The sequence below is a fragment of the Achromobacter aegrifaciens genome (assembly GCF_902859965.1).
Lineage (GTDB): Bacteria > Pseudomonadota > Gammaproteobacteria > Burkholderiales > Burkholderiaceae_B > Achromobacter > Achromobacter aegrifaciens.
Map to the genome: position 1 here is coordinate 2,093,704 of NZ_CADIKO010000001.1, position 56,138 is coordinate 2,149,841.

Sequence of the window (56,138 nt, forward strand, 5' to 3'; positions counted from 1 at the left end):
CCGCACTTTGAACACGTGGTCGGGGAGCAAGGCGTCACCATCGGACTGGGGCTGTCCATATGCAACGAACTGACGCGCTTGATGGGGGGCTCCATGGAAATTTTCAGTACGGCCGGGCAGGGCGCCAGAATATCGGTGCGCTTGCCTTTGGCGCTGCCGCCTTCGGAAAATGCCGCCGTGGCAGCGGCTCCTGCGCCAACGGTGGCCGACGCCGGCGGCCTGCGCATACTCGTCATCGACGACCATGAGGCCAACCGGCTGCTGCTCAAGCATCAGTTGCGGATGTTGAAGCATTCCGCGCAATTCGCGCAGAACGGCGCGGCGGGTCTGGCCTTGGCCGAACGGATGGAGTTTGATCTGATCATCTGCGATTGCGTCATGCCCGTCATGGACGGCAATGCATTTACTGCTGCCTTGAGAGCCGGCGGCGGCGTGAATGCGGCCACGCCCGTGCTGGGCTATACCGCAAGCGAACTTGAACTCGATCTGGCGTCCGGCGCGCGAGCCAGCATGAACGCCGTGCTGATCAAGCCGGTAGACCTGCAGACGCTGCAGTCGTTCATCCTCGCGCATGCCAGGCGGCCGCTGGCCAGCGTGCCCAAGATCCACTGAAGGGAGGCAGCATGTCGACTGTCTTGATTGTTGATGACCATCCCGCGTTTCGGTTGGTTCTGAGAACGCAGATTGCGCTTTTGCCCAGCGCCAGCCGGATACTGGAGGCGGACAACGGGGTCGATACGCTGGCGCTGGCCCGCAGCGAGCGCCCTGATCTCATCGTGCTGGACCTGGACATGCCGAAAATGGGCGGCCTGGAAGCCATATCCAGAATCCTTGCCATCAATCCGGACTTGCGGATACTGGTGGTGTCGGCGCATGATCCGTCGGTCTTCGCGTCGCGCGTGGCCGAACTCGGCGCCTGCGGCTACGCCAGCAAGCGGCTGGAGATCAAGGAACTGATCCGTTGCATCGAGTCCGTGCTGGCTGGCTACCGCGTGTTTCCGAATTCGGCCAAGACGGCAGGCCAGGTGGATGTGGCGGACGCCTACCAGAAGAAACTTGAACTGCTGTCCAACAAGGAAATGGTCGTCACGCAGATGCTGGCCCAAGGATTGAGCAACAAGGAAATCGGTGACGCGCTATTCATCAGCAATAAGACGGTCAGCACGCACAAGACCAGGATAATGACCAAATTGCAGATCGGTTCCCTGGTTGAATTAGTCGATTTCGCCAGAAAATCGAAAATATCGATGTGAATTTCTCATAGGGCATATTTCCGCGTGCAGAACCCAGCGGCTTCGGCCATGCATCCCGAGCAGGAAAACTCGCAGATCCAGGCGGTGGCGGTGCTGCGGGATGAACTGCTTTCCAAGGTAGGCAACGACCTGGACATTGCCGCCGAGCTGGCGCATAGCCTGCACGTCAACCACAGGAAGGACGTCGATGCCTTGCTGCTGGCGATCGAACAGGAGCAGTGGGCGGAGGTCAAGCGGTATGCGCACCGGATTCTGAACACCGCGCAATTGCTGGGCTGCAGCGCCTTGGTTGAACTTTGCCTGCGCGTTGAGGCGATGCTTGGCAGGAAGGATGGCCAGGCGCGCGAGGAACTGTTGGCCGACTATGTCCCGGTCGTCAAAAATTTGAGTGCAGTCCTGGAGCGAGTGAACCGCACATTCTGAATCCTCCTACATTTTTCGCTCTCGAAGCGCCGTAGAGTGGCTGTATGTGAATTTCCTTCCCCAGTCCACCAGGAATGATGTATGAAACGCGCTGCAGCGCAATGCCAGCAACTTGGCGACCACGAAGTCATGTCGATGGCATGGCGAGGCGATGGCTTGAGCGTCGCCCTACAGCCGCAATTCAACCTGATGAACGGCGAAATGGTCGCCGCGGAATGTCTGGCTCGTTGGAAGCATCCGACCATGGGCGATATCGGACCCGCCGATTTCGTTCCCGCCGTCCATCGACTGGGCCTGGACCTGCTTTTTTTTGAGCAGATCTGCCGCCTGGCGGTCGCCGCAGCGCAGGCGCTGCAGGAAGAGGGAATCGACGTGCCGTTGGCGATCAACGCCTCGGCCTCAACCTTGTCGAGCCATGATGCGGTCGACGTCCTGGCGCGTCACGCCGCCGCGGCGAACATTCCGTTGACGCGCTTCCGGATCGAGCTGACAGAAGACCAGCCCATCACTCGCCTCGAGATGCTGCGGAAGTCCTTGAAGAAATTTGCGAAGGCCGGTTGCCAGGTCAGCATGGACGATTTTGGAACGGGCTATGCCTCGCTGCAGCTCTTGAACGCGCTGCCCATCGCCGAATTGAAGATAGACGGACGCTTCGTGCGCCGCATCCGCCGCGACCGGAAAGCGCGGGAAATCACGCGCCTGTCGGTGTTGCTGGGGGAGCGGCTCGGCCTGCGCGTGATCGCCGAAGGCATCGAAAGCGCGCCGGACATCGCTCTGCTCCAGTCCATGGGATGCAGCCACGGGCAGGGCTATGTGCTGTCGCCGCCCGTCGTGTTGTCCGAGTTCATCGAGAGCCGGAAGCGGTAGCCTCACCTGATGCGAAATTCCTGTGAAAATACCAACTTCCAGGGATATGCGGTTTCGCGCGGCTGAGACATAGTTCAGGCTGGGCAATTCCGCCCGCTCTCATCCGATGACCGCCCACATGCTTGCTTCCGAGTCGACCCTGCCTGCCCCGGTGCTGCTGGTGGAGGACGAACCCCTGATCTGCCGCCGGCTGGAAGGCCTGCTGCTGCAGCTTGGCTATGCGCCGGAGGCGCTGGTGTTTGCCGCCACGCTGGCGCAGGCGCGCGAGCAACTCGCCAGCCAGCCGTTTGCGCTGGCTCTGGTCGATCTGGGCCTGCCCGACGGCAACGGCACCGATTTGATCGCCGAGATGCACGCGGAGGATTCCAGCCTGGCGATCCTGGTGATTTCGGCATGGAGCACGGAAGACGCGATTCTTGCCGCGCTGCGCGCGGGCGCCACGGGCTATGTGCTCAAGGAACGAGACGACCTGGAGGTGTCCCTGTCCATCCGCAGCGTGCTGCGGGGCGGGGCGCCTATCGATCCCTTCGTGGCCCGACGCATCATCGAAGAGCTGCGCCCCAGGCGGGCCGAACGCGCCGACGAGGCTGCGGGCGATTCCGTCGAAACCCTGAGTCCGCGCGAAAGCCAGATCCTGCGGTTGGTGTCCGAGGGACTGGGCAACCGCGAGATCGCCGAGGAACTGCATCTGTCGCGCTACACCGTCGAATGCCACGTCAAGCACATCTACCGCAAGCTCGCGGTCTCCTCGCGCACGCGTGCCATACACGCGGCGCGCACGCGCGGCTTGCTCGATTGAAGTGGCTGGCCGTCCTGTGGTTGGCGCTATGGCTGGCGCCGGCGTGGGCCCAGGAGCCCGCTGACGCCTGTACGGCGCAGGTGCTGTCGGTACAGGTTGCCAAGGGCGGCGACGATGGCAGGCGTCCGGAGCCGGCGCAATGGCAGGCGGTCGAACTGCCCGACGACTGGAGCGCGCGTTGGCCGGGCTACAGCGGTACCGCCTGGTACCGGATCGGCTGGACGCGCAATTGCGCCGGCACGGCGTCCGGGCAGGTGGCCTTGGCGCTGGAATCCATCGTCATGGCGGGTGAGGTCTATATCAATGACGAACGGATCTGGAGCGATCCGCACCTGACAGAGCCGCTGTCGCGCAGCTGGAATGTGCCGCGTTACTGGGTGATTCCCGACGCCCTGCTGCATCCGGGCGAGAACACCTTGTGGATCCGCGTGGTCGGCGTGGCGGGGCAGACGCCCGGCCTGGGGCCGGTGCGTCTGGGCGGACAGTGGACGGTGTTGCAGCAGTACGAAGACCTGTGGTGGCGCAACCGCACGTTGTTCACGCTCAACCTGATCGTCTCGGGCGTCCTGGGCGGCCTGTGCTTCTTCATCTGGCTCATGCGGCGCGAACAGCGCGCCTTTGGCTGGTACGCGCTGATGGCCCTGTTCTGGGTGCTGTTCATTGCCAACGTGCTGGTGACCAGTCCCTGGCCGTTCCCCGACAGCCTGACGGCGGCTCGGGCCAACATCATGGTGCTGGTGCTGTACGTGGCCTGCTTCTGCGTCTTTACATGGCGCTTTGGCGACCAGTCCTTGCCGCGCATCGAGAAGGCGCTATGGCTGCTGGCGGCCGTGCTGCTGGCGGCGATGGCCTTCGTGCCGCAGGGGTATCTACCGCAAGTGCAGCTGAGCGTGGTGCTGATCGTGTCGGCGATCTTCTTCGCCAATTGCCTGCAATTTCCGTTTCACGCGCTGCGCACCCGCCGGCCAGAGCACGCCATGCTGGCGGCATGCCTGCTGGCCTTCTTCGCTGCCTGCGCGCACGATCTGCTGCTGATGCTGAGGCTTATCGACGGCGAGGCCACCTACACGCCTTTCACCAGCGTGGTGGTCACGCTATGCATGTCCGCAGTGCTGGGGCTGCGCCATGCGCGCAGCGTGCGCCGCATCGAGCGCTTCAACCAGGAGCTGGCCAGCGGCATCGCGCAGGCGCGCACCGAACTCGCCACCACGCTGGAGCGCGAGCATGCGCTGGCGCTGACGAATGCCCGGCTGCAGGACCGGCTGCAGATCGCGCACGATCTGCACGACGGGCTGGGAGGCTCCCTGGTCCGCATGATGGCCGTGGTGGAGCAGGCCGGCGCGCCGCTGCACAGCCAGCAGTTTCTTTCCATGCTCAAGCTGTTGCGCGATGACCTGCGGCAGACCATAGACAGCGGTTCCAGCGCGGGCGTCACGGTGCCGGCCACGCCGCGGGAATGGATAGCGCCGTTGCGCCACCGTTTCATGCAGCTGTTCGACGAACTGGACATCAGCGCCACCTGGCGGGTGCCCGAGCTATGGCGCACGCCGCCCAGCGCCCTGCAGTGCATGGCGCTGACGCGGCTGGTTGAGGAATCGCTGGTGAACGTGCTCAAGCACAGCCGCGCCCGGCGCGTGGAACTGGAGCTGCGGCAGTCCGAATCCGACCGTCTGGAGCTGCGCATCGAGGATGACGGCGTCGGTTTCGACGTGGCCGCGGTGCTGCGCGCGGGCATCAGCGTGGGCATGCGCAGCATGCACGCCCGCATCGCCAGGGTAGGGGGCGAGCTGGACGTTGCGTCGCAGCCGGGGCGCACTGCGCTGACCGCCACGCTGGGGCTGCGCACGCCTCAGGCTTGAAGGCCTGCTATTTGGCGGTGTTCTCGTCGTCCACCGTCAGTCCGCCGCTTTTCATGATGCTCTGGGCGATCTCCTCGGCGGACTTTCCTGCAAAACCGTGTTCCCCCGCGGTAATGCGGAAGCTGTCGCCTTCCAGCGGGCTTTGCAGCGTGGCGGAAGACAACAGCACGCCGCCCGACCGCAGCTGGATGCGTTTGCCCACGCGGTCGCGGGTGAAGTCGGCAAGGGCCTGGCGGCTTTCGGGCTTGAGTTCGACGTCTACCGTCCTGGCGGAGGTTTGCGGGTCGGCGCCGGCGGTGGCGCGCGCCACCTGCAGCACGACGGTTTCCGCGTAGGCCGCGCCGGGCAGCAACAGCGCAAGCGCGGCCGCGCGGGCGAGTTGTCTCATTGATGGCATGGCAAGCTCCTTCTGATGGACATCCTGGCCTGGTCCCTTCGCAGGGCCTGGGCGGGTTCCTACATCCTAGCGCATGTCTCGCTGGCGATCGTCTGCGCAAATCGGACAAGCACGAGCGCGCAATGGGCGCTATGCTTCGCGGCGCGAAGTTCAGCGCGGCAACCGCCGTGCGATCCATACGAAGAGAGTCGAAACATGTCCAACGTTACCGCCGGCGCCACGCCGCTCGCCGAGCTCTACCAACATGTGATCCAGGAAGAGCTGGGTCTGGTCGCCCGGATCGACGAAGAGGGCGATGTCCTGTTCCGCCATCCCGAACTGGGCACCCTGTATTTCAGCCTGAGCGCCGACGATCCCGAATTCCTGCGCCTGGTCTATCCGTCCTTCGCCGATGCGACCGATCTGGGCATGGGGCGCGCCGAGCTGCTGGAGATCATCAATACGGTCAACAACCGTTGCAAGGCGGTGAAGCTGTACATCACGCAGAGCAGCGGCGATGTGGTCACGAACCGCGTTTCGGCCGCGATCGAGAGCTTTGTGGCTGCACCCGACGCGCTGCCCTCGGAGGCCTTGCTGCGCGGCATAGTCGCGCGTTGCCTGTCGGCGATCCGCCACAGCGCCGCCGAGACGCTGCGGGAAGCCGGCGTGCTGAAGCCGGCAGACGAAAGCGCGCATTGATACGGCGGCCCGATCCCGGCCTGGGCCGGGTCTAACGAAGGAGAGTCTCATGGCAGTGCGTGGAGTCTGGCTTGCGGCCGGCTTGTTGTTGAGCGGTATCGCTCACGCGGGATCGGCGCCGGCAGAATTGAGCTGCGTATCCGAAAGCGGCAAGGTCGCGCTGGAAGGCACGATCCCCTCATCCTCATCGGACGAAATGGAGCTGAAGCTGAGCTATGCGGACGGCAGCCTGGCGTTCGACTCGGACGCGAACCAGAACTATGTCGTGGCGGACTTTCCGCAGGCCGTGTTCACGCTGGTGGTGGCGGCCCAAGGGCAGCCGCTCACGCTGTACGCGATACCGTCCAGCATGGCGGTCAAGCGGGAAAGCAATGGCGACGCCGCTGGCAAATTCCAGGCCAAGCTGACGGCTCCACGGCCCCGCAGCGTGTCGGGGGTGCAGGCCGATACTCCGCTGAAAGCTACCCTCAACTGCGACTACCGGTACTCGCTGTAAGGTTGGACGGTAGCTGACCGGCGGCTTGCCCAGCCCCTTTCTCCAGATGACTGGACATCTGGAGAAAGGGGCTTTTTCATGTCTGAAGCCTGAGGATAGGCGCCGATATGCACCTGCTGTGAGCAGATCGATACGCATGGATTGTTGTTATTGCGCTGCATTCTGGCCTTGTGAACCGGTCAAATTTCACAAAATTGACATTTGTCTGAATAAATCCTGACTATTTGTTGAACGTAAAAATAAGAATGAATATCATTGGCGCTCTTAAAAAACCAAGATCGCGCTGATAGCGCAGCCGCCGCGGGGCGGCTTCTGACAGAGTCCAATGAACAAAGCAGATACATCGACGGCCCATGCCAAGGCCGGTGGGAATACTTCGGCCTCCATTTATGCGGCGATGTGCGGGGCGCTGATGTCGCCGGGCCTGGCCCTGGCGCAGGGCAGCGTGGCGCCAGGCGCCGTACACGAACTGTCGCCGGTGCACGTGCAGGGGCAGGCGGTCAGCGATGGCTACGAAGCCAACATCGCGTCCTCTCCGAAGATGACGGCGCCTCTGCTGGACACGCCGCGTTCGGTCACCGTGATCACTGAACAGCTGATGCGCGACCGCGCGGCGACCTCGCTCATGGATGTGTTGCGCACCGCCCCGGGCATCACCTTTGGCGCGGGCGAGGGCGGCACGCCCACCGGCGACCGCCCATTCGTGCGCGGCTACGAGGCCAGCACCGACATGATGGTTGACGGCATGCGCGACCTGGGCCGTTTCTCGCACGAGACCTTCAACCTGGAGTCGGTCGAGATCCTGAAGGGCCCCAGCTCCGCCTATTCCGGCCGCGGTTCGACCGGCGGCAGCATCAACCTGGTCAGCAAGAGCCCCAAGCTGGAGAATTTCGCCGAAGGCACGGTCGGCGTGGGCACCGACGACAACTGGCGCCTGACCGGCGACGGCAACTGGGCGCTGGGCGAGAGCTCGGCATTCCGCCTGAATTTCATGAAGCAGGGTGGGGACATCCCGGGCCGCGACCATGTCGAAACCGATCGCTGGGGCGTGGCGCCCTCATTCTCCTGGGGCCTGGGCACGCCGACGCAGGTCACGCTCAGCTACTACCATCTGCAGAACGACGACACGCCCGACCTGGGCATTCCGTTCAAGAACGAGTCGCGCCCGGATCGCGTCACGCCGCCCAAGGTGGACCGCAACAACTACTACGGCCTGATCGGCCGCGACTATCGCAAGAACCAGGCCGACATGACCACCCTGATGGTCGAGCACAAGTTCAGCGACAAGCTGAAGCTGCGCAACGGTACCCGCTATAGCGAGTCCACCAACGAATACGTGATGACCCGCCCGTCTTTCGACAATTGCGCGGCGCGTGTGGGTGGCAGGCCCAACCCCGCCTATGGCGTGGCGCCCTGCTCGAACGAAGCGGACGGCGTGAAGATGAGCAAGGCCCTGCGCAGCCTGAACCAGACCAACCGCTCCTTCATCAACCAGACCGACATGTTCGGTGAATTCACCGCCGGCGGCCTGCGTCACAGCTATGTGGCCGGCCTGGAGTTCAGCACCGAGACGATCAGCAAGCGCGACGGCGTGCCCTCGGGCGGCTTCGACAAGACCCTGCAGGACGACCTGTACAACCCCAATCCCCGCCAGCCGTATACCGGCAGCCTGAGCTGGGGGCCGCGCTACGACGCTGCCAAGACCATCACGCGCGCGGCCTACGTGTTCGACACGGTCAAGTTCAGCGAGCAATGGGAAGCCAACGCCGGCCTGCGCTACGACAATTACCGCGTGACCAGCGGCAACGTCGAGCGTACCGACAATATGTGGAACTACCAGCTGGGCCTGGTCTACAAGCCCGCGCCCAATGGCAGCATCTACGTGTCCTACGGCACCTCGTCCAACCCGTCCGGCGAAACGGCAGGCCAGTCAGGCGGCGCCGACGGCGCGGCAGGCGGCCGCCTGACCGCGGGCACCGCGGCGCTGGCGCCTGAAAAGAGCCGCAGCATCGAACTGGGCACCAAGTGGGACGTGTTCGACGAGCGCCTGTCGCTGACGGCAGCGGTGTTCGAAACCCGCAAGACCGATGCCCGCAGCTCCGATCCCATCACCGGCGACGTGACGCTGTCCGGCAGCAACCGCGTGCGCGGCATCGAGCTGGGCGTGGCGGGATCCATCACGCCCAAGTGGCAGGTCTGGGGCGGCTACAGCTACATGGACCCCAAGGTCACCAGCTACCAGAGCGGCGGCACCGACTACAGCGGCAATCAGATGAAATTCATCGCCCGCCAGAGCGCCAGCCTGTGGACGACCTACAAGTTCCTGCCGGAGCTGACGGTGGGCGCCGGCGCCACCTACACCGGCAAGCGTTACGTGGACGACGCCAACGTCTATCAGTTGCCGTCCTACTGGCGCTACGACGCGATGGCGGCTTATCAGTTCAACAAGAACTTCGGCCTGCAGCTGAACCTGAACAACCTGACCGACGAGACCATCTACGAGGCTTCGCACGTGGGGCTGTTCAGCTATGTGGCGCCGGGCCGCTCGGCGATGCTGACCGCCACGTTCCGCTATAACTGACGCGCAATACGCCAGCGCCGCAGCCGCGGCGCTGGCGTCGCGTATTCCGGCTTAGTCGATGCGCGCGCCGGAGATCTTGACGGCCTCGGCCCACTTGGCGATTTCCTGCTGCACGAAAGCCTGGAACTGCTCGGGCGTGGAGGGCGTGAATTCGCTGCCGGAGGCGGCGAGCTTTTCCTTGGTCTTGGGATCGGCCATGACTTCGCGCATGTCCGCCGATATCTTCTCCACCAGCGGCTTGGGCGTGCCCTTGGGGGCGAAAAAGCCCGACCAGGGCGGAGCGGCGTAGCCGGGGAAGCCCTGTTCGGCCACCGTGGGGTAGTCGGGCGCGCTGGCGAAGCGCCCCGCCGTGGTCAGCGCCACGATCTTCAGCTTGCCGCTCTTGGCATAGGCTTGCACGGCGGGCAGGCCGGTGACGCCCACCTGGATCTGGCCGCCCAGCAGGTCGGTCACCATCGGCGCGCTGCCGCGGTAGGGAATGTGGGCAATCTCGAACTTGCCCTGGTTCTTGATCAGTTCCATGCCCAGGTGCGATGCCGTGCCGTTGCCGTCCGATCCGTACGAGTAGTGCGCGTCGGGCTTCTTCAGCAGGGCGATGAGTTCCTGCAGGTTGTTGGCCGGCACATCGTTGTTGACGATGATGGCATTGGGATACAGCGTGGCCTGCGTGATGGCCTCGAAGTCCTTGACCGGGTCATAGCGCATGTTCTTGTAGAGCGAGGTATTGATGCCGTGCGAACCCGTCACGCCCAGCACCAGGGTGTAGCCGTCGGGCGCCGCGCGCGCTACATATTCCGAGCCGACGTTGCCGCCTGCGCCGGGCTTGTTTTCCACGACCACCGGTTGTCCCCATTTCTTGGACAGGCCTTCGGCCACCAGGCGCGCGGTGATGTCAGTGGCGCCGCCGGCCGGGAAGGGTACGACGATGGTGACCGCGCGGTTGGGGAAGTTGTCCGTACCCTGCGCGAAGACTGGGGCGGCAGCCAGGCCAATGGCGCCGGCAAGCAGCGCCAGCATGCTGCGGCGGAGGGCAGGGCGCGCCGGGCGTCCGTGCGTTGCGGAGGTGTTGGTGTGCTTCATGGTTCTAGCCCCTTGCTGTGTGATGTAAGTCTTGTGTGAAGTCGATGGTGGCGGCTGGAGCTATAGCGCGGTGTAGCCGCCGTCCGCGCGTATGTCCGTACCCGTGATGAATGAGGCGGCGTCGCTGATCAGGAAAACTGCTGTCTGTGCGATCTCCTCGGCTGTGCCGAGGCGTCCGGCTGGATATTTGGCCGCCAACGCGGCGCCGGCGGCCTGCGCGCTGCCATAGCGCGCGACCAGCCTGCTGGTCAGGACCGCGCCCGGCGACAGGCTCAAGGCGCGGATGCCGTCGGCCGCGTGGTCCACGGCAATGGCGCGCGCCAGCGCGATCAGACCGGCCTTGCTGGCGCCATACGCACCACGGCCCGGCGCGGCCACGCTGCCCAGCTGCGAGGCGATGTTCAACACCACGCCGCTGCCGGCCCGCGCCATGTGGGGGATGGCGCATCTGCTCATCAGCCACGCGCCCGTCAGGTTCACGTCCAGCGCCTGGCGCCATTGCTCCAGCGTAAGGTCCGCGATCTTGTTGCCCGGCGTGACGGTGGCCGCGTTGTTCACCAGGACGTGGATCGCACCCCAGTGCGCAGCCGTTCTTTCCACGGCTTCGCGCGTACTTTGCGCGTCGCTCACGTCGCAGGCGATCGCCAGCATCTGGGTATCAGGTCCAGCGAGGGCCTGGCGGGTTTGCGCGAGCAGTTCCGCATCGCGGTCCAGCAAGGCCACGCGGGCGCCGGCAAGCAGGCATTGCGCCGCGATCGCCTGGCCCAATCCACCGGCTGCGCCGGTCAGGATCACGACCTTGCCATGCAGCGCGGGTGCGTTCGTCTGTGTCATAGCGGCATCGCTCCCAGCGAGGCGCCGCCGCAGACGTAGAGCGTCTGTCCGGTGATGGCGCCTGCCTGCGCGCCCAGGAAGAAGGCAATGGCCGCGGCGACTTCGCCCGCGTCGATCAGGCGGCCCAGCGGCAGTTCAACCTGCGGCGGAGCGCCGCGCTTGGGATCGCGCAGCATGGGCGTGTCGACCGCGCCGGGCGCGACGACGTTGACGGTGATGCCGCGCGCGATGAGTTCGGCGGCCAGACTGCGCGCCAGGCCAATCTGGGCGGATTTGGTCGCCGCATAGGCCAGGCGTTGCGCGCGGCCCAGCACGGCGCGGCTGGACACCAGCACGATGCGGCCGCGGCCGTCAGGCAGTTGCGGCGCCAGCGCGCGGACCAGCGCCATCGGCGCGGCGCCGTGCAATTGCCAAAGCCAGTCCGCGTCTTCCGGGCGCGTGTCCAGCGCGCCGCCGGTGCGCACTGCGCCCGCGCAATGCGCCAGCGCTGTCGGGGCGCAGCCGTCCAGCAGCGCGCATAGACCGCGCAAGGCGGCGGCGTCGGTCAGGTCGCACACCAGATGGCGATACTGTCCATGGCCTTTGATGGCCGCCGGCGCGATGTCCACGCCGGTCACCTGCCAGCCGGACGCCAGCAGCAGCTCGGCCAGCGCCAGACCGATGCCCGACGACGCGCCCGTCAGGACGCAATGCGCCTGCGCATTCCGCTCAGTCATGGCGAAGCGCTCAGTCGGCCAGCGTCGTCAGGCGCTTTTCCATGGCGCGCATCTGCTCGTAGCCCATCAATTGCATGATGTCTTCGATGCCCACCAGCAGGTCGGGACGGTCGGCGGGCTCGCCGCTGGCGATCACGCCCTGCATGACTTGCAACGCCTGGCGCATGCCGTAAATCGCAGCGGCAGGCAGCATGCGCGGCAGGCTGATGCGCTTGACGCCGATTTCCTTCAGGCGCGGCAGCGGAATCAGCGGCGTGGTGGGACGGTTGCGGATGCCGAATCCCATGTTGATGCTGACCGGAATGCCGGCGGCGTCCACCAGGCGCTTGATGTCGTCCTCGGTGCGCACGGCGTCGGGGAACAGCATGTCGGCGCCCGCCTTGGCGTAGGCGCGGGCGCGCTTGACCGCGCCTTCGATGCCTTCGATCGCGAGGGAGTCGGTGCGGGCGATGATGACGAAGTCATCGTCGCGTCGCGCCAGGCAGGCGGCTTCGATCTTCTTGACCATTTCCGCTTCGCTCACCACGTCCTTGCCGGGCATGTGGCCGCAGCGCTTGGGGCTGACCTGGTCTTCGAGGTTGATGCCGGCGACGCCGGCTTCCTCGAACATCTGTACCGTGTGGTAGACGTTCACCGGGTTGCCGTAGCCGGTGTCGGCGTCAGCCGTGAGGGGAATGGAGACGGACCGCGCCAGATGACGGCAGTGGGTGACGTTTTCCGACAGGCCCATCACGCCGATGTCCGCGATGCCCAGCAGGGCGTTCGACACTGCCGCACCGCTGGTGCAGGCGGTCTTGAAGCCCGCGGCCTCGACCAGGCGGATGCTGTATCCATCGTACACGCCAGGGGAGACGATGAAAGGTTCGTTCTTCAGCAATTGCCGGAACTGGTGGCGCGGGTTGTTCATGTCGTACTGCTCCAGAGAGTGTCAGGCAGCGGAGACGGGGTGCCCGGCGATGCCGGACGCCCCTTCCGCCAGATGTTCAAAAAGGTGTTGCGCCGCGCGTTCGATGTGCGAGCGCATGAGCGATTCCGCCAGCTCGGCGTCGCGCGCGCGGATCGCGCGCAGGATCTGCCAGTGTTCGGCGTAGGCGTCGTCCTTGCGCTCCAGCACGGTGCCGGAGTGCCGGCGGTAGACGCGCAGCAGGTGATAGAGGTCGCCGCAAAGGGCGTTGATGATGCGGTTGTTGCCGCTGGCCCGCACGATGCGCTCATGGAAGTCGAAGACCCGCGGCGCGGGGGCGCCGCCATTGGCCGCTTCCAGGCGCCGCTGGCGGTCCTGTTCAAGCTCGGTCAGCAGTTGCGTGATTTCCTCGTCGCTCATGCGGCGAGTGGCCAGATTGCAGGCCACGCCTTCCAGTGCCATGCGCATCTGGAACAGTTCCAGCGCGGATTCCGCCGACAACGTCACCACGCGCGCCTTGATGTAGGGCTCGCGCGTGATCAGCTGGATCCCTTGCAGGCGGCGCACGGCCTCACGCACCGGACCGCGGCTAACGCCGAATTCCTGCGCCAGCGCGACTTCATTGATGACGCTGCCCGGGGCCAACCGGCCTTGGTAGATCGCGTCCAGCACCTGGTCGAACACCACGTCGGCCAGCGGGCCGGAGGCGTCTTCCTTGATGGCGATGGAGGTCGTGGCGGTGTTCATAGTGTTGACAGCCTATCAAAGGAATTTAAAAAGTGTCAACTCTTTTGGAGTTGACAGGATCGTGGTGGCGATACCGGATTGCAGGCGTCGCCATTGATGTTTCGCCTATTTTACAGAGACTTTTCGGGGTTATCCCTAGCTCTATGGGGGTGGTTCTTGTATCTACACTTTCGATGAGGCTATGCCAAACTGTATTTGACGCACCCATTGTCGATTCAGTGATGGCCTATAGTGTTGACACTATTATTTCGTAAGCCGTAAGATGGACTCAGTTGAGATTTTCCCGATTACCGCTGCCATGATCCAGTCTTTCCCCTGTTGCGGCAGGACGCTGCGCTACGCGCACCTGTCCGCCGCCGCCCGAGCCGCGGGGCGCGACATCCACGCATATCCCTATGTCATCCGCGTGCTGCTTGAGAACCTGCTGCGCCATCGCGCATGGGGCGCCGCCGTGTCCGAGGACGAGATCGGCAGGCTCTGGGATTGGCGCGCGCATGCCGGCGCCGACTTGCCGCTGCATGTCGCGCGGGTGATCCTTCCGGACTCCAGCGGCCTGCCGGTATTGCAGGACCTGGCGGCGCTGCGCGACGCGGTGGCCCAGGCGGGCGGGGACGCGGCGCGGGTGGACACCCGGATTCCGGTGGACCTGATCGTGGACCATTCCCTGCAGGTCGACCATTGGGGCGACGAAGGCGCGGTGCAGCGCAACCTGCGCCGCGAGTTCGAGCGCAACGACGAACGCTACCGGTTCCTGAAATGGGCGCAGCAGGCTTATAAGGGTCTGCGGGTCATCACGCCGGGCATCGGCATCATCCATCAGGTCAACCTGGAGTACCTGGCGCCGGTGGTCATACGCCAGTCACGGCCGGACGGCGACTGGGCCTATCCCGATTTCGTCATCGGCGGCGACTCGCACACGCCGATGGTCAACGCCCTGGGCGTGCTGGGGTGGGGCGTGGGCGGCATCGACGCCGAGGCGGCCCTGCTGGGCCACGCCTACACGTTCCCGATCCCGGAGGTCGTGGGGGTGCGGCTGCGCGGCGCCATCGAGGCGCCCGCGCTCACCACCGACGCCGCCCTGCTGATCACGCAGCAATTGCGCGCGGCGGGCGTGGTGGGCTGCATGGTCGAATTCTTCGGCCCTGCGGCGCAGGCGCTAGGCGTGCCGGAACGCGCCACCATCGCCAACATGGCGCCCGAGTACGGCGCCACTTGCGGCTTTTTCCCGATAGACACCCGCACGCTGGACTATGCCCGCATGACGGGGCGCAGCGACGAGCAACTGGCGCTGATCGAAGCCTATGCCCGCGCCAACAGCCTGTGGCGCGATGCCGGCGACGCGGAGCCCGCTTATAGCCGGGTGATAGAGATCGACCTGTCGGCGGCGCGTCCCAGCGTGGCGGGTCCGCGACGGCCGCAAGACCGCATGGACGTGGGCGAGGTCGGGGCGGATTTCCGCCGCCGCCTGGGTCAGTCCCTGACGGAAGGCGGGTTCGGCGTGGACGCCGCCGCGCTGGCCGCGCATCCGCCCAGCCGCGCTTCCCTGGGCCATGGCTCCGTGGCGCTGGCGGCCATCACCTCTTGCACCAATACGTCCAATCCTGGCGTGATGCTGGCCGCGGGCCTGGTCGCGAAAAAGGCGCTGGCGTTGGGGCTGACGCCGCCCGCCTGGGTCAAGCGTTCGCTGGCGCCGGGATCGCGCGCCGTCACGCGCTATTTGGAATCCGCCGGCCTCCTGCAGGCCTTGCAGGCGCAGGGATTTCACGTGATCGGCTATGGCTGCACGACTTGCGGCGGCAAGTCCGGCCCCCTGGACGCCGCGGCGGCAGACGCCATCGCCGAGGGCGGCCTGGTGGCCGCGGCGGTGCTGTCCGGCAACCGCAATTTCGAAGGCCGCATTCACAAGCTGCTGCGCGCCAACTACATCGGCTCTCCGGCCATGGTGGTGCTGTATGCGCTGGCCGGCAGGATAGACCTGGACTTCGAACGCGAACCGCTGGGGCCGGGCTCCGATGGCGCGCCGATCTATCTGCGCGACGTCTGGCCCAGCCAGGAAGAGATAGCGGCCCTGTTGCCGCTGGCCGCGGATCCTGCCTTGTTCGCCGAGGTCTATGACCCGGCGAGCCTGGACAGCGCGATCTGGCGCGACCTGCCGGCGCCCTCGGGGCTGCGCTTTCCCTGGGACCCGGAATCGCAATACCTGGTCGAGCCGCCATTCTTCAAGACCGAGCCCGGCCGCGATGCCCTGGCAGACCTGGAAGCCAGCCTGAAGCACGGCCGCGTGCTGGCGGCGTTCGGCGATTCGCTGACGACCGACCACATCTCGCCCAGCGGCGAGATCCCGGCGGATACGCCGGCTGGCGCGTACCTGATCGGCAAGGGCGTGGCGTCGCGCGACTTCAATACCTATGTGGCGCGCCGCTGCAATCACCATGTGATGACCCGCGCCACCTTTGCCAACATCCGCATCAAGAATGCGCTGGTGCCGGATGTGGAGGGCGGGGTGACCCGCCATTTTCCCAGCGGGCAGCGCATGGCGGTGGTCGACGCGGCCGAAGCCTACCGCGCCGAGGGTGTGGCCAGCGTGGTCCTGGGCGGCAAGGACTACGGCATGGGCAGCAGCCGCGACTGGGCCGCCAAGGGTTCGGCGCTGCTGGGCGTGCGCGCCGTGATCGCGGAATCGTTTGAACGCATCCACCGGGCGAATCTGGTGGGCATGGGCGTGTTGCCGCTGGCTTTCGCCCCGGGCGAGGGCTGGCGCCAGTTGGGCCTGACCGGGGCGGAAACCCTGCGTTTCGACAACGTGGCTGACGGTGTGCGCAAGGGCGAGCCCATCACCGTCGTCGCCGAAGACGGCGAGCGCCGCATCGTCTTCCAGGCCTACGCCCAGGTGCTCACTCGCGCCGAACGCAAACTCATGGCAGAGGGCGGCATTCCTGCCAGCGTCCTCAACGGCTTTTTGAACGACACGCAGGCCGCTGACGCGGCCCATCGCTGAAAACACGCATCTACCGGGAAAACCACATCATGCTGGATCTGCTGCTTACCAATGCCAGACTGTACTTGCCCCAGCAGGGGCTGACCGAAGGCGTACTCGGCGTCATCGACGGTCGCATTGCCATCATCGCCGAGCCAGGCGCGCAGTTCGAGGCCCGCGAGACCATAGATTGCCAAGGGCTTTGGGTATTGCCGGGTCTGATCGATCCGCACGTGCATTTCGGATTCGGCTCGCCCGAGACCGACTTCGAAACCGAGTCGCGCTTCGCTGCCCTGGGAGGCACCACCTCCGTGCTGTCGTTTCATCGCTCGGCGGATATCCGCGAATCCTTCGACAAGGTGCGCGACCGCGCGCTGTCGCAGAGCTGCGTCGATTTCGGCTTCCATTTCGGCATCACCAGCAATCTGCACGTGGAGACGCTGGAGGAAATTTCGCGCCGCTTCAACGTGAATTCCTACAAGCTCTACATGATGTACAAGGGCGCAGCAGGGCTGTCCAAGGGCTTTACCGATATCGACGACGGCCTGCTGTATTCGGCGTTGCGCGCTACCGCCGCGATCCCGGGCGCGATCATGGGCGTGCATTGTGAAAACGTGGAAGTGATTCCCGTCCTGCGGGATCCGCTGCGCGCCGCTGGCCGCGACGACCTGAAGGCCTGGAATGAACAGAGCCCGGACTTCCTGGAAGCGGAGAACGTGCACCGCGTCTGCTACTTCGCATCCAAGACCGGCGCCGCGGTCAACATCGTGCACCTGAGCAGCCGCGAGGCGCTGGACGAGGCGCGGCGCCACCGGCGCACGCCGGACGCGCCGCCGATCTATGTCGAGACCTGCCCGCACTACCTGTTCCTGAACGACGAATCGCCCGCCGGGACTTATGCCAAGGTCAATCCGCCGGTGCGCGGCCAGGCCGACGTGGACGCCATGTGGGAGGGCGTGCTGGATGGTTCCATTACCACCATCGGCACCGACCACGTGCCGCGCAAGCGTGCCACCAAGGACACCGACATCTGGGCAGCCAGCAACGGCTTTCCCGGCACCGGCTTGATGTTGCCGATCCTGCTGCACGAAGGCTATCACCGCCGCGGCGTGCCGCTGGAAACGTTGATGAAAGTCAGCGCGGAGAACTCTGCCCGCATCTACCGCATGCCTGCCAAGGGCAGCATCGAGATCGGCAAGGATGCCGACCTGGTGTTGGTGGATCCGGATCTGGAGCGCACCGTCGATCCCTCCACGCTCGAATCCAATTCCGACTACTCCCCTTACGAGGGCATGACCCTGAAGGGTTGGCCCGTGCGCACCCTGGTGCGCGGGCGCACTGTGGCGCTGGACGGCCGCATTACCGATGCCGCGCGCAGCAATCCCGGCGGCCGCTATCTCAAGCGTCTTTGAACTGAACCTACTCCTCTTCTGGCAGGCACTACCATGAGCGAAACCAAGCGAATCTGGGACGACTTTCTGACTGAACGCGACAAGCAGGTGCTGGCGCAGGCCGGCTACGGCAAGCGTGGCGGCTTCGGCAAGCGTCCGGCCCTGTTCATCATCGACGTGCAGTACAACTTCTGCGGCGATACGCCCCAGGACATCCTGGAAGGCCTGAAGCAGTACCGCACCCATTGCGGCCGGGAGGCCTGGGACGCGGTGGCGCATATCGTGCCGCTGCTGGAGCTGGCGCGCGACAAGAACATACCGGTCTTCTATACCGAAAGCGGCCGCCGCGCCGACCTTCTGGACAGCGGCGTGCAAGTGGGCAAGAACCATCGCGGTGGCGAGAAGACCGTGCTGGCCAACACCCATGCCACGCAGACCGTGGAGCCGTTGGCCCCGCGGCCGCAGGACATCCGCATCACCAAGCAGAAGCCGTCCTGCTTCTTCGGCACCATCTTCATGAGCCACCTGAACTTCCTGGACGTGGACACGCTGATCCTGGTGGGTTGCACGTCTTCGGGATGCCTGCGCGCCACCACGGTGGACGCCTATTCGTACAACTTCAAGGTCATCATTCCCGAAGAGGCTGCGTTCGACCGCTTCCAGGCCAGCCATGCGATGAGCCTGTTCGACCTGAACTGCAAGTACGCCGATGTGATCCCGTCGCGCGAAGTGCAGGATTACCTGCGCAACCTGCCCGCGCCGGCCGCGGCGGAACAGGCCTGAGCCGCCCATGTCCGCGACCGCCGCCGGACCGTTGCCGGTCTACCTGCTGACGGGTTTCCTGGGCAGCGGCAAGACCACGCTGCTGTCGCGGTTGGTGCGCAGCCCGCGCTTTGCCGATACGGCGGTGGTGATCAACGAGTTCGGCGAGATCGGCCTGGACCACATGCTGGTGGGCAAGGCCGATGACACCGACGTGGTGCTGCTGGATTCCGGCTGCCTGTGCTGCGCAGCCACCAGTTCGCTGCAGGACACGCTGGAGTCGCTCTATTACCGGCGCCAGCGCGGCGAGATTCCCGCGTTCACGCGCGTGGTGGTGGAGACTTCGGGGCTGGCGGATCCGTGTCCGGTCATCAATACGCTGGCGGCGGATCCGCTCATCGCCCGCCACTACCGCTTCGGCGGCGTGGTGGCGACGGCGGACGCGCTGCATGGCCTGTCGACGCTGGACGCCTACCGCGAAGCCAGTACCCAGATCGCCATCGCCGACCGCATCGCGCTGACCAAGGCCGATCTGGCCGATGAGGCTGCGATAGACACGATGCGCGCTGCGCTGCGCGGCTACAACGCCAGTGCGCCCATCCGCGCGGTGTCGCCGGACACCGTGGACGAAGACGCGCCGGCCTTGTTCGACGGCCTGCGCGCCGGGCATCTGGACGTGGCGGCGCTGACGGCGGTGCCGGCCTCGGGGCCGCTGGCGCATGTGCTGCGCTACGGCATCGTGTCCCACTCCTTTACGCAGAGCCAGCCGGTGGGCTGGGAGGACTATGCGCGCTGGACCCGGCACATGCAGCGCCAGGTCGGCGACCGCCTGTTGCGCGCGAAAGGGCTCTTGCGCTGGACGGACGGGACGCTGCGCGCCGTCCATGGCGTGCGGCATGTCTTTTCTGTGCCCGAGCCTGTCGAGGGAGTGGAAGGCTCGCAGCGGGCGGGCGCCATGGTCCTCATCGTGCAGGACATGTCGGCGGAAGACGTGGACGAGGCGATTCGGCCGCTGGGATTGTGATGCCGCGCCGCTGGCGCGCTGGCGTTCAGGGGCGCGCGCCGTTTCCCAGGTGCAACGCCACCACTTCCGTATCCGCGCCGGCCAGTCCCGGGTACCGTGTCCTGACCAAAGGATCGTGCCCCGGCACGATGTGGTCGGGCGATTCCGCGAACTTCAGCAGGATCTCGTAGCCCGCCAGCATGTCAGCGACGTTGTCGACGATGGGAAACGGTGCGTCCAGGCCCATGTTGTCGTAGTAGTGGCTGGCGTCCGACGCCAACACCATCCAGCCGCGCGCGGTGCGCACGCGCACCGCCTGCAGTCCGCGGGTATGGCCGCCGATGTGCAGCAGTTGCAGGCCCGGTGCGATTTCGTCGTGGCCATGGTAGAACGCCACGCGTTTGTCGTACACGCCCCGTACCACGTCGACCACGTCTTCCACTGCATAGGCGTGGCGCAGCATGTCGAAGCGCATGTTGCAGCCGCAGGCATAGTGCAGCTCGCTTTCCTGCAGATGCAGGCGGGCCTGCGGCAGCTTGCGGATGTTGCCTGCGTGGTCGTAATGCAGATGTGTGACGATGACATCGCGGATGTCCGCGGGCGCGATACCCAGCTTTTCCAATGCTTCAATCGGGCAGCGCAAGAACTCGCGGCCGCGGGCCCGGGCTGCGGCCTCGTTGAAGCCCGTATCCACCAGGTAGACGCGCTGGCCGTTGCGGATGACCCAGACGAAGTAATCCATCGGCATCGGGCCGTCGTGCGGATCCGGGGGCGTGATGAAGTTCTGGCTACGCTGCCGCGCTACCGTGGCGTAGCGCAGGGCGTAGACCTCGTAGTGGGGCAGTGTCATGCGATGGCTCCGGTTGCGCGCAGGCGGTCCAGTTCGGGGCGCAGATATTCCAGCAGGCGTTGCGGGTTCTCCACCATGGGGAAGTGGCCCAGTTCGGGCATGGCCTGAAACCGTGCGCCGGGAATCAGGGCCGCCACCCGCCTGGAATCCTCCGGGCTGGCCGAGTAGTCGTAGGCGCCGGTCAGCAACGATATGCCGAAGGCGTCGGCGTTCAGGCCCGTCAGATGGCGGGCCGCGTCGAAGTCCTCGCTGTAGAACCAGAGGTCATTGGCGTAGACATTGAAACCGCCTTGCGAATAGATCCAGGCTGCGTCGCGCCGGGCTTGCAGCGTGGCGGCGGGGCCCATCAATCCGCGCACGTAGGCGGGGTTGTGCGCGGCCTGGTTGACCTGAGGATGGCACAGCATCGGGGTGCGGCGTCCGGCCGCTTGGTACGGCGCCTCCAGCGCGACGACGCCTGCCACGTCGGCTGGGCTGCGCGCCGCCACCACCAGCGCCATTGCCGCGCCCATCGAGCAACCCAGCAGGGCCGCCGGTTCACCCGCGACCTGGCGAATCACCGCCAGGCAGGTCTGCAGATAGGCATCGCGCGAGAGGCCCGCGTCGATCCATGCCTGGCCGGGCAGCGGCATGCTGCGCCCGTGTCCGGGCATGTCGAAGGCGATCATGCGCCATTGCCGGCGCAGGCCGGGGTCCGCCATCAGCGCGTGGTACTGCCGGGAGTCCGCGCCCGCCGTGTGCAGCATCAGCAGCGCCGGCCCGACCGCCAGTCCGCTGGTTTCATAGTAGATGGAAGTCTGCGCCGCGCCGATATCAATGGTCGCATAGGAGCCGGCAATCGCGCTGCGGTCGAGCAGGTCCGGCGTGGCGTCAAGCTGGCCCCGGAGGATTTCGAAAAGCCGCTCCAGCGGGTGCAGGGCCTGGGCGATGGCCAGCGCATCGCCCGTGACTCGCAGGCCTTGGGCCTGGCGGCGGGCAGCGGTGAAGGAGTGGTAGCCCGGAGGCGGGGTGTCGCTGAGCAGCTTGCGCCAGGTTTCCGGCGGCGCGCTGATGGTGATGCATTGCGACGGTGCGGTGGGCTGGCCGGCCCAGGCGGTTACACGCTCTTGCGCCGCGGCGCCGGCCTGCAGCCAGAGGGCGCAGGGCAGGCCGCGCGCGGCCAGGATGAACTCGCTATCCTGCTGCGCCAGGGCCGCCGCGGCTCTTAGCTTCTGAACGATCGCGTTCACTGTCGGATGTCTCCTGTTGCTGGCGCCTGAGCACGTCGAGCGCGGTGCGTTCGGCGTTGACGATATGGCTTTGTGCGGCGTCTTGCGCGCCTTGCGGATCGCGGGCGTGGATGCGCTCGTAGATCAGGTCGATTTCGGCCATGCTTTCCGGCAGGCGTTCGGGGCGCGCGAACGAGGTGGCGCGCAGCAGATTGATGCGGGATAGCAGGCCGGGCAGCATGTCCTTGACCAGATCGTTGTCGCAGCCGCCCAGCAGCACGTCGTAGAAATCGCGCTTTGCCGCCAGCAACGCCGACTTGTTGCTGCCCTTGGCCTGGCGGTGCAGGGCATCCACGGCCTTGCGCAGGCGCTCGACATCGGCGTCGCTCGCCAGGCGCGCGAATTCGTGCGCGGCATAGCCTTCCAGCAGGGCACGCAGGGCGTAGAGATCGCGGGCGGCCTTTTCGGTGATGCGCATCACGGTAGGACCGCGGTGCGGCTCGATCGTGATCAGGCGTTCGGCTTCCAGCGTGCGCAGCGCTTCGCGCAGGGTGCTGCGGCTGATCCCGAGTTGCTCGCACAGTTCCTGCTCGCGCAGGCGTTCCCCGCCCTTGATCCGTCCGTCCGTGATGGACGCGCGCAGGAATTCCTCCACGCGGGTGCGCAGGGTGCCGGGTTTTTCGAATACCGCGCCGGTCGGGCTGGCCATGGCTGTCTCTCGCTTATGCTGGCGGCGAATCCGTTCGTTGGCGCAGGCTCATGGCCGCGCCGCGGCGAACCGCCGTGTCTACGTAAAGACGCAATATATCCCGTCGGCGCGCCATGGCTACAGTCCGAGGTAGGCCGCCCGCACGCGGCTGTCCTGCAGCAGCGTGCCACTGGGGCCCGACAGCACCAGGGAGCCGGATTGCAGTACGTAGGCGTATTCCGCCACCGACAGCGCCAGACGTGTGTTCTGCTCCACCAGCAGGATGGTCAGGCCGCTGCGGTGGATGTCGATCATGGCCTGGTGCATCTCCTCGACGATCTTGGGCGCCAGGCCGTGGCTGGGTTCGTCCAGCAACAGCAGTCGCGGTTCCAGCATCAGCGCGCGGCCGAATGCCACCATCTGTTGTTCGCCGCCGGAAAGCGTACCGGCCTGCTGGCGGCGCCGTTCCAGCAAGCGGGGAAACAGCGCGTAGATGCGGTCGCAGCCGCGCTTGACCGCGGCCATGTCCCCGCGTCGGGTGTACGCGCCCAGGTAGAGGTTTTCCTCGACCGTCATTTCCGGAAAGACATGGCGGCCTTCCGGCACGTGGGCGATGCCCAGTTCAGGGATGCGGTGCGGGGGCAGGCGCAGGATCTCTTCCCCGTCGAACCGGATGCTGCCCCCAACCTTGTCCAGAAGGCCGGATATGCAGCGCAGCAGCGTACTCTTGCCCGCTGTATTGGCGCCGACCACGGCAATGAAACCGCCTTCGGGCACATCCAGCGACACGTCGTGCAGCACCGGGCTGCGGTTGTATGCGGCGGTCAGTCCCTCGATATGCAGGAGGCTCATGCCAGTTCCTCCACCTGTTCCAGCGACTTGCCGAGATAGACCTCGATTACCGTGGGATCGGCCGCGATCTCCGCCGGGCTGCCTTCTGCGATCTTCTGGCCGAACGACAGCACCAGGATGCGATTGCACAGGCGCATGATGGCGCGCATGTGGTGTTCCACCACGATGAAGGTGATGCCCGAGTCGTCGCGCAGGGCACGGATCAGATCCAGCAGCGCGTCCATTTCGGATTCGTTCAGCGCCGCCATCACCTCATCCAGCAGCAAGACCTTGGGATCGGTGCACAGCGCGCGGGCCAGCTCCACCCGCGCCTGCTCGGGAAACGAGAGCTCGCCGGCCGGCTTGCGCGCGATGCCGGCCAGGCCGACGCGCTCGAGGTTGCCCAGCGCCAGCTGGCGCGCGCGGCTTACGTCATGGCGCAGCAGTCCGCCGACCAGCACATTGTCCAGCACCGTCATTTCAGGAAACAGCGCCACGTTCTGGAAGGTCTTGGTCATGCCGAGCGCGGCGATCTGGTGGGGCCGCAGGCCGCTGATGTCGCGGCCCTCCAGTTCGATGCGTCCGCCGTTGCCGCGGTACAACCCGACCAGCAGGTTGAATAGAGTGGTCTTGCCCGCGCCATTGGGGCCGATGAGGCCCAGGATATCGCCGCGCGCCACGTTGAACGACACGTCGTCCACGGCTTTCAGGCCGCCAAAGCGGCGCTGGATGCGGGAAACGTTCAGGATGTCAGGCATGCTGGCCTCGTGTCAGGTTGCGCAGCCGGGTCCACAACGCCGACAGGCCACGCGGCTCGATCAGGATGATGGCGATGAGGATCAGCCCGAAAGCCAGCTGCGACGCGCCCGCCGTATGGCCGGACAGCCAGTCGTTGAACAGTTCCTCCAGCGGGATGATGACTAGCGCGCCGATCAGCGGCCCGGCCACGGTGCCCACGCCGCCGATGATGCAGATCAGCGCCACGCGCACCGAAACGCCGACCAGCGAGAAGACGGTGTCCGGGTCGAAGAAGTAGATGAACTGCGCGTACAGCGTGCCGCAGGCGCCCATCAATGCGGCCGAGATGACGGCGGCGAGAATGCGGGTGCGGGCGGTGTTCACGCCGATCACCTCGGCGGCCTGGGGATTGGCCTTGACCGCGCGCAGCCGGTAGCCCAGGCGCGAACGGCTGATCAGCGCGAACACCGCCGAGGTGATCACCGCGGCCCCCAGCATCAGGTAGTAGTAGGGGATGCTGGACTTGAACTGCATCTGCGCCAAGCCTTCCGAGAACGGGATCGACACGCCCACCGGTCCGCCGGTCACAGAGGCCCAGGTGTTGGCGATGGCGCGCAGCACTTCGCCAAAGGCCAGCGTGGCCAGTGCGAAGTAGTGTCCGCGCAGGCGCATGGTAGGCAGACTGAGCAGGGCGCCCGCAGCCGCGGCCACCGCCATGGCTGCGACAATGCCCAGCCAGGGCGAAATGCCGTAGCGCATGAGCAGCAGGGTCGAGGTGTAAGCACCCAGCCCGAAGAACGCCGCGTGTCCGAGGGAGATCTGGTTCGCCAGCCCTCCCACGATGTTCCAGGACTGGCCCATGGCTGCAAACAGCAGCACCAGCGTCATGACGCGGATGCCGTAGCCCTGATCCTGCATCAGCCATGGCGCGATCAGGGCCGCCGCCAGCGGCAGCGCCCACAGCAGGAGTTGTCGGTTGCCAGTCATCAGCCCGCCCTTTTCAAAAGACCTTCCGGGCGCACGGCCAGCACCAGGATGAAGATGGCGAACAGCGCCAGGTTCTGCAACTGCATGGGCAGCACGAGCGAAGACAGCGACTGGATCACCCCGACCGCCACGCCGCCCACCACCGCGCCTATCACGCTGCCCAGTCCGCCCAGTACCACCGCGGTAAACATCAGCACGCTGAACTGCGCGCCGACCGTGGTCGAGGCCGTGAGGTAGGGCAGGATGATGCCGCCGCCCAGCGCCGTCATGCCCACGCCCAGGCCGAACGCCAGCTGGTGCACCCGGTGGGTCGAAATGCCGGACAGCCTGGCGGCCATGGGGTCCTGAGCGGTAGCGCGCACCGCCATGCCCCACCAGGTTTTCTTGAGCACCCACCACAGCGCCAGACCCGCCACCGAGGCCACCACGAATGCCAGCAGGTAGGGCGCACTGAGGAGGATGGGCCCCACGGCCAGCGCAGTCATCTGGTAGGGCGTCTGCACCGAGCGGAACTCGGAGCCGAACAGGATCAGCGCCAGGTTCTCCATGACGATGAGCAGGCCCACCGTCAGGAAGATCTGCGCCACGGCTGGCGCCTTCAGCACCCGGTCGATCAGGTACTTCTGCGTCAGCACGCCGAGCACGAATGCCACCGCGAACGACAGCAGCGACCCCAGCAACGGATCCAGTCCGAGCAGCTTCCAGGCGAAGTACGCCACGAACATGCCCACCATCAGGAATTCGGCCTGGGCGAAGTTGACGATGGAGACGACTCCGAAGACGAGCGTGAGCCCGATGGAGATCACCGCGTAGACCCCGCCCAGCAGAATGCCGTCCACCAGCGCCTGGAGGAATTGCATGACTGTTCTCCGCGCGGACTCAGGCAGCCGCGATGACGCGGCCCTTGGCCAATGCCGGCGGCCAGACCGAGACCAGTTCGCCCTTTTGCCACTGGACCATGATGGGCTGCGCCATGGTGTTCAGGCCATTGGCGTCGAAATGCACGCCGCCGCCGGACATCACGCCTGCCCAACCCTGGTCGTACTTTTTCGCGCGCAGGGCCTGGCTTACGGCTTCCGGCTTGTCGGACGCGGCGACTTCCAGCGCTTGCGCCAGCACGCCCGCGCAGACGGCATGTTCCAGCGCCTCGTGCGGCATGAAGGTGCCGAAGCGCTTGCGGTAGCGTTCGGTGTATTCGGGCGCCTGGTCGTAGTTGGCCGGAGCGATCGAGAGCACCGCTTCGGAATACTGGCCCAATGCCTTGGCGAAGTCGGGGATCACGTAGCCTGCTGCGCCTCCCACGATGGGCACGGTCAGGCGTTGCTGCCGCATGACGCGGATGATCAGGAGGCTGTCGTTCAGGTAGGAGATAGGGAAAACGATCTGGGCATCGGACCCGCGCAACTTGCTGATTAGCGGCGTGACGTCGGTGATGCCCAGCGGATAGGCTTCGTCCAGCACGATCTGAGTGCCGGCGGCCTTGGCTGCATTGCGCACGCCGACCGCCTGCGAGGTGCCATAGGCCGTATCTTCGTAAAGCAACGCGATCTTCTTGATGTCCGAGGCGCCCGCCACGACCGATGCCGCGTAGTCGTATTGCGCGCGGCCCAGCACCGAGCCCTTGGAGACCACCTGGAAGATGTGCTTGAAGCCGCGCTCCGTGAGCACATCGGAGAACGACATCGTGAGCAGGGGGATGCCGCGGCGCTCGGTCACTTCCGACACGGCCAGCGTCAGCGACGAGGCGTAGGCGCCGATGATGGCCACGCAGCGGTTCTGCGTGATCAGGCGCTGCGCCACGGTGGCTGCGGTGGTGGGCTGGGAAGTGGCGTCGGCGACGATGAGTTTGAGCTTGGCGCCGCCCATGGCCTTGATGCCGCCGGCCGCGTTGATTTCATCGGCGGCCAGTTCCAGCCCTTGCCGCGAGTTGATGCCGAACTGCGCGTTGGCGCCTGACAGCGGCAGGATCACGCCTACGTTGACTTCCGACGGCGCTGCCAGCGCACGGCCGGGCAGGCTGGCGGCCAGTGCGGCGGCGCCCAGTCCAGCGACGAATTCCCTGCGCCCGCGGCGCATGGCCTGTTGGGGTCTTGTCATGTCTGTCTCCTGGCTTTTTTGGGTGTGGCGCAAGGCTGCCGGCCCGGCGCTCTGCGGCACATTATTGTGCTCAAATTTTAAGCAGTCAAGAAGATTGTCAGACAATCAGACTATTGACGATCGCGGGAAAATTGCCGGACAATCAGACAAAACAGTGGGCGTAAATCCCCTGCAAAGCCCGTCACCCCATCACAAAGAGGAACTCATGGCAGACATCAAATCCGAAACCCAGGCCCTGTTCGACCAAGGCCTGAACCTGCGCCGCGAAGTGCTGGGCACGGAATACGTGGACGGCTCCATCGCCCGCGCCAACGAATTCATGATGGCCTTCCAGCACATCACCACCGAATGGTGCTGGGGCTATACCTGGGGCCGTCCCGGTCTGGAAAAGAAGACCCGCAGCATGCTCAACCTGGCCATGCTGACCGCGCTGAACCGCCCGGCCGAGATCAAGCTGCACGTCAAGGGCGCGCTGAACAACGGCGTGACGGTCGAGGAGATCAAGGAAATCCTGCTGCAGGCCACGGTCTACTGCGGCATCCCGGCGGGGCTGGACGCGTTCAAGGTCGCCAACCAGGTGCTGGAAGAAGAGGGCGCTTTCAAGGAGTCCAAGGCATGAACGCCCCGCAAGAGCGGGTGGGCCTGATCGGCATCGGCAGCATGGGTTGGCCCATGGCGGCCCGCCTGGTGCAGGCCGGCTTTGAGGTCACGGTGTTCGACGCCGTGCCGGGCCAGGCCGCCAAGTTCGCCCAGGAAGTGGGCGGCCAGGCCGCAGCCACCTGCGCCGAATTGGCCGCGCAGTCCGACATCATCTTCACCATGCTGCCCACCAGCGCGATCGTCGAGCAGGTGCTGAACGGCGAACAGGGCGTGCTGGCGGGTTTGCACCAGGGTAGCGTGGTCGTGGACATGAGCTCCGGCGTGCCGGCGCATACCCAGCGCCTGGCGCAGGCCGTGGCCGCCGCTGGCGGCGTCATGGTCGACGCGCCGGTTTCCGGCGGCGTGCCGCGCGCCCGCACGGGCGAACTGGCCATCATGTACGGCGGACCCGCGGCGACGCTGGAGCGGGTGCGTCCGGCCCTGTCCAGCATGGGCACCACGATCACGCCCGTGGGTGAGGTGGGCAGCGCCCATGCCATGAAGGCGCTGAACAACCTGGTGTCGGCAGGCGGCTTCCTGATCGGCGTCGAGGCCATGCTGATCGGCCAGCAGTTCGGCCTGGATCCGAACGTTATCGTCGACGTACTCAACGCGTCGACCGGCATGAACAATTCCACCCAGAAGAAGTTCAAGCAGTTCGTGCTGTCGCGCCAGTTCAATTCGGGCTTCGGCCTGGACCTGATGGTCAAGGACCTGGGCATTGCGCTAGGCATCGCGACCGACACCGGCACGCCCACGCCGTTTGCCTCGCTGTGCCGCGAACTTTGGGCCTCGGCCGGCAAGACGCTGGGCAAGGGTCAGGACCACACCGCCGTCGCCCGCCTGTCCGAGCAACTGGCCGGCGTGGAGCTGGGCGCCAGGCAGCAAGACTGAAACCGTTGCGGCCGGGTTGGCGTCCGGCCGCGTCCTATCGCTCAGTGTTTACCCTGGCACTGTGCTTTACGACAAATTTGTATGATGACATTATGACTTCACTCCTGGAAGGCAACGTCGTCATGCCCTTGGCATCCACATTACGCATGCTCGCCCCTTGTCCGGCCGGCGGGCGTCCATGACCGAAGAATCCCGCATCCGCGAAGAGATCTGCGCCGTCGGCGCCAGCCTCTACAACCGTGGCTATACCGTGGGCGCCGCCGGCAACATCAGCGCGCGCCTGGACGATGGCTGGCTGATCACGCCGACCGATGCCTGCCTGGGCAGGCTGGATCCCGTCCAACTGTCCAAGGTCGATGCGGCGGGCAGGCATGTTTCGGGCGGCAAGCCGTCCAAGACGCTGGAGCTGCATCGCGGCATCTACCAGGCCAGTCCCGGCGCTCGCGGCATCGTGCATACGCATTCCACGCATCTGGTGGCGCTGACGCTCGCGGGCGTATGGCGGCCCGATGAAGTGCTGCCGCCGATCACGCCCTATCAGGTCATGAAGGTCGGCAGGATTCCGCTGATCCCCTATCGCCGTCCCGGCGACCCGCAGGCCGCAGCCGAGGTCGCCGCCGTGGCCGGCGAGGTGCGCGGGGCGCTATTCGAGCGCCTGGGGCCGGTGGTGTGGGAGCGTTCCGTGGCGCATGCGGCTTACGCGCTGGAAGAACTGGAAGAAACCGCCCGCCTGTGGCTGATGAGCGATCCCCGGCCGGCGCCATTGAGCGCGGCGGCGATCGACGAACTGCGCGACGTGTTCGGCGCGCGCTATTGAATCAAGGAATCGCGATGCCGCGCCTGGCCGCCAATCTCAGCATGATGTACACCGAGCATCCTTTCCTGGACCGGTTTGCCGCGGCCGCGGGGGACGGATTCGCGGGAGTGGAGTTCCTGTTTCCCTACGAGTACCCGGCCGTCGAACTCAAGGCGCGGCTGCAAGCGCAAGGGTTGACCCAGGCGCTGTTCAACGCGCCGCCCGGCGATTGGGCCGCGGGCGAGCGCGGCACAGCCTCGCTGCCAGGCCGTGAAAGCGAGTTTCGGCGCGGAGTCGACCAAGCCTTGGAATATGCCGCTGCGCTGGGCAACCGCAAGCTGCATCTGATGGCTGGGCTGATACAGCCCGGACAGGACCGCGCGGCGCATCGCGCGGTCTATCTGGAGAACCTTGCGTGGGCCGCGCGCGCTGCGGCATCCGCCGACGTGACGGTGGTGATCGAGCCGATCAACACGCGCGACATTCCGGGATTCTTTCTCAACCGCCAGGACGAGGCCCAAGCCGTCTGTGCCGAAGTCGGCGCAGACAATCTGAAAGTCCAGTTCGACATCTACCACTGCCAGATCGTGGAAGGCGATATCGCGGTCAAGCTCAAGCGCGACATGGCGGGCATCGGCCACATCCAGATCGCGGGCGTGCCCGACCGCCACGAGCCGGACCTGGGAGAGCTGAACTATCCATATCTGTTCGAACAGATCGATGCGTTGGGTTATGCCGGCTGGATCGGTTGCGAATACCGGCCCCGGGCCGGCACCTCCGCCGGGCTGGGCTGGGCCCGGCCCTATCTGACACACACGGGGCATACCGCGATATGAAGATACTCATCACCGGCGGCGCCGGATTCCTGGGGCAGCGCCTGGCCCGCAAGCTGCTGGAGCGCGGCACGCTGGCATTGGATGGCGGCAAGCCCGAAGCCATCACGCGGATCGACCTGCTGGATGTGGTGCAGGCGCAGGGGCCGGATGATCCGCGCATCCATGCGCAGCTTGGCGATATCGCCGACCCCGCGATGCTGCGGCAGGCCATTGACACGCAAACCCGCGCCATCTTCCATCTGGCCGCCATCGTCAGCGGGCAGGCGGAGGCGGACTTCGACCTGGGGATGCGCATCAACCTGGACGCGTCGCGCGCGCTGCTCGAAACCTGCCGCGCGCTGGGCCACAAGCCGAGGGTAATCTTCACCAGTTCGGTCGCGGTGTACGGCGGCGCGCTGCCCGACACCGTGCGCGACGATACCGCGCTCAATCCCCAATCGTCCTACGGCACGCAGAAGGCCATTGCCGAACTGCTGCTGGCGGACTACACGCGGCGCGGCTACGTGGACGGGCGCGTGCTGCGCCTGCCCACCATCAGCGTGCGTCCGGGGCGGCCCAATGCGGCGGCGTCGTCGTTTGCCAGCGGCATCATCCGCGAACCATTGAACGGCTTGGAGGCCGCCTGCCCGGTCAGCGCCGATACGCGCCTGTGGCTGCTGTCGCCGCGCGGCGCGATACAGGCCCTGATCGCCGGCTGCGAGCTCGAGACGGCCGCCGTCGCGGACCGCGCTCCCATCAATTTGCCTGGCGTGTCGGTCACGGCTAGCGAAATGGTGCAAGCGCTGCGAGAGGTCGCGGGCGAGGAGGTCGCCGGCCGTGTCGGCTGGAAGCCTGACGAGCGCGTCGAGCGCATCGTGGGCAGCTGGCCTGGACGCTGGGACACCGCTCGGGCCGAGCGCCTGGGCCTGCGCGGCGACGCCGACTTCGCGGACATCATCCGCGCCTACATGGCCGACGACCTGCCGCGCTGAGCGCCGGCAGCTCTCCATTCCTACCGTAGCCGGGCCGCCAACGATATGAGCAATCCTCAAACCCCATCCCGCCGAGTCGGCGTCATCGGCCTGGGCGCCATGGGCGCGGGCATCGCGCAAAGCCTGCGCCGGGCGGGCCACGACGTGCACGTGTACGACATCCGCAAGGAAGCTTGCGCGGCATTCGCGGTGCAGGGCGGCGTGGCCTGCGCCACCCTGGCCGACATGGCGGCCGCCTGCGACATCGTCATCAGCGTGGTCGTCAACGCCCAGCAGACCGAGGAGGTGCTGTACGGGGAAGGCGGCCTTGCCGCCGCGCTGCGCCCGGGGGCGGTGTTCGTGATGTGTTCCACCGTGGATCCCAATTGGTCCATCGCGCTGGAGGCGCGGCTCGAAGCGCAGGGCATCCTGTACCTGGACGCGCCCATCTCGGGCGGCGCCGCGCGCGCGGCTTCGGGCGAGATGACGATGATGACCGCCGGGCGCGCGGCGGCCTATGACGCCTGCGGCGCGGTGCTGGAATCCATGGCCGGCAAGGTCTACCGCCTGGGCGACCGCGCCGGCGCGGGCAGCAAGGTCAAGATCATCAACCAGCTGCTGGCGGGTGTGCACATCGCAGCGGCGGCCGAGGCCATGGCGCTGGGACTGCGCGAAGGCGTGGACGCGGACGCCCTGTATGAAGTGATCACGCATAGCGCGGGCAATAGCTGGATGTTCGAGAACCGCATGGCCCATGTGCTGGCCGGCGACTACACGCCGCTCTCCGCGGTCGACATCTTCGTCAAGGACCTGGGGCTGGTGCTGGACACCGCCCGGCATACCCGCTTTCCCTTGCCGCTGGCCTCCACCGCGCATCAGATGTTCATGCAGGCCTCCAGCGCCGGCCACGGCCGCGAGGACGACAGCGCGGTGATCAAGATATTCCCGGGCATCGCCCTGCCGGAGGCCAAATGAGCATCAAACTGGGCTGCATCGCCGATGACTTCACCGGCGCCACCGATCTGGCCAACAACCTTGTGCGCGCCGGCATGCGCACCGTGCAGACCATAGGCATACCGGGCGAACCCCTGCGCGGCGCGGCGGATGCGGTGGTGGTCGCGCTGAAAACCCGCACGCTGCCCGCGGCCGAGGCCGTGGCGCAGTCGCTGGCGGCGCTGGAGTGGCTGCTGGCGCAGGGCGCGGAACAGATCTACTTCAAGTATTGCTCCACTTTCGACAGCACGCCCGAGGGCAACATCGGGCCGGTCGCCGATGCGCTGATGACGCGGCTGGACACGGATTTCACCATCGCCACGCCGGCCTTTCCGGACAACAAGCGCACGGTGTTCAAAGGCTATCTGTTCGCAGGGGATGTGCTGCTGAACGAATCGGGCATGCAGCACCATCCGCTGACGCCCATGACCGACCCGAATCTGGTGCGCGTTCTGTCCGCGCAGACATCCCGCCGAGTCGGGTTGATCGACTACAGCGTCGTGGCGCGCGGTAGCGAGGCCATCCGCGCCAGCATTCAAGAGTTGCAGGCGCAAGGTGTGGGGATCGCCATCGTGGACGCCGTGTCCAATGACGACCTGCTGGCCTTGGGTCCCGCGCTTGCCGGCATGTCGCTGGTGACGGCGGGGTCGGGCGTGGCGATCGGACTGCCCGGCAACTGGGGACTGGCGGCGGCGTCCGCGGACGCCCGGCAACCGCGCCAGCGCGGCTTGCAGGCGGTGGTGGCGGGCAGTTGCTCGGCGGCAACCAATGGCCAGGTGGCTGCATTCATTGAAAGCGGCCGGCCAGCGTTGGCGCTGGATCCGCGGCGGCTGGCTGCGGGTCACGACGTCGTGGGCGAGGCGCTGGCTTGGGCCGATGCGCGCATGCACGATGGCCCCGTGCTGATCTACTCCACCGCGCAGCCCGCGCAGGTGAGGCAGGCGCAGAGCGAACTTGGCGCTGCGCGCGCGGGCGCCATGATCGAGGACGCCATCGCGCGCATCGCGGCGGGTCTGGTCGAACGCGGCGTGCGGCAACTGATCGTGGCGGGCGGCGAGACCTCGGGGGCGGTGGTGCAGGCGTTGGGACTGCAGCAGATCGCCATCGGTGAGCAGATCGATCCCGGCGTTCCCTGGTGCTCCGGTCATGCGCCCGCGGCACAAGGCGACATCAGCATCGCGCTGAAATCAGGCAACTTCGGCACGCGGGATTTCTTCATCAAGGCATTCGGCTAGGCGCCGGCCGCAGCGCATGCGCCGCGGCGCTCCCGTCTAGCGGTGCGCCTGGCTCAACCGCTTGGCCGCATTCACCATATGGATGCGCGCGGCCTCGCGCGCGCCGTCCACGTCCCTGCCGCGTATGGCTTCGACGATGGCGATGTGTTCCTGCAGTACGTCGCGCATCAGGCTGGCGTGGCGCGCCTCGTTGGCGCGCGTGACGCGCGTGGCCGCTTCCAGGAACTGGCTGACGAAGGCCAGGGTTGTCAGGAAATAGGGGTTGCCGGTGGCGCGGGCGATGCTGCGATGGAAGGCGACGTCTTCCTGCACGCCGTCGCCGCCGTTTTCCACAGCCTGCGAAATGGCGGCCAGCGCGGCGTCGATCTCCGCCATGTCCTGCTTTTTCCGCACTGCCGCGGCCTGCGCGGCGATCTCGGTTTCCAGCGCGCGGCGCAGATCCACGATATGCAGCACGGCGTCCAGCGAGGACAGATCGGCGGCGTCGATGCGCAGAGCGCGGTTGCCGGCGTGGCCGGTGACGTACACGCCGCTGCCTTGCCGCGCTTCGACGATGCCGTCCTGCCGCAGCCGCGAAACCGCTTCGCGGATGACCGTGCGGCTGACGCCGAACTGCTCCGCCAGCGCGCTTTCCGTGGGCAATTTTTCCCCGGGCGGCACGCGACCTCCGTCGATCTCGGCGAGCAGGCGCTTGGCGACGGTGTCGGTCAGCGTGGGAGGAGTCGGAAGTCGGGGGAACACCATCGCCCTATGATACGCGCGCCCGTGCCGGCCCGGCCATGAGCGGCAGCGGCACATTCACTGCGTCTGCAAGCTTGCGTCATTTTCGAAATGTTATATCATTCGTCAATTATTTGGTACGTTATAACATTTGAAAGAGGGCGATGATGAATGGCAAGAAACTGGGGTGGCAGAGGGAACGCGGCGGCAGGGTTGCCCTGCGGGCGGGCCGCCGGGGTGCGCTGAAGCCTCTGGTCTGCGCGCTGATGCTGGCTGCGCCCGCCGCGCAGGCCGACGAAGCCGCGGAAGCCGCGGCGGAACGCTCGGCCGCCAGGACGCTGGCGCCGATCACGGTTTCCGCCAACCCGCTGGGGCTGGACCTGAACAGCACCACCTTGCCGGCCTCGGTGCTGGAAGGCGACGCGCTGATCGAGCAGCGCAACGGCACCCTGGGCGACACGCTGAAGAACCTGCCCGGCGTCAACAGCGACACCTTCGGCGGCGGCGCCAGCCGCCCCGTGATCCGCGGCCAGACCGCGCCGCGGGTAAAGGTGCTGTCCGACGGCTCCGAGGTGATGGACGCGTCCAGCATCTCTCCTGACCATGCGGTGACGGTGGAGCCGCTATTGGCTGAACGCATCGAAGTGCTGCGCGGTCCGGCAACGCTGCTGTATGGGGGCGGCGCGATCGGCGGCGTGGTCAATGTGGTGGACAAGAAGATCCCGACGGCGGTGCCGGAAAAAGGCATAGAAGCCGAGGCCGAGCTGCGCGGCGCCACGGGCACCAAGGAACGTGCGGGTGCGGTGGGTATCACCGCGGGCGAAGGACAGTTCGCGGTGCGCGTGGAAGGCCTGAAGCGCCGCACCAGCGACTATGACGTGCCGGATTGGCCGGGCGGCAAGCTGGAAGGTTCGTACAGCGAGTCGACGCAGGGTACGGTGGGCATGTCCTGGATCACGCCGCGCGGCTACGTCGGCCTGGCGTTCACGCATCTGGAAAGCAAGTACGGCCTGCCCGGACATAACCACGAATACGAAGGCTGCCATCCGCACGGTACTCATCTGCATTGCGGCGGCCATGATCATGACCACGACGAAGACGGCCACGATCACGACCATGAGCACGAACACGGCGGCGTGCCTTACGTGAAGCTGCGCAGCAACCGCCTCGATCTGCGCGCCGAGTACCAGGATCCATTTGCGGGCTTCGAGAAAATCCGCGTGCGCGGCGGCCTGACCGACTACCAGCACGACGAAATCGAAGGCGGCGAGGTGGGCACTCGCTTCAAGAACAAGGGTTACGACCTGCGCGTGGAAATGCAGCACAAGCCCATCGCAGGCTGGCGCGGCGTGGTGGGCGTGCAGAATGCCTACAGCGATTTCCGCGCCGATGGCGAAGAGGCGTTCCTGCCGCGCAGCAAGACGCGCTCTTATGGCCTGTTCGTGCTGGAGGAGTACCAGTTGAACGACTGGCGCTTCGAACTGGGCGCGCGGCAGGACTGGCAGCGCATCTCGCCCACGGGCGGCGCGCAGCGCAGCAGCCTGTCCGGCACGTCCTTGTCGGCCGCGGCCATCTGGGACTTCGCGCCGCAGTATTCGGTGGCCCTGTCCCTGTCGCGCTCGCAGCGCCTGCCCACCGCGCAAGAACTGTATGCGGACGGCGTGCACCTGGCCACCAACACCTACGAACTGGGCAATCCGGACCTGGGCCGCGAGACCTCGCACAACATCGACCTGACCTTGCGCAAGCACTCGGGCGATACGACGTTCTCGGCCAGCGTGTTCCACAATCGCGTGAAGAACTACATCTATGCCAACACGCTGGACCGCTACGAAGACTTTCGTCTGATCGAGTACACCCAGCGCGACGCAGAGTTCACGGGCGTGGAGGGCGAACTGCGCCACCAGTTCACCCCGGTGTTTTCGGCTGCGGTATTCGGCGACTACGTGCGCGGCAAGCTGACGGGCGGCGATGGCAACCTGCCGCGCATCCCGGCAGCGCGCGCCGGCGTGCGCGCGGATATGAAGTGGCAGCAGTGGTCGGGCGGCGTCGAGTATGCGCGCGTGTTTGCGCAGAAGGACATCGCTGCCTACGAGGAGACCACGCCTGGCTACAACATGGTCAATGCGGTGGTGGCCTACCGCGGCCAATATGGCGCCACGGGCTATGAGGTCTACCTGCGCGGCACGAATCTGCTGAACAAGCTGGCGTACAACCACGCGTCCTTTATTTCGACGGTGGCGCCGCTGCCGGGGCGCAGCGTGCTGCTGGGCGTGCGCATGACGTATTGATTTTTCCAGCCATTGGCGGATGCCTCCAAGGCGGAATGGGCATGGCCCCGTTCCGCCATTTTTTTCGTTCTACGGGTAGACCCCGATGGCAGGCATGTTGACGGCCTTCAAAGCCGTTCCTAGAATTTGATTTGTGATCACATATCAAAAATAGCAAAAAAGGGACGCAGCATGGCCCAGCACGAACTGTTCGATCTCGAAGGCAGGATTGTCTTGATCACCGGCGCGGCAGGCGGTATCGGCGCCGCGCTCAGCCGGGCGTATGCCCAGGCGGGCGCGACGCTGGTGCTGACCGACCTGGCGGGGGAAAAGCTCGACGCGCTGGCGTCCGAGTTGCGCGGATCCGGCGCCAAGACCGGAAGCTACGCGCTGCAGGTGGAGGATCGCGCCGCGTGCGCCGCGGTGGTGGACGAGGCGGTGGCCGCCTTCGGCGGGGTGGACGTGCTGGTGAACTGCGCCGGCGTCAATACCCGCATGCGTCCGGAGCAGTACGCCGAAGACGTCTGGGACCGCATCATCGACATCAATCTGAAGGGCAGCTTCAACATGTGCCAGGCCGTGCACGCATCCATGCAGGCGCGCCGCAAGGGCAAGATCATCAACATCGGCTCCATCCTGGCACTGGCGTCCAACGCCATGACCGCGGCCTATTCGGCCAGCAAGGGAGGGGTGCTGCAGCTGACCCGTTCGCTGGCCTGCGCCTGGGCGGCCGATGGCATCACCGTCAACGTGATCCAGCCCGGCTGGATCGACACGGCGCTGTCGCGCCAGGCGCGGGTAGACATTCCTGGCCACGCGGAACGCGTCGTGGCGACCACGCCCATGGGCCGCTGGGGCGAACCGGAAGACATGGTCGGACCCGCCCTGTTCCTGGCCAGCGCCGCGTCCGACTTCATGACGGGCGCCAGCGTGGTGGTGGACGGCGGCGTGACCGCGCATATCTGAACGCCGCGCGGCGGCCGCAAAGCACAACGAGGGGACGGCATGCAACTCGAAGAAATCCGGCAGAAGACGCCGGTGCACGAACTGGTGGTGGAAGAGAGCGACTGGGCGCAGCTGACACGCGCCGAGGCCCTGCGCCTGACGACGCTGTTCCTGGCCGCGCGCCGCTTCGAGGAAAAAATCCTGCAGCTGGACAAGCTGAACCTGGTGCACGGGCCGGCGCATTCCAGCATCGGCCAGGAAGGCGCCGCGGCCGGTTGTATCGCCGCATTGCCCGTCGACACGCTGATGAATGGCACGCACCGCGCGCATCACCAGTGCATTGCCAAGGCCATCAACGCGCTCTACGACGGCGGCCTGGACCCCTCCGCGGCCGGCCTGACGCTGCGCATGCGCCAGGAAATCCAGGGAATGATGCACGAGATCCTGGGTTTGAAGGACGGCTGGACCGGCGGCCGTGGCGGTTCCATGCACCTGCGCCGCGCGGAGCTCGGCATCATGGGCACGAATGCCATCGTCGCGGGCGGCATTCCCATCGCTTGCGGCCACGCCTACGCGGAAAAGCAGCGTGGCTCGGGCAAGACCATGGTCACGTTTTTCGGCGACGGCGCGGTGCACCAGGGCGCCACCCACGAAGCCATGAACCTGGCGGCGCTGTACGGCCTGCCCATGATCTTCTTCCTGGAGAACAACAAGTACGCCGTCTCCATGAGCGTGGAGCAATCCACTTTCGAGACGGAATTGCTGACCCGGCCGCAGGGCCACGGCATCGCCGGAGTCAAGGTGGACGGCATGAACCCGTTCGCCACCTGGCTGGCCACGCGCTGGGCGCAAGACCATATCGTCCGCACCGGGCGCCCGGCCTTCGTCCTGGCAGAGGTGTACCGTTACTACCACCAGAGTTCTTCGATTCCGGGCAGCGCCTTCGGCTACCGCACGCGCGAAGAGGAAAACGCGTGGAAGGCACGCGATCCCTGGCTGTTCCTGCAACAGGAACTGAAGGCGCGCGGCATTCTGCGCGAGGAAGAGTTGGCGGCCGTCGACGCCGCGGTGACGGACGCGGTGGAAGCGGCCGCCGCCTCCTGCATCGAAGGCGCAGGTTCGTCGGCCCGCATACGCGCCGGCCTTTGGCCGGCGGCGGCCAGCGTGGACGAACACCTCAATAGCGACATGTCGGAGTTCGATGGCGTGCGCTACGCCGAGGCGGAGGACTATGCCGCCGAAGAGATGGAACCCCTGTCCTACATCGAGGCGATCTCGCGGGCCATGGGCGCGCGCATGGCCGAAGACGAAACAATCCACGTGTTCGGCGAGGACGTGGCCAACATGGGCGGGGGCACCGTGGGCGCCACCCGCGGACTGACGGAGACATACGCCGGCCGGCTGGTGAATACTCCGATCACTGAGAACGGATTCTGCGGCCTGGCCACCGGCGCAGCGCTGTCGGGCCTGAAGCCCGTGGTCGAGCTGATGTATAGCGACTTCTTCCTGGTGGCGGGCGACCAGCTGCTGAACCAGGCTGGCAAGATCCGTCATTTGTTCAATGGCACGGCCGAAGTGCCGTTGGTGCTGCGCGCGCGCATCCCCGGGCCGGAAGGCTATGGCTCGCAGCATTCCATGGACCCGGCAGGCGTGTTCGCGCTGTTTCCCGGGTGGCGCATCGTGGCGCCGTCCAATGCTTTCGATTACGTGGGCCTGATGAACTCGGCGCTGCGCTGCAAAGATCCGGTGCTGGTCATCGAGCCGCAGCAGCTGCACAAGCGCAAGACGTTGGTGCCCAAGGACCTGGACTACTACATCCCCATCGGCCGCGCCAAGCGCGTACGCGAGGGGGACCAGATAACGCTGCTGACGACCCTGACCATGGTGGATGAATGCTGCCGCATGGTGGAAGAGGCGGGCATACGCGCCGACGTCATCGACCTGCGCACCTTGTCGCAGCGGGACATTGATTACGAAACCATCGGCCGGTCCGTCATGAAGACGGGCCGCGTCGCCATCGTCGAACAGACCACGCGCGGCGCCAGCCTGGGTGCGCTGATCGCCGACGAGATCCAGCGGCGCTACTTCGACTACCTGGACCAGCCGGTCAAGCGCGTCACCGGCCGCTGGGCGCCTCCCGTGGTGTCGCAGGCGCTGGAGCGCGCGGCGCTGGCGGGAGAGGACGATATCCGTGCCCTGATTCGTGAAATGCAGGCCGACAGTGCGCTCTCGGTCGGCCAACAGGAGCAAGCTCATGCCGCGCGCGCTTGAGGGCAAGACGGTGTTGATCACCGGCGCGGCCGGCGGCATCGGCCGCGCGACCGCCGAAGTCTGCGGCGAGCAGGGCGCATCGCTGGTGCTGGCCGATCGCGAACCACCGCAGGAACTGGTTGCGCAGTTGCAAGCCAAGGGCGTGCCGGCGCGCGCCATCGCCTTCGACGTGACGGACCGGGCCGCCGCCGAGGCGGCCGTGGCCGACATCGGGCGCCTGGACGCGCTGGTGGCCAATGCGGGCTATTGTCCCTGGGACGACTGGCACGAGGCGGGCTGGGACGAGGTCTTCCACCATGTCATCGACGTCAATCTGCTGGGGCTGATGCACCTGACGCGCGCCGTGCTGGCGAAGATGAGCGCGCAGGGCGCCGGCCGCATGGTGCTGGTGTCTTCCGTCGCCGCGCGCATGGGAGGGCTGGCCGCCAGTCCACACTACGTTGCGGCCAAGGGCGGCACGCAGGCTTTCGTCAAATGGCTGGCCCGCAAGGCGGCCGATTCCGGCGTCACCGTCAATAGCGTCGCGCCAGGCGCGACCGAGACGGGAATGACCCGTGGGCAGACCTTCGATGCGAATAGAATTCCGCTGCGGCGCATAGCCCGGCCTCGCGAAATCGCCTTGCCCATCGCCTTTCTCTGTTCCGATGGCGCGAGCTACATCTGCGGCGCCACCCTGGACGTGAACGGTGGCGTCTACATGAATTGAGACGACATGGACAACAGCACACTGGAAGGCCTGCTCGAAAAGCAGGAACGCGTCACCGTCGCGGATCAGATCTATCAACGGACCCGTGAACTCCTGATGAGCGGCGCCGTGCCGCCGGGAGAGAAAGTCACCTTGCGCGGGCTGGCCTCGGTGCTTAACACCAGTCCCATGCCGGTACGCGAAGCGGTCAACAAACTTGTCGCCGAAGGGGCGTTGGAAATGTTGCCCAGCCGTGGCCTGCGCGTGCCCAAGCCCGGCCTGACCAAGTTCCGCGAGATCGTGCGCATCCGCTGCTGCATGGAAGGCTTCGCGGCGGCCGAGGCGGCCCAGATCATGACGGATGCGACCGTGGCGCGCATACAGCGCTACGCCGACGAGTTCGACAAACTTGGGCATCAACGCAAGATCGATACCTTGAAGACCATCGAGGCCAACCGCAATCTGCATTTCACGCTGTATGAGGCGGCCGGAATGCCTCTGTTGGTCACGATGATAGAGAACATCTGGCTGCAGATCGCGCCGCTGTTTTCACTCAGCATGGGCAGCAAGGACCGCAAGTCCGAAAGCTGGGAATCCTTCAGCCACCACGCCGCCTTGTTGGACGCCTTGAAGCGCCGCGACGGCGAAGCTGCGCGCGCGGCCATCGTGGCGGACATATCGGACGCAGCCCTGTACATCGAGAAGACAGGCAATCTGGCCAACACATAGAGCGAGTAAGACATGGATATCGAGGTCGTGATGCCCGCCATAGGCGCGGGCACGACGCAGGGCAAGATACTGCAGTGGCTGAAGCAGTCCGGCGACACGGTCAAGGTGGGCGATATCCTGGCCGAGATCGAGACCGACAAGGCCGTCATAGAACTGGAAGCCCTGGACGATGGGGTGCTGGACTGCATCCATGTGCCCGCGGGCGATGCCGAGGTACCGGTAGGCGGCGTCATCGCGACGCTGCTGCGCCGGGGCGGTGCGATGCAGCCGGCCGCCAGTCCGCCACCGGCAATCGCGAACCCGCCAGCAGCGGCTCCCCAGGCCGTCACGCGTCCTGCCCTTGCGGCCGATCTGCCGTCCGGGGATCGTTCGGGCCTGGCGGAGCAGCGCCTGTTCGCCAGCCCATCCGCGCGACGCCTGGCGCGCGCGCTGGGCGTGGACCTGCACACGCTTTCCGGCAGCGGCCCGAACGGCCGCATCGTACGGATCGACATCGAGAATGCCGCCGCGGCATCCGCACAATCCGGGGCTACCCCCGCCGCGCCGGTCTCCAGCGCCGGCTTGCAGCCGCACAGTTCCATGCGCGCCACCATCGCGCGCCGCCTGGTGCAGTCCAAGCAGCAGGTGCCGCACTTTTACCTGACGGTGGATTGCCGCATGGACGCGCTGCTGGCCGCCCGTGCCGCATTGAATGCGCGCGGCGAGTCTGCGCGTGAGCCCATGCGCCATTCCCTTAACGATCTGCTGTCGATGGCGGTGGCACGGGCGGCCGGCCAAGTCCCGGGCATCAATGCGCAATGGACGGACGAAGGCATCGTGCAGCTGGGCCAGGTGGACCTGAGCATCGCCGTGGCGCTGGAGTCCGGACTTATCACGCCCATCGTGCGCAACGCGAACCGGAAATCCCTGCGCGAGCTCTCCACCGAGATCGCGCAGTTGGCGGAACAGGCGCGCCGTGGCCGTTTGCGACCCGAACAATACGAAGGCGGCAGCCTCACGCTGTCGAATCTGGGCATGCATGGCGTGCGCGAGTTTGCCGCCATCATCAACCCTCCCCAAAGCGTCATCCTGGCCGCGGGCGCCGTGGTCAGGCAGCCGGTGGTCGACGGCGACGACATCCGCGTGGGCCACGTCATGAGCCTTACGTTGTCGGCGGATCACCGCGTGGTGGACGGCGCGCTGGGCGCGCGCTTCCTGGGGGCGGTAAAGCAATTGCTGGAGAATCCGATCGAATTGATTCTCTAGCGTCCTGGGCGGGACCTGGACGATATCCACGGCATCAGCGCGCAGGGTGGACCGCGAACGGCGCACAGACCGATGGCGGAAGCAAGTCGAAGCAGCATTACATCTAGTCAGGAGACAAAGTAATGAGTAAGCAGAAGCAGCTAATCCGCATTGCCTGCGCGGCGGCCTTCGTGGCCCTGGCGCCGGGCGCCTGGGCGCAGGCCGACATCAAGATTGGCTACAACAGCGATATGTCCGCCAGCGGCTCCGCCGACTTCGGCGTGTCGGCCCTCTCCGGGGCGCGGCAGGCCGCCGAGGAGATCAATGCGGCGGGCGGGGTGCTGGGCCGCAAGCTGGTCATCGTGCCGCGCGACGACGTGGGTTCGCCGCCCAAGTCGATCCAGAACACCAACGAACTCGTGGACAACGAGAAGGTCGTGGCAATGCTGGGTGGGGTGAACTCCGGCAATATGCTGGCCTGGCTGCACATCGTGCAGCAGAAGAAGGTGCCGACGATTTCGCCGTCCGCCACGGCCACGGAGATCACCAACCGCTATGGCAAGGAGCCGGCCAACTACGTCTTCCGCGTGTCCATGCGCGACCTGGACCAGATCACGCTCCTGGCGGCCTACGCCGCCAAGGCCACCAAGAACAAGAAGATCGCCATCATCGCCGACACCACCGGGTACGGGCAGCAGGGCGCCAAGGATGCGGCGCATGTGCTGAGCCTGTACGGCATCACGCCCGTGGCCAACGAGAAGTTCGGTCCCAAGGACACGGACATGTCGTCGCAGCTGAACAAGATCAAGGCCGCGGGCGCGGACACGGTCATCGTGTATGCGCTGGCTGACGCCAACGGCCACCTGATGCGCAGCCAGGAAAAGATCAATTACTTCCCGGTCACGCTCGGCTCCTGGGCCAACCTCAGTCCGCCGTTCTTGCGTATCGCGGGGCCGGAGCTGGCCAAGAAGATGATCTTCACCGCCTCCATCACCGAGGATTCCACGCCGCAATCGCGCGCGCTCTACGACGCCATCATCAAGAAGGACGGCAAGCTGCCGACATATGTGTTCGCGGCGCACGCTTATGACTCGGTCAAGATCCTGGCGGCGGCGATGACGCAGGCCAATTCCACCGACGGCGAGAAGGTGCAGCAGGCGCTGGACAAGCTGGGTAAGGTAGACGGCGTGATCAAGACCTACGCGCCGGCCTTCACCAAGGAAAACCACGAAGCGCTGTCGTACCGCGATTTTCGTCTGGTGCGCTGGATCGATGGCAAGGTGGTCACGGTCGACGACGAAGTCAGCCGCAGCATCAAGCCGGACGAACTCAAGCAGTAGGGTGGCAGGCAGGCGCCGGCCCGGGTTCAGGGCTGGCGCTTGCTCAGGTGGTTCACGAAGAGCTTGGCAGCCGTGGGCAGGGCGTCGAAGGAGCGCACGCAGATCTGGATCTGGCGCCGCGCCCAGGGTTCGGTCAGGGGAATGATGCGGATGTCGAACATGGCCGAGTAGCGGCGCGCGATGTCCAGCGGCAGCACGCCTATGCCCAGCCCCGAATTCACCATGAAGCACAGCGCGTCGAAGCCGGTGACCTGCACCTTGAGCTGGATGTTGCGCTTTTCATCGCTGGCGGCGTTGGACAGGATGCGGTTGATGGCGCTGCCGCGGTGCAAGCCGACGAAATCGTGTTCCAGCGCGTCGGCGAAGCGAAAGCCCGGCCTGTCCCGCAGGGGATGGTCGGCGGGCACCACCAGCGCCAGCGTGTCCTCGCGGTAGGGGTGGATTTCCACGTCGTGGTCCGGCGCGGTGCCGGAAAAGATGCCTACGTCGGCTGCGTTTTCGGCGACCGACTTGATGATGGTCGAGGTGATTTTCTCTTCCAGGTCGACCTGCACGTTGGGGTAGTCGTTCAGGAAGAGCTTGATGTCCTGGGGCAGGAACTGGGTGATCGCGGATATATTGGCGTGCACCCGGATGAAGCCCCGCAGGCCGCGCGAGTAGTCGCGCATGTGGACCGAGATTTCATCCAGTTCGTGCAGGGCGCGCCGCGCCATGGTGGACAGCGCGACGCCGGCCGGCGTGGGACGGATGCCCTTGTTGGTGCGGATGAGCAGCCGGATCTTGAGGTTCTCTTCCAGCTCGCTGATCCGCTTGCTGATGGCGGCCGCGGCGATGTGCTCGTGTTCGGCCGCTGCGGCGATGGTGCCTTGCTCGACCACGCTGATGAAGAGCTTGAGGGAGGTGGGATCGAGACGCATGGCGGGACGGGCGGGAAAGCGGACGAGAAGTTCCATTGTAGCCATGGGCAGGCTTGTCATCGCGGATGGTGATGGCGGCATCGCTAATGACTGCTGTTGCGCAGGCGGGCGCCAGGGCTATCCTCCCCAAAAAATTTCGCCCGGCCCCCCAGCGCGGACCGTGCGGAGCATGATGGATGGAGCGCGAGACAAATGAATCTGCAGAATAGCCAGCTGCTGCGGCAGCAGGCCTACATCGGCGGCGCCTGGTGCGACGCCGACAATGGCGCCACCATTACGGTGCGCAATCCCTTTGACGCCAGCGTGCTGGGTACGGTGCCTAATCTGGGCCAGGCCGAGACGGCCCGCGCCATCGCGGCCGCCGATGACGCCCTGCCGGCCTGGCGGGCCAGGACGGGCAAGGAGCGCGGCGCCATCCTGCGGAAATGGCATGCCCTGATCGAGGCGCACGCCGACGACCTGGCGCTGCTGCTGACGCTGGAGCAGGGCAAGCCGCTGGCCGAAGCCCGCGGCGAGCTGAATTACGCCTTGTCCTTCGTCGAATGGTTCGCGGAAGAAGCCAAGCGCGTGTATGGCGACGTGCTGCCCCATACGCGCGGCGACCAGCGCATGCTGGCCATCCGGCAACCCGTGGGCGTGTGCGCGGCGATCATCGCCTGGAACTTTCCCTCGGCCCTGGTCACGCGCAAGGTCAGTCCGGCGCTGGCCGCCGGTTGCACGGTGGTGCTCAAGCCATCCGAGCTGACGCCGTTCACTGCGCTGGCGCTGGCCTGGCTGGGCGAGCAGGCCGGCATCCCGCCCGGCGTGCTCAACGTGGTCATCGGCGACCCCGCGCCCATCGGCACGGAGCTGACGCAGAACCCCACGGTGCGCAAGCTGACCTTCACCGGTTCCACCCAGACGGGCCGGCTGCTGATGCAGCAAAGCGCTTCCAACATCAAGAAGCTGTCGCTGGAACTGGGCGGCAACGCGCCCTTCATCGTGTTCGAGGACGCCGATCTGGACGAGGCCGTGCAAGGCCTGGTGCAGTCCAAGTTCCGCAACGCCGGCCAGACCTGCGTATGCGCCAACCGCGTCTACGTCCATGCCAGCGTCGCAGACGCCTTCAACGACAAGCTGCTGGCGGAAATGCGCCGCATGAAGGTGGGCGGCGGGCTGGAAGAAGGCGTTACGCAAGGACCGCTGATCGACCAGCGCGCGGTGGACAAGGTGGCCCGCCTGGTGGACGACGCCACGGCGCGCGGCGCGCGCCTCCTGGCGGGCGGCAAGCTGCGCGAGCCGGGCACGCTGCTGTATGAGCCGACCCTGCTGGCCGGCATCACGGATGTCATGGAGCTGGCGCACGAAGAGATCTTCGGCCCGGTGGTGGGCATCAGTACCTTCGAATCCGAAGCCGCCGTGCTGGCGCGCGCCAACGATAGCGCCTCGGGCCTGGCCGCCTATTTCTACACCGCCAACCTGGAGCGGGTCTGGCGCATGATGGAAGGGCTGGAATATGGCATTGTCGGCGTGAACACCGGCGCCGTGTCCAATGAGGTCGGCCCCTTCGGCGGCATCAAGGAGTCGGGCGTGGGCCGCGAGGGTTCCAAGTACGGCATCGAAGAGTTCCTGGAAATCAAGTACGTCTGCCTTGCCGGCAAGTCGTTCAACGCGATTCCCTGACGCCCGCGGATCCAGACATGAGCCAAGCACAGCCTTCCCTCCGCGACGCGGATCAGTTCGACTATGTGATCGTGGGATCCGGCGCGGCCGGCTCCATCCTGGCCAACCGCCTGAGCGCGGACGGCTCGACGGTCTGCGTGCTGGAGGCCGGCCCGCCGGACCGCAGTCCCTACCTGCACATACCCGCCGGCTTCATCAAGGCGGTCTTCAACAAGAAGTACGCCTGGCAGTTCTCCAGCGAAGGCACGGCGCAGACCAACGGACGGCGCGTGCCGATTCCGCAGGGCCGAACCTTGGGCGGGTCTACTTCCATCAACGGCCTGGTCTACAACCGCGGCCAGGCGGCCGACTTCGACCACTGGGCCGCGCTGGGCAATACCGGCTGGTCCTATGACGAGGTGCTGCCGTACTTCAAGTCCATGGAACGGCGCGTGGGCGGCGACGACCGCTACCGCGGCCGCAAGGGCGAACTGCCGGTCACGGACATAGACTGGATCCACCCCCTGTGCGAGGCCTTCATCGCCGGCGCGGTGGAACAGGGCATCCCGCGCAACCTCGACTACAACGGCGCGGATCAGGCCGGCGTGGGCTACTTCCAGCGCACCATAGACCGCGGCTGGCGCATGAGCACGGCCAAGTGCTTCCTCAAGCCCGCCATGGGCCGCAAGAACCTGGAAGTGCGTACCTACGCGCAGGCAACCCGCATCCTGTTCGATGGCGGCAAGGCTGCTGGCGTGGCCTATTGCCACCCGGCCCACCCTTCGCAGGTCCGCGCGGTGCGCGCACGCCGCGAAGTGATCGTGTCCTGCGGCGCGATCAACACGCCCAAGCTGCTGCAGCTGTCGGGCCTGGGACCGGCGGACCTGCTGCGCCAGCACAACATCGACGTGGTGTGCGACCTGCCGGGCGTGGGGGAAAACCTGAGCGACCACTATTCGGTGCGGGTCGTGGCGCGCGTGAAGAACAGCCAGACCATGAACCAGCTTGTCAAGGGCCTGAGCCTGGCCGGCCAGATCAGCCGCTGGATGATGAAGCGTCCCAGCATCATGGCGCTGAGCCCGTCGCTGCTGCATTACTTCTGGAAGTCCACGCCTGACCTCGCCTTGCCTGACCTGCAGGGCGTGTTCACGCCCGCCAGCTACAAGGAAGGCTATGTGGGCATGCTGGATGACTTCCCCGGCATGACCGCGGGCGTCTGGCAGCACCGGCCCGAGAGCCGCGGCCAGGTGCGCATCCGTTCGGCGGACCCGCTGCAGGACCCCGTGATCCTGGCCAACTACCTCGAAAACGAGCGCGACCAGATGACGCTGGTACGCGGCATCCGATTGGCGCGTCAGCTGCTGCGTTCGCAAGCGCTTTCGCAGTATTTCGACAGCGAGGTTCTGCCCGGTCCGCTGTGCGAATCCGACTCCGAATTGCTGGACTTCGCGCGCCGCTATGGCGTGTCGTCGTATCACGTCAACGGCACGGCCCGCATGGGCCAGGCCGATGACAAATACGCAGTGGTCGACCCTCAGTTGCGGGTGCACGGCGTGGGCAATCTGCGCGTCATCGATTCCTCGGTGATGCCGGCCATGCCGTCGGCCAACATCTGCGCGGCCACGATGATGATCGGCAACAAGGCCGCCGACCTCATCAAACAATCCTGAATTGCCAATCAGCGGTCACCAGAGTGATCCAGAAGGAGACAAGATGTACTTCAAGCATTTCCCCAAGACCATGAAGTCCCTGCTGCTGGCGGCGGCGCTGGCGGGCGCCAGCGGCGCCGCGCTGGCCGACGACATCAAGATCGGCTTCAACAGCGACATGTCGGCCACCGGCTCGGCGGACTTCGGCATTTCCGCGCTGGCCGGCGCGCGCCAGGCGGCCGATGAGCTGAACGCGGCTGGCGGCGTGCTGGGCAAGAAGGTCGTCATCGTCGAGCGCGATGATGTTGGCGCGCCGCCCAAGGCCATCCAGAACACCAACGAACTGGTCGACAACGTCAAGGTCAACGCCATGCTGGGCGGAGTCAACTCCGGCAACATGCTGGCCTGGCTGCACCTGGTGCAGCAGAAGAAGATTCCGACGATCTCGCCCGTGGCCACCGCCACCGACATCACCGGCCGCTACGCCAAGTCGCCCGCCAACTACGTGTTCCGCGTGTCCATGCGCGACCGCGACCAGATCGCGCTGCTGGCGGCCTACGCCGCCCGCGCCAGCAAGAACGGCAAGGTCGCCATCATCGCCGACACCACCGGCTACGGCCAGCAAGGCGCCAAGGACGCGGTCGAGATCCTGGCGCTGCACAAGATCACGCCCGTGGCCAACGAGAAGTTCGGTCCCAAGGACACGGACATGTCGTCGCAGCTGAACAAGATCAAGAGTTCGGGCGCCGACACGCTGATCGTCTACGCGCTGGCGGATTCCAACGCGCACGTCATGCGCAGCCTCGAGAAGATCAGCTACTTCCCGACCACGCTGGCTTCCTGGGCCAACCTGAGCTCGCCGTTCCTGCGCATCGCGGGTCCCGAGCTGGCCAGCAAGATGATCTTCACGGCGTCGATCACCGAAGACTCCTCGCCCGAGTCCAAGGCGCTGTATGACACGCTGATGAAGCGCGACGGCCGCGTGCCGACCTACGTCATGGCCGCGCAGGCCTATGACTCGGTCAAGCTCATTGCCGCCGCCATGGAGCAGGCCAAGTCGACCGAAGGCGAAGCCGTGCAAGCCGCGCTGCAGAACCTGGCGCAGGCCAAGGGCGTCATCAAGACCTACGAGAAGCCGTTCACAGCGGAAAGCCACGAAGCCCTGTCGGTGAAGGACTTCCGCCTGGTGCGCTGGATCGACGGCAAGGTGGTGTCGGTGGATGACGAATACACCCGCGCCATCAAGCCGGAAGACCTGAAGCTGTAAGAAGGCGCGGCAACGAGAAAGATCTCTCCCCGGTGCGCGGAGGCGCGCCGGGGAGTCGTCAATAGGGGGGCATCCAGCATGCAAATACTACAAGCCATCTTGAGCGGGCTGGCCATGGGCAGCGTCTATGCCCTGGTCGCGTTCGGGTTCAGCATCACGTACACCACGACCAAGACCTTCAACTTCGGACAGGGCGCATTCCTGGCGCTGGCCGGCCTGATCGGCATCAGCGCCATCCTGCTGGTCAGCCAGGGCAAGCTGATCGGTTTTCCGAATCCGGAGGACGTAACCTGGGGCACGTTCCTGTTCGCCCTGCTGGCCGCCATGCTGGTCCTGAGCCTGCTGGGCTACGTGCTCTACATCACCGCCATCCGCCACTTCGTGGGCGAGGCGGGGCTGTCCTGGGTGATGAGCACCATCGGCTTTGGCATCATCATCCAGAACCTGGCGCTGCTGGTCTGGGGCCCGGCGCCCATCGCGGTGGCGTCGCCGCTGGGCGAGGGCATCATCACGGTCCTGGGTACCGGCGTGCGGCCGCAGGAAATCCTGGTGTTCGGCACCACGCTGGCGCTGATGATCGTGTTCGACTGGGCCTTGCACAAGACCAAGATGGGCAAGGCGGTGCGCGCGGTGGCGTTCAGCAAGACCGCCGCCAGCCTGATGGGCATCAATGCCAACGCGGTTGCGATTGCCGTGTTCGCAATCAGTTCGGCGCTGGCCGCGATCGCCGGCGTCATGGTCGCGCCGATTGCCACCGCCTCGGTGTTCGTGGGCACGCTGCTGTCGCTCAAGGCCTTTTCGGCCGCAATCCTGGGCGGGCTGGAGAATCCGCGCGGCTGCATTTTTGGCGGCTTTCTGATCGGGCTGCTGGAATCGCTGATCGGCCTCTGGTATTCGAACCTGCGCGAGATCGCGGTGTTCGCGCTGATCATCGTGGTGCTGTATTTCCGCCCGGCCGGCATCCTCGGTCGCGTGCATGCGGAGAAAGTATGAAGCTCTCCAAAATCCTCATTCCGCTGGTCATCGCGGCGCTTGCCATCGGCTACGCCTATTCGGGCCTGAATGACTTCTATCTGCTGATCCTGTTCAACATCGGGGTCTATTACATCGCTGCCACCGGCTTCAACATCCTGGTCGGCCAGACCGGGCAGAAGTCGCTGGGCCATGCCGGCCTGTTCGGCGTCGGCGCCTACACGGTGGCGCTCCTGACCGTGAACTACCAGGTCGATCCCTGGCTGGCGCTGGGCTGCGCCGCGGTTGTTTCAGCGGTCTTCGGCGTGGTGATCGCCATTCCGGCGCTGAAGGTCAAGGGGCCGAGCCTGGCGATGGTGACCATCGCCTTTGGCCTTCTGATCGAAAAGATCGTGTCCGAATGGACCGACGTGTTCAAGGGGCAGGAAGGCTTCTACGGCATCACCGGCCTGACCTTCGGCGGCGCCACGCTGGACAGCCGCCAGTGGGTGGTGGTGGTCGTGGTGTTGGGCCTGGCGCTGCACGCCATGACCTCGCTGCTGTTGAACGGCCGTTTCGGCCGCGGCTTCGCCGCGGTGCGCACGTCCGAGATTGCGGCGGAGAGCGTGGGCATCAGCGTTTACCGCTTCAAGATCCTGGCCTTCGCCATCAGCGCCATCACCTGCGGCATCGCGGGCGGCCTGGTGGCGCAGCAGAACCAGTACATCAATTCGGACTTCGTCAATTTCAACCTGTCGGTGTTCTTCCTGGTGCTGGTGCTGTTCGGCGGCCGCACGCCGGGGGGCTCTTTCCTGGGCGCGGTGGTGCTGACGGTGATCGACGCCATGCTGGCGCGCTGGCCGGAAGTGCAGCATTTCGCCTATGGTCTGATCCTGCTGTTCGCGCTGTACGCCATGCCGGAAGGGCTGGCGGGCCTGCTGGCCAAGGTGCTGCCCAAGCGCGGCCAGCGCGAGGCGCTGGCTGCCGAGGCGGGCGCCGCCGACTGGACGCCGGCGCCTCCTGCCGACCGCGGCGGCGCGGCGTCCGGCTTCCTGGAAGTGAAGGACCTGTACAAAGCCTTCGGCGGCGTGGTGCCTACCAACAAGGTGTCGTTCTCGCTGGAGCGCGGTTCCGTCGTGTCGCTGATCGGCCCCAATGGCGCCGGCAAGACCACCACCCTGAACCTGCTGTCGGGCCTGGTGGTGCCGGACGCCGGCAGCATCCGCTTCAAGAACCGCCAGATGGTCGGCTTGTCTCCCAATGAGATCGCTGCGTCCGGCATTGGCCGCACGTTCCAGAACCTGAAGCTGTTCGACGGGCTGAGCGCGCTGGAGAACGTGATGGTGGGCTTCTACCGGGTGCAGAAGTCCAGCTTCTTCTCCAACCTGCTGGGCTTGCCCGGCAGCCTGGCCGAAGAGCGGCGCATCCGCCGCCAGGCCTACGCCATTCTCCGGTTTTTCGAGCTGGATCGCTACGCGGACGATGCCGCCAACAGCCTGCCTTACGGCCTGCAGCGCCGCCTGGAAATCGCCCGCGCGGTGGCGGCCATGCCGGACCTGCTGTTGCTGGACGAGCCTGCCGCAGGCCTGAATCCAGCGGAAACCGACCAGCTTACGGACCTGATCGTGAAGCTCAAGAACATGGGCCTGACCATCCTGCTGATCGAGCACCACATGGATCTGGTCATGGCCATTTCCGACCATATCGTGGTGCTGGACTACGGCGTGAAGATCGCTTCGGGCCTGCCGAACCACATCCAGGAGAATCCGAAAGTCATCGAAGCCTACCTGGGCGCGCCGGCATAGGAGACCGCAATGAGCCGTTTACTGGACATCAAGAACCTGGCGGTCAGCTATGGCGCCGTCAATGCCCTGAAGCAGGTGTCGCTGCATGTGGACACGAACGAGATCGTGACCATCATCGGTGGCAACGGCGCGGGCAAGAGCACCATGATGCGCGCGCTGTCGGGCATCGAAAAATCCACTGGCGACATCGCGTTCGCCGGGCAGGACCTGGGCGGGATCAGCGCGCACAAGCGGGTGGGGCTGGGTATCGCCCACGTGCCGGAAGGGCGCCAGGTGTTCCCCGACCAGACCGTCTACGACAACCTGATGCTGGGTGCGTTCCTGCGCAAGGAATCGCCCGCTGAACTGGCTGCGGAGATCGAGCAGTGCTTTGCGATGTTCCCGCGCCTGAAGGAGCGCCGCGCGCAATACGCGGGCACGCTTTCTGGCGGCGAACAGCAGATGCTGGCCATCTGCCGCGCCTTGATGAGCAAGCCGCGCATCCTGATGCTGGACGAGCCCTCGCTCGGACTGGCGCCGCTGATCGTGGCCGAGATCTTCAAGATCATCAAGTCGCTGAAAGAGCGCGGCATGACGATCCTGCTGGTCGAACAGATGGCCAACCAGGCGTTGGCGATCTCCGACCGCGCATATGTCCTGGAAGTGGGCTCCATTGTGATGGAGGGCACGGGCCAGGAGTTGTTGGCCAGCGAGCGCGTGCGCGAGGCCTATCTGGGCAAACACAAGAGCTGACGAGGCAATCATGTCATCCAAACCATTGAGCGGGATCCGAGTGCTGGAGTTGGGCCAGCTGATCGCCGGACCGTTCGCCGCCAAGATGCTGGGCGAATTCGGCGCCGAGGTCATCAAGATCGAACCGCCCGGCAAGGGCGATCCTCTGCGCAACTGGCGCCTGATCCACGACGGCACTTCCGTCTGGTGGCAAGTGCAGTCGCGCAACAAGAAGTCGGTCAGCCTGGACCTGCGCAAGCCCGAGGCGCAAGACCTGATCCGGTCCCTGGTCAAGGACATCGACGTGGTGGTCGAGAACTTCAAGCCCGGCACCATGGAAGGCTGGGGCCTGGGCTGGGAAGAACTGCGCGCCATCAACCCGCGGCTGGTGATGCTGCGCGTGTCCGGCTACGGCCAGACGGGTCCGTACCGCGATCTGCCCGGGTTCGGCGCCATCGGCGAGGCCATGGGCGGCCTGCGCCACCTCAGCGGCGAGCCTGACCGCACGCCGGTGCGCGTGGGCGTGTCCATCGGCGATTCGCTGTCGGCGTTGCACGGCGTCATCGGCATCCTGCTGGCGCTGCGCGCGCGCGACCAGAATGGCACGGGCCAGATGATCGATGTGGCGCTGTATGAATCCGTCTTCAACATGATGGAGAGCCTGCTGCCCGAGTATTCGGTGTTCGGCGAGATCCGCCAGCCGGCCGGCAGCAGCCTGCCGGGCATCGCGCCCAGCAACGCCTACCGCTGCCAGGACAACAAGTACGTGCTGATCGCCGGCAATGGCGACAGCATCTTCAAGCGCCTGATGGGCGTGATCGGCCGGCCCGATCTGGCCGATGCGCCGGAACTGGCGAACAACGCCGGGCGCGTGAAGCACGTGGTCATGCTTGACGACGCGATTTCGCAATGGACCGGCCAGCATCCGCTGGACCTGGTGCTGGAGCGCTTGAATGACGGCCAGATTCCCGCGGGCAAGATCTATGACGTGGCCGATATCGCGGCCGACCCGCACTACCAGGCGCGCGGCATGATCCTGGACGGCACGCTGCCTGACGGCACGCCCGTGCAGGTGCCGGGCATCGTGCCCAAGCTGTCGGAAACTCCGGGCGAAGTGCGCAGCCCGGCGCCCGCCCTGGGCCAGGACACCGACCAGGTGCTGGCCGGGCTGGGCATAGGCGAGGCGCAGCGCCAGGACTGGCGCGCGCGCGGCATCATCTGAGGAAGGCAGCCATGAATGTGACCAACCCCGGAACCACTGCCAGCCGCCCGCGGCTGTACATCCAGGAAGTCGCGCCGCGCGACGGCTTCCAGAACGAAAAGCAGTTCATCGAAACCCAGGACAAGATTGCCTTCATCAACCGGCTGTCCGCCAGCGGATTCGCCAAGATCGAGGCCACGTCCTTTACCTCGCCCAAGGCCATTCCCGCCTTGCGCGACGCCGAGATCGTGATGCACGAGATCGAGCGCAATCCGGACGTCGTCTACACCGTGCTGGTGCCCAATGTGCGCGGCGCGCAGCGGGCGCTGGAGTGCAAGGTGGACGAGGTCAACCTGGTGATGTCGGTCAGCGAGACCCATAACCGCGCCAACCTGCGCATGACGCGGGAGCAGTCGTTCGAGCAATTGAGCGATGTGGTCAATGCGGTGCGCGGCAGCCGCGTCGCCATCAACGTGTCGCTGTCCACCGTGTTCGGCTGCCCGATGGAAGGCGACATCAATGCTTTCGAGGTGTTCGAACTGGTGGGACGCTTCGCGGCGCTGGGGGTGGACGGGGTGACGCTATGCGACACCACCGGCATGGCCTATCCCACGCAGGTCGGCAAAATCGGGCGCGAGGTCCGCAAGCTGTTCCCGGGACTGACCACCACCATGCACTTCCACAATACGCGCGGCATGGCGCTGGCCAATACGCTGATGGCCATCGAGGCCGGCATCGACCGCTTCGACGCATCGCTGGGCGGATTGGGCGGCTGCCCGTACGCGCCGGGGGCCAGCGGCAACGTCTGCACCGAGGAACTGGTGCACATGCTGGAACTGATGGGCTACGACACCGGCGTGGACCTGGACGCCATACTTGGCGTATCGGCGACCTTGCCCGCGCTGGTGGGGCACGACATCCCCAGCCAGCTGCTCAAGGCGGGACCGCGGCTGACCCTGCACCCGGCGCCCGACTTCGGCGCCTAGCGCTGCGGCGATGGCGGGGCGGGCGGTTGTGCTAATTTCCATGCATGCCGCCCGGTCCGGAGCCTCCGCCATGTTGAAGTTCGCCGCCAATCTTTCGATGATGTACACGGAACACGCGTTCCTGGACCGCTACGCGGCCGCTGCGGCGGACGGGTACGCCGGCGTGGAATGCATGTTTCCCTACGAGGCTCCGGCCGCCTTCGTGCGCGAACGCATGGACGCAGCCGGCGTGACGCAGGTGCTCTTCAACGCGCCGCCCGGCGTGGCCGCCCGCGGCGATCGCGGACTGGCCGCGCAACCGGGACGGCAGGCGGAATTCCAGGCGGGCATCGAACAGGCGCTGTCCTACGCTACGGCGCTGGCCTGCCCGAATCTCCATGTGATGGCGGGCCTGGTCCAACCCGGCGCATCGCGCGAGGCCATGCTGGATTGCTATCGCGAGAACCTGGACTGGGCCGCGCGCCAGGCGCGTTCGGCGGGCGTCACCGTGTTGATCGAACCCATCAATACCCGCGACATACCCGGCTATTTCCTGAACCGCCAAGACGAGGCGCATGCCGTGGTGCAGGCGGTCAATGCGTCCAACCTGAAAGTGCAGATGGATCTCTACCACTGCCAGATCGTCGAGGGCGACCTCACCATGAAGCTGCGCGAATACCTGCCCACGGGGCGGGTCGGCCATCTGCAGATCGCCGGCGTGCCGCTGCGCCAGGAGCCTGACCGTGGCGAACTGGACTATGGCTGGGTGTTCAATGTGCTGCGCGAACTGGAATACGGCGGCTGGATAGGCTGCGAGTACCGGCCGGCCGCCGGCACGTCGGCCGGCTTGCGCTGGCTTGCCGCCGCGCGCACCTGACGCCGGTCCTGATGCTTGGACTGCGGGTTTTTCCTGTGATGTGCGCCAGCGTCCTGCGTCCGATAATAAATCATTAATATGTTAAATAAATAGGCAGGCGAGGAGAGCGCACATGTTCAAAGGCATACTGCATCGCGCCTTGCTGGCGGCGGCGCTGGCAGGGGCTGCAATCGTCCCGGGCCAGGCTGCGGCGGCCGGGTTTCCCGATCATCCGATCCGCTGGCTGGTGCCGTTCAGCGCGGGCGGGGGTAGCGACATCGCCACCCGCATCGTCGCCAAGCACGTGGGCGACGCGCTGGGCCAGCCGGTGGTGGTGGAAAACCGTCCGGGCGCGGCCACCATCGTCGCCGCCCAGGAAACCGCCCGCGCCGCGCCTGACGGCTACACCCTGCTGACGGCGGGGATGAGCACCCTGGCGCTGAACCCCTGGCTGTATCAGAAGCTGCCCTACGATCCAGGGA

Annotated in this window: 53 protein-coding genes (2 of these 53 only partly in view); 37 read left to right on the forward strand and 16 right to left on the reverse strand. The window is 66.0% G+C overall.

Annotated elements, in window-relative coordinates:
* From HV793_RS09745 to HV793_RS09770, 6 genes are all read left to right on the forward strand, one after another.
* Positions 1–612, forward strand: the end of a protein-coding gene (locus HV793_RS09745; RefSeq protein WP_175213059.1) for a PAS domain-containing hybrid sensor histidine kinase/response regulator. 1,092 nt of this gene lie to the left of the window's left edge; 612 of the gene's 1,704 nt are visible here — the last part of the coding sequence; its start codon lies beyond the left edge, outside the window; the stop codon is at positions 610–612.
* An 11-nt stretch (positions 613–623) separates the two neighbouring features.
* Positions 624–1,253: a response regulator transcription factor gene (locus HV793_RS09750; protein WP_054457682.1), complete on the forward strand. Its 630-nt coding sequence runs from the start codon at positions 624–626 to the stop codon at positions 1,251–1,253.
* A 48-nt stretch (positions 1,254–1,301) separates the two neighbouring features.
* Positions 1,302–1,676: an Hpt domain-containing protein gene (locus HV793_RS09755; RefSeq protein WP_054457681.1), complete on the forward strand. Its 375-nt coding sequence runs from the start codon at positions 1,302–1,304 to the stop codon at positions 1,674–1,676.
* Between the two features lie 81 nt (positions 1,677–1,757).
* Complete coding sequence (locus HV793_RS09760) at positions 1,758–2,543, forward strand: EAL domain-containing protein (RefSeq protein ID WP_054457680.1); 786 nt, start codon at positions 1,758–1,760, stop codon at positions 2,541–2,543.
* Between the two features lie 106 nt (positions 2,544–2,649).
* Positions 2,650–3,342, forward strand: a complete 693-nt coding sequence (locus HV793_RS09765) for a LuxR C-terminal-related transcriptional regulator (RefSeq protein ID WP_054457679.1) — start codon at positions 2,650–2,652, stop codon at positions 3,340–3,342.
* Positions 3,339–5,201, forward strand: coding sequence for a sensor histidine kinase (locus HV793_RS09770; RefSeq protein ID WP_244958609.1), 1,863 nt, complete (start codon positions 3,339–3,341; stop codon positions 5,199–5,201). Before HV793_RS09765 ends, HV793_RS09770 begins: the two co-directional genes overlap by 4 nt.
* Positions 5,202–5,208: 7 nt before the next feature.
* Here the strand turns inward: HV793_RS09770 and HV793_RS09775 are convergent, their stop codons facing one another.
* Entirely contained in the window at positions 5,209–5,598 is a 390-nt protein-coding gene (locus HV793_RS09775; protein ID WP_054457677.1) for a SecDF P1 head subdomain-containing protein, read from the reverse strand.
* Positions 5,599–5,793: 195 nt separating this feature from the next.
* On the opposite strand from HV793_RS09775, the gene HV793_RS09780 reads away from it, so the two are divergent.
* The 3 genes from HV793_RS09780 (at position 5,794) to HV793_RS09790 (ending at position 9,353) form a co-directional block, all read left to right on the forward strand.
* Positions 5,794–6,276, forward strand: coding sequence for a hypothetical protein (locus HV793_RS09780; RefSeq protein WP_054457676.1), 483 nt, complete (start codon positions 5,794–5,796; stop codon positions 6,274–6,276).
* A 49-nt stretch (positions 6,277–6,325) separates the two neighbouring features.
* Complete coding sequence (locus tag HV793_RS09785; RefSeq protein WP_175213061.1) at positions 6,326–6,772, forward strand: hypothetical protein; 447 nt, start codon at positions 6,326–6,328, stop codon at positions 6,770–6,772.
* A 325-nt stretch (positions 6,773–7,097) separates the two neighbouring features.
* Positions 7,098–9,353 carry a TonB-dependent receptor gene (locus HV793_RS09790; protein ID WP_119450227.1) on the forward strand — a complete coding sequence of 752 codons (2,256 nt, stop codon included), beginning with the start codon at positions 7,098–7,100 and terminating at the stop codon, positions 9,351–9,353.
* A 51-nt stretch (positions 9,354–9,404) separates the two neighbouring features.
* Here HV793_RS09790 and HV793_RS09795 read toward each other — a convergent pair whose 3' ends face one another.
* From HV793_RS09795 to HV793_RS09815, 5 genes are read right to left on the reverse strand one after another with little or no spacing between them, the layout of a single operon-like run.
* Positions 9,405–10,433, reverse strand: coding sequence for a Bug family tripartite tricarboxylate transporter substrate binding protein (locus tag HV793_RS09795; protein WP_054457673.1), 1,029 nt, complete (start codon positions 10,431–10,433; stop codon positions 9,405–9,407).
* Positions 10,434–10,493: 60 nt separating this feature from the next.
* Positions 10,494–11,267, reverse strand: coding sequence for an SDR family NAD(P)-dependent oxidoreductase (locus HV793_RS09800; protein ID WP_119450229.1), 774 nt, complete (start codon positions 11,265–11,267; stop codon positions 10,494–10,496).
* Positions 11,264–11,983 carry an SDR family NAD(P)-dependent oxidoreductase gene (locus tag HV793_RS09805; RefSeq protein ID WP_054457672.1) on the reverse strand — a complete coding sequence of 240 codons (720 nt, stop codon included), beginning with the start codon at positions 11,981–11,983 and terminating at the stop codon, positions 11,264–11,266. The genes HV793_RS09800 and HV793_RS09805 overlap by 4 nt, the downstream gene beginning before the upstream one ends.
* Positions 11,984–11,993: 10 nt before the next feature.
* Positions 11,994–12,890 (reverse strand): isocitrate lyase/PEP mutase family protein, encoded by an 897-nt coding sequence (locus HV793_RS09810; protein WP_054457671.1) that lies wholly within the window; start codon positions 12,888–12,890, stop codon positions 11,994–11,996.
* A gap of 21 nt (positions 12,891–12,911) precedes the next feature.
* Positions 12,912–13,634 carry a GntR family transcriptional regulator gene (locus HV793_RS09815; protein WP_175213062.1) on the reverse strand — a complete coding sequence of 241 codons (723 nt, stop codon included), beginning with the start codon at positions 13,632–13,634 and terminating at the stop codon, positions 12,912–12,914.
* A 298-nt stretch (positions 13,635–13,932) separates the two neighbouring features.
* On the opposite strand from HV793_RS09815, the gene acnA reads away from it, so the two are divergent.
* From acnA to HV793_RS09835, 4 genes are read left to right on the forward strand one after another with little or no spacing between them, the layout of a single operon-like run.
* Positions 13,933–16,632: an aconitate hydratase AcnA gene (acnA, locus tag HV793_RS09820; protein WP_244958611.1), complete on the forward strand. Its 2,700-nt coding sequence runs from the start codon at positions 13,933–13,935 to the stop codon at positions 16,630–16,632.
* Positions 16,633–16,661: 29 nt separating this feature from the next.
* Complete coding sequence (locus HV793_RS09825) at positions 16,662–18,023, forward strand: dihydroorotase (RefSeq protein WP_125470497.1); 1,362 nt, start codon at positions 16,662–16,664, stop codon at positions 18,021–18,023.
* Positions 18,024–18,056: 33 nt separating this feature from the next.
* The gene (locus HV793_RS09830; protein ID WP_054457667.1) at positions 18,057–18,785 is read left to right on the forward strand and encodes an isochorismatase family protein; all 729 of its coding nucleotides are present in this window, start codon (positions 18,057–18,059) and stop codon (positions 18,783–18,785) included.
* 7 nt (positions 18,786–18,792) lie between these two features.
* Positions 18,793–19,788: a CobW family GTP-binding protein gene (locus tag HV793_RS09835; protein WP_175213064.1), complete on the forward strand. Its 996-nt coding sequence runs from the start codon at positions 18,793–18,795 to the stop codon at positions 19,786–19,788.
* Positions 19,789–19,813: 25 nt separating this feature from the next.
* Here the strand turns inward: HV793_RS09835 and HV793_RS09840 are convergent, their stop codons facing one another.
* From HV793_RS09840 to HV793_RS09875, 8 genes are all read right to left on the reverse strand, one after another.
* Positions 19,814–20,617 (reverse strand): N-acyl homoserine lactonase family protein, encoded by an 804-nt coding sequence (locus HV793_RS09840; RefSeq protein WP_175213065.1) that lies wholly within the window; start codon positions 20,615–20,617, stop codon positions 19,814–19,816.
* The gene (locus tag HV793_RS09845) at positions 20,614–21,846 is read right to left on the reverse strand and encodes an alpha/beta fold hydrolase (protein ID WP_175213066.1); all 1,233 of its coding nucleotides are present in this window, start codon (positions 21,844–21,846) and stop codon (positions 20,614–20,616) included. The genes HV793_RS09840 and HV793_RS09845 overlap by 4 nt, the downstream gene beginning before the upstream one ends.
* On the reverse strand, positions 21,791–22,534 hold the full coding sequence (locus HV793_RS09850; RefSeq protein ID WP_119450237.1) for a GntR family transcriptional regulator: 744 nt from the start codon (positions 22,532–22,534) through the stop codon (positions 21,791–21,793). Before HV793_RS09850 ends, HV793_RS09845 begins: the two co-directional genes overlap by 56 nt.
* A 117-nt stretch (positions 22,535–22,651) precedes the next feature.
* Positions 22,652–23,365, reverse strand: a complete 714-nt coding sequence (locus HV793_RS09855; RefSeq protein ID WP_119450238.1) for an ABC transporter ATP-binding protein — start codon at positions 23,363–23,365, stop codon at positions 22,652–22,654.
* Entirely contained in the window at positions 23,362–24,102 is a 741-nt protein-coding gene (locus HV793_RS09860; protein ID WP_119450239.1) for an ABC transporter ATP-binding protein, read from the reverse strand. Before HV793_RS09860 ends, HV793_RS09855 begins: the two co-directional genes overlap by 4 nt.
* Entirely contained in the window at positions 24,095–25,069 is a 975-nt protein-coding gene (locus HV793_RS09865) for a branched-chain amino acid ABC transporter permease (protein WP_175213067.1), read from the reverse strand. Before HV793_RS09865 ends, HV793_RS09860 begins: the two co-directional genes overlap by 8 nt.
* Positions 25,069–25,929: a branched-chain amino acid ABC transporter permease gene (locus tag HV793_RS09870; protein WP_119450241.1), complete on the reverse strand. Its 861-nt coding sequence runs from the start codon at positions 25,927–25,929 to the stop codon at positions 25,069–25,071. Before HV793_RS09870 ends, HV793_RS09865 begins: the two co-directional genes overlap by 1 nt.
* Before the next feature lie 19 nt (positions 25,930–25,948).
* A complete protein-coding gene (locus HV793_RS09875; protein ID WP_175213068.1) occupies positions 25,949–27,166 on the reverse strand; it encodes an ABC transporter substrate-binding protein in 1,218 nt (405 codons plus the stop codon).
* A gap of 205 nt (positions 27,167–27,371) precedes the next feature.
* Between HV793_RS09875 and HV793_RS09880 the strand changes: the two genes are divergently transcribed.
* The 7 genes from HV793_RS09880 to otnK all read left to right on the forward strand — a co-directional run bounded on the left by HV793_RS09880 (position 27,372) and on the right by otnK (position 33,509).
* Positions 27,372–27,785 (forward strand): carboxymuconolactone decarboxylase family protein, encoded by a 414-nt coding sequence (locus HV793_RS09880; RefSeq protein ID WP_054457663.1) that lies wholly within the window; start codon positions 27,372–27,374, stop codon positions 27,783–27,785.
* Complete coding sequence (locus tag HV793_RS09885) at positions 27,782–28,699, forward strand: NAD(P)-dependent oxidoreductase (protein ID WP_175213069.1); 918 nt, start codon at positions 27,782–27,784, stop codon at positions 28,697–28,699. The genes HV793_RS09880 and HV793_RS09885 overlap by 4 nt, the downstream gene beginning before the upstream one ends.
* A gap of 178 nt (positions 28,700–28,877) precedes the next feature.
* Positions 28,878–29,516, forward strand: a complete 639-nt coding sequence (gene otnC / locus HV793_RS09890) for a 3-oxo-tetronate 4-phosphate decarboxylase (RefSeq protein ID WP_175160850.1) — start codon at positions 28,878–28,880, stop codon at positions 29,514–29,516.
* Between the two features lie 14 nt (positions 29,517–29,530).
* The gene (gene otnI / locus HV793_RS09895; protein ID WP_175213070.1) at positions 29,531–30,331 is read left to right on the forward strand and encodes a 2-oxo-tetronate isomerase; all 801 of its coding nucleotides are present in this window, start codon (positions 29,531–29,533) and stop codon (positions 30,329–30,331) included.
* Positions 30,328–31,302 (forward strand): D-erythronate dehydrogenase, encoded by a 975-nt coding sequence (gene denD, locus HV793_RS09900; protein ID WP_054457659.1) that lies wholly within the window; start codon positions 30,328–30,330, stop codon positions 31,300–31,302. Before otnI (HV793_RS09895) ends, denD begins: the two co-directional genes overlap by 4 nt.
* A gap of 45 nt (positions 31,303–31,347) precedes the next feature.
* The gene (gene ltnD, locus HV793_RS09905) at positions 31,348–32,256 is read left to right on the forward strand and encodes an L-threonate dehydrogenase (RefSeq protein ID WP_125470487.1); all 909 of its coding nucleotides are present in this window, start codon (positions 31,348–31,350) and stop codon (positions 32,254–32,256) included.
* Positions 32,253–33,509, forward strand: a complete 1,257-nt coding sequence (otnK, locus tag HV793_RS09910; protein ID WP_175213071.1) for a 3-oxo-tetronate kinase — start codon at positions 32,253–32,255, stop codon at positions 33,507–33,509. Before ltnD ends, otnK begins: the two co-directional genes overlap by 4 nt.
* A gap of 36 nt (positions 33,510–33,545) precedes the next feature.
* Here the strand turns inward: otnK and HV793_RS09915 are convergent, their stop codons facing one another.
* Positions 33,546–34,253, reverse strand: coding sequence for a FadR/GntR family transcriptional regulator (locus tag HV793_RS09915; protein WP_054457656.1), 708 nt, complete (start codon positions 34,251–34,253; stop codon positions 33,546–33,548).
* 242 nt (positions 34,254–34,495) lie between these two features.
* Between HV793_RS09915 and HV793_RS09920 the strand changes: the two genes are divergently transcribed.
* The 7 genes from HV793_RS09920 (at position 34,496) to HV793_RS09950 (ending at position 43,693) form a co-directional block, all read left to right on the forward strand.
* Positions 34,496–36,520, forward strand: a complete 2,025-nt coding sequence (locus HV793_RS09920; protein ID WP_370126687.1) for a TonB-dependent receptor domain-containing protein — start codon at positions 34,496–34,498, stop codon at positions 36,518–36,520.
* A 171-nt stretch (positions 36,521–36,691) separates the two neighbouring features.
* A complete protein-coding gene (locus HV793_RS09925; RefSeq protein ID WP_082401235.1) occupies positions 36,692–37,465 on the forward strand; it encodes an SDR family NAD(P)-dependent oxidoreductase in 774 nt (257 codons plus the stop codon).
* Positions 37,466–37,504: 39 nt separating this feature from the next.
* On the forward strand, positions 37,505–39,715 hold the full coding sequence (locus tag HV793_RS09930) for an alpha-ketoacid dehydrogenase subunit alpha/beta (protein WP_175213072.1): 2,211 nt from the start codon (positions 37,505–37,507) through the stop codon (positions 39,713–39,715).
* Positions 39,699–40,421 carry an SDR family NAD(P)-dependent oxidoreductase gene (locus HV793_RS09935; RefSeq protein WP_175213073.1) on the forward strand — a complete coding sequence of 241 codons (723 nt, stop codon included), beginning with the start codon at positions 39,699–39,701 and terminating at the stop codon, positions 40,419–40,421. Before HV793_RS09930 ends, HV793_RS09935 begins: the two co-directional genes overlap by 17 nt.
* Before the next feature lie 6 nt (positions 40,422–40,427).
* A complete protein-coding gene (locus HV793_RS09940; RefSeq protein ID WP_054457653.1) occupies positions 40,428–41,129 on the forward strand; it encodes a GntR family transcriptional regulator in 702 nt (233 codons plus the stop codon).
* Between the two features lie 12 nt (positions 41,130–41,141).
* Positions 41,142–42,374: a dihydrolipoamide acetyltransferase family protein gene (locus HV793_RS09945; RefSeq protein ID WP_175213074.1), complete on the forward strand. Its 1,233-nt coding sequence runs from the start codon at positions 41,142–41,144 to the stop codon at positions 42,372–42,374.
* Positions 42,375–42,496: 122 nt separating this feature from the next.
* Positions 42,497–43,693 carry an ABC transporter substrate-binding protein gene (locus tag HV793_RS09950; protein ID WP_054457651.1) on the forward strand — a complete coding sequence of 399 codons (1,197 nt, stop codon included), beginning with the start codon at positions 42,497–42,499 and terminating at the stop codon, positions 43,691–43,693.
* A gap of 26 nt (positions 43,694–43,719) precedes the next feature.
* Here HV793_RS09950 and HV793_RS09955 read toward each other — a convergent pair whose 3' ends face one another.
* Positions 43,720–44,610, reverse strand: coding sequence for a LysR family transcriptional regulator (locus tag HV793_RS09955; RefSeq protein ID WP_054457650.1), 891 nt, complete (start codon positions 44,608–44,610; stop codon positions 43,720–43,722).
* Between the two features lie 192 nt (positions 44,611–44,802).
* Between HV793_RS09955 and HV793_RS09960 the strand changes: the two genes are divergently transcribed.
* The 10 genes from HV793_RS09960 to HV793_RS10005 all read left to right on the forward strand — a co-directional run.
* A complete protein-coding gene (locus HV793_RS09960) occupies positions 44,803–46,272 on the forward strand; it encodes an NAD-dependent succinate-semialdehyde dehydrogenase (RefSeq protein ID WP_175213075.1) in 1,470 nt (489 codons plus the stop codon).
* 17 nt (positions 46,273–46,289) lie between these two features.
* Positions 46,290–47,921 carry a GMC family oxidoreductase gene (locus HV793_RS09965; RefSeq protein WP_175160870.1) on the forward strand — a complete coding sequence of 544 codons (1,632 nt, stop codon included), beginning with the start codon at positions 46,290–46,292 and terminating at the stop codon, positions 47,919–47,921.
* A 43-nt stretch (positions 47,922–47,964) separates the two neighbouring features.
* Positions 47,965–49,167, forward strand: coding sequence for an ABC transporter substrate-binding protein (locus HV793_RS09970; RefSeq protein ID WP_054457647.1), 1,203 nt, complete (start codon positions 47,965–47,967; stop codon positions 49,165–49,167).
* Between the two features lie 78 nt (positions 49,168–49,245).
* Entirely contained in the window at positions 49,246–50,160 is a 915-nt protein-coding gene (locus tag HV793_RS09975; protein WP_082401234.1) for a branched-chain amino acid ABC transporter permease, read from the forward strand.
* A complete protein-coding gene (locus tag HV793_RS09980) occupies positions 50,157–51,923 on the forward strand; it encodes a branched-chain amino acid ABC transporter ATP-binding protein/permease (RefSeq protein WP_175213076.1) in 1,767 nt (588 codons plus the stop codon). Before HV793_RS09975 ends, HV793_RS09980 begins: the two co-directional genes overlap by 4 nt.
* 9 nt (positions 51,924–51,932) lie before the next feature.
* Positions 51,933–52,655, forward strand: coding sequence for an ABC transporter ATP-binding protein (locus tag HV793_RS09985; protein ID WP_054457644.1), 723 nt, complete (start codon positions 51,933–51,935; stop codon positions 52,653–52,655).
* Positions 52,656–52,665: 10 nt separating this feature from the next.
* Positions 52,666–53,856: a CaiB/BaiF CoA transferase family protein gene (locus tag HV793_RS09990; protein WP_054457643.1), complete on the forward strand. Its 1,191-nt coding sequence runs from the start codon at positions 52,666–52,668 to the stop codon at positions 53,854–53,856.
* An 11-nt stretch (positions 53,857–53,867) separates the two neighbouring features.
* Positions 53,868–54,821: a hydroxymethylglutaryl-CoA lyase gene (locus HV793_RS09995; protein ID WP_054457642.1), complete on the forward strand. Its 954-nt coding sequence runs from the start codon at positions 53,868–53,870 to the stop codon at positions 54,819–54,821.
* Positions 54,822–54,891: 70 nt separating this feature from the next.
* A complete protein-coding gene (otnI, locus tag HV793_RS10000; RefSeq protein WP_054457641.1) occupies positions 54,892–55,677 on the forward strand; it encodes a 2-oxo-tetronate isomerase in 786 nt (261 codons plus the stop codon).
* A gap of 112 nt (positions 55,678–55,789) precedes the next feature.
* A protein-coding gene (locus HV793_RS10005; RefSeq protein WP_175213077.1) for a Bug family tripartite tricarboxylate transporter substrate binding protein crosses the window boundary here: on the forward strand, positions 55,790–56,138 show its 5' end (the start). Its footprint extends 632 nt past the window's final position; only the first 349 of its 981 coding nucleotides appear in the window; it begins with the start codon at positions 55,790–55,792; the stop codon falls past the right edge of the window.

What these genes read in the sequence shown, in the direction of transcription:
- HV793_RS09750 (WP_054457682.1), top strand. Translation starts at nt 624, where the DNA reads ATGTCGACTGTCTTGATTGTTGATGACCATCCCGCGTTTCGGTTGGTT.
- HV793_RS09755 (WP_054457681.1), top strand. Translation starts at nt 1,302, where the DNA reads ATGCATCCCGAGCAGGAAAACTCGCAGATCCAGGCGGTGGCGGTGCTG.
- HV793_RS09760 (WP_054457680.1), top strand. Translation starts at nt 1,758, where the DNA reads ATGAAACGCGCTGCAGCGCAATGCCAGCAACTTGGCGACCACGAAGTC.
- HV793_RS09765 (WP_054457679.1), top strand. Translation starts at nt 2,650, where the DNA reads ATGACCGCCCACATGCTTGCTTCCGAGTCGACCCTGCCTGCCCCGGTG.
- HV793_RS09775 (WP_054457677.1), bottom strand. Translation starts at nt 5,598, where the DNA reads ATGCCATCAATGAGACAACTCGCCCGCGCGGCCGCGCTTGCGCTGTTG.
- HV793_RS09780 (WP_054457676.1), top strand. Translation starts at nt 5,794, where the DNA reads ATGTCCAACGTTACCGCCGGCGCCACGCCGCTCGCCGAGCTCTACCAA.
- HV793_RS09785 (WP_175213061.1), top strand. Translation starts at nt 6,326, where the DNA reads ATGGCAGTGCGTGGAGTCTGGCTTGCGGCCGGCTTGTTGTTGAGCGGT.
- HV793_RS09790 (WP_119450227.1), top strand. Translation starts at nt 7,098, where the DNA reads ATGAACAAAGCAGATACATCGACGGCCCATGCCAAGGCCGGTGGGAAT.
- HV793_RS09795 (WP_054457673.1), bottom strand. Translation starts at nt 10,433, where the DNA reads ATGAAGCACACCAACACCTCCGCAACGCACGGACGCCCGGCGCGCCCT.
- HV793_RS09800 (WP_119450229.1), bottom strand. Translation starts at nt 11,267, where the DNA reads ATGACACAGACGAACGCACCCGCGCTGCATGGCAAGGTCGTGATCCTG.
- HV793_RS09805 (WP_054457672.1), bottom strand. Translation starts at nt 11,983, where the DNA reads ATGACTGAGCGGAATGCGCAGGCGCATTGCGTCCTGACGGGCGCGTCG.
- HV793_RS09810 (WP_054457671.1), bottom strand. Translation starts at nt 12,890, where the DNA reads ATGAACAACCCGCGCCACCAGTTCCGGCAATTGCTGAAGAACGAACCT.
- HV793_RS09815 (WP_175213062.1), bottom strand. Translation starts at nt 13,634, where the DNA reads ATGAACACCGCCACGACCTCCATCGCCATCAAGGAAGACGCCTCCGGC.
- acnA (WP_244958611.1), top strand. Translation starts at nt 13,933, where the DNA reads ATGATCCAGTCTTTCCCCTGTTGCGGCAGGACGCTGCGCTACGCGCAC.
- HV793_RS09825 (WP_125470497.1), top strand. Translation starts at nt 16,662, where the DNA reads ATGCTGGATCTGCTGCTTACCAATGCCAGACTGTACTTGCCCCAGCAG.
- HV793_RS09830 (WP_054457667.1), top strand. Translation starts at nt 18,057, where the DNA reads ATGAGCGAAACCAAGCGAATCTGGGACGACTTTCTGACTGAACGCGAC.
- HV793_RS09835 (WP_175213064.1), top strand. Translation starts at nt 18,793, where the DNA reads ATGTCCGCGACCGCCGCCGGACCGTTGCCGGTCTACCTGCTGACGGGT.
- HV793_RS09840 (WP_175213065.1), bottom strand. Translation starts at nt 20,617, where the DNA reads ATGACACTGCCCCACTACGAGGTCTACGCCCTGCGCTACGCCACGGTA.
- HV793_RS09850 (WP_119450237.1), bottom strand. Translation starts at nt 22,534, where the DNA reads ATGGCCAGCCCGACCGGCGCGGTATTCGAAAAACCCGGCACCCTGCGC.
- HV793_RS09855 (WP_119450238.1), bottom strand. Translation starts at nt 23,365, where the DNA reads ATGAGCCTCCTGCATATCGAGGGACTGACCGCCGCATACAACCGCAGC.
- HV793_RS09860 (WP_119450239.1), bottom strand. Translation starts at nt 24,102, where the DNA reads ATGCCTGACATCCTGAACGTTTCCCGCATCCAGCGCCGCTTTGGCGGC.
- HV793_RS09865 (WP_175213067.1), bottom strand. Translation starts at nt 25,069, where the DNA reads ATGACTGGCAACCGACAACTCCTGCTGTGGGCGCTGCCGCTGGCGGCG.
- HV793_RS09870 (WP_119450241.1), bottom strand. Translation starts at nt 25,929, where the DNA reads ATGCAATTCCTCCAGGCGCTGGTGGACGGCATTCTGCTGGGCGGGGTC.
- HV793_RS09875 (WP_175213068.1), bottom strand. Translation starts at nt 27,166, where the DNA reads ATGACAAGACCCCAACAGGCCATGCGCCGCGGGCGCAGGGAATTCGTC.
- HV793_RS09880 (WP_054457663.1), top strand. Translation starts at nt 27,372, where the DNA reads ATGGCAGACATCAAATCCGAAACCCAGGCCCTGTTCGACCAAGGCCTG.
- HV793_RS09885 (WP_175213069.1), top strand. Translation starts at nt 27,782, where the DNA reads ATGAACGCCCCGCAAGAGCGGGTGGGCCTGATCGGCATCGGCAGCATG.
- otnC (WP_175160850.1), top strand. Translation starts at nt 28,878, where the DNA reads ATGACCGAAGAATCCCGCATCCGCGAAGAGATCTGCGCCGTCGGCGCC.
- otnI (WP_175213070.1), top strand. Translation starts at nt 29,531, where the DNA reads ATGCCGCGCCTGGCCGCCAATCTCAGCATGATGTACACCGAGCATCCT.
- denD (WP_054457659.1), top strand. Translation starts at nt 30,328, where the DNA reads ATGAAGATACTCATCACCGGCGGCGCCGGATTCCTGGGGCAGCGCCTG.
- ltnD (WP_125470487.1), top strand. Translation starts at nt 31,348, where the DNA reads ATGAGCAATCCTCAAACCCCATCCCGCCGAGTCGGCGTCATCGGCCTG.
- otnK (WP_175213071.1), top strand. Translation starts at nt 32,253, where the DNA reads ATGAGCATCAAACTGGGCTGCATCGCCGATGACTTCACCGGCGCCACC.
- HV793_RS09915 (WP_054457656.1), bottom strand. Translation starts at nt 34,253, where the DNA reads ATGGTGTTCCCCCGACTTCCGACTCCTCCCACGCTGACCGACACCGTC.
- HV793_RS09920 (WP_370126687.1), top strand. Translation starts at nt 34,496, where the DNA reads ATGCTGGCTGCGCCCGCCGCGCAGGCCGACGAAGCCGCGGAAGCCGCG.
- HV793_RS09925 (WP_082401235.1), top strand. Translation starts at nt 36,692, where the DNA reads ATGGCCCAGCACGAACTGTTCGATCTCGAAGGCAGGATTGTCTTGATC.
- HV793_RS09930 (WP_175213072.1), top strand. Translation starts at nt 37,505, where the DNA reads ATGCAACTCGAAGAAATCCGGCAGAAGACGCCGGTGCACGAACTGGTG.
- HV793_RS09935 (WP_175213073.1), top strand. Translation starts at nt 39,699, where the DNA reads ATGCCGCGCGCGCTTGAGGGCAAGACGGTGTTGATCACCGGCGCGGCC.
- HV793_RS09940 (WP_054457653.1), top strand. Translation starts at nt 40,428, where the DNA reads ATGGACAACAGCACACTGGAAGGCCTGCTCGAAAAGCAGGAACGCGTC.
- HV793_RS09945 (WP_175213074.1), top strand. Translation starts at nt 41,142, where the DNA reads ATGGATATCGAGGTCGTGATGCCCGCCATAGGCGCGGGCACGACGCAG.
- HV793_RS09950 (WP_054457651.1), top strand. Translation starts at nt 42,497, where the DNA reads ATGAGTAAGCAGAAGCAGCTAATCCGCATTGCCTGCGCGGCGGCCTTC.
- HV793_RS09955 (WP_054457650.1), bottom strand. Translation starts at nt 44,610, where the DNA reads ATGCGTCTCGATCCCACCTCCCTCAAGCTCTTCATCAGCGTGGTCGAG.
- HV793_RS09960 (WP_175213075.1), top strand. Translation starts at nt 44,803, where the DNA reads ATGAATCTGCAGAATAGCCAGCTGCTGCGGCAGCAGGCCTACATCGGC.
- HV793_RS09965 (WP_175160870.1), top strand. Translation starts at nt 46,290, where the DNA reads ATGAGCCAAGCACAGCCTTCCCTCCGCGACGCGGATCAGTTCGACTAT.
- HV793_RS09970 (WP_054457647.1), top strand. Translation starts at nt 47,965, where the DNA reads ATGTACTTCAAGCATTTCCCCAAGACCATGAAGTCCCTGCTGCTGGCG.
- HV793_RS09975 (WP_082401234.1), top strand. Translation starts at nt 49,246, where the DNA reads ATGCAAATACTACAAGCCATCTTGAGCGGGCTGGCCATGGGCAGCGTC.
- HV793_RS09980 (WP_175213076.1), top strand. Translation starts at nt 50,157, where the DNA reads ATGAAGCTCTCCAAAATCCTCATTCCGCTGGTCATCGCGGCGCTTGCC.
- HV793_RS09985 (WP_054457644.1), top strand. Translation starts at nt 51,933, where the DNA reads ATGAGCCGTTTACTGGACATCAAGAACCTGGCGGTCAGCTATGGCGCC.
- HV793_RS09990 (WP_054457643.1), top strand. Translation starts at nt 52,666, where the DNA reads ATGTCATCCAAACCATTGAGCGGGATCCGAGTGCTGGAGTTGGGCCAG.
- HV793_RS09995 (WP_054457642.1), top strand. Translation starts at nt 53,868, where the DNA reads ATGAATGTGACCAACCCCGGAACCACTGCCAGCCGCCCGCGGCTGTAC.
- otnI (WP_054457641.1), top strand. Translation starts at nt 54,892, where the DNA reads ATGTTGAAGTTCGCCGCCAATCTTTCGATGATGTACACGGAACACGCG.